Source organism: Micromonospora sp. NBC_00421, from assembly GCF_036017915.1.
In the GTDB taxonomy this organism is placed as follows: Bacteria; Actinomycetota; Actinomycetes; order Mycobacteriales; family Micromonosporaceae; genus Micromonospora.
On record NZ_CP107929.1, the window covers coordinates 3,573,936 to 3,631,606 of the forward strand.

Sequence of the window (57,671 nt, forward strand, 5' to 3'; positions counted from 1 at the left end):
GCGGTGTGCCGGCGCGCGGTGCGCCGCACGGTGCCGCAGCAGCAGCAGGTAGCTGCTGGCCCAGGCGACCGCGCTGACCAGAGCGAGCACCGCGAGCGCACCGGCCGCACCGGTGGCCCCGAACAGCACCGCCGCGCCGACGACCACGGGCACCCGCAATCCGCCCAGCAGGATGCCGAGCAGAATCGCCCGCCGGTTCGCCTGCTCCACCCGCAGCCCGGCGAAGCCGACGGCAGCCGGCACCGCGAACAGGCTCTCCAGCGACAGCAGCACCAGCAGGCTGCGGGCCAGGTCCCAGTTGCCGCCGAGCAGCGTCCTGCCGACCGCGTCGGGCAGGAGGGCGACCGCAGCCGTCATCGGCAGGATGCCGGCAGCCACGAGCAGCGAGACCCGAACGGCCGCCCTGGACCGCACCTCCCGGGACTCGGTGCGGCTGCGGGCCAGGTACGGCAGGGTCAGCGTGGCGGCGGTGGAAAGCACCAGGTTCACCGGCCCCAGCAGCGTCCTTCCGGCGCTCAACGCCCCGACCACCGAGGTGCCCGCGAAGGCGGCCACCGCGCTCAGCGACAACTGCGCCGATCCGGTGGTCAGCAGGAACTGCGTGCCGAACCCCACCGCGACGCGGCTCTCCGCCCTACCGATGCGCCAGCCGGGTCGCACCACGTAGCCGCGGCGGACCCCGACGACCACGCCGATCAGCCCACCAGCGAAGGCCCAGATGCCGACCACGTACGGCGCGTCGAGCAGCCGGAGCAGGCCGCACAGCGCGGCGCAGCCGGTCACCGCCGCCCAGGCGGTCTCCTGGAACAGCGCCCCCGACGGGGTGCCGACGCCGACGGCGATCGCCTTCGCGTAGTCGTAGAGCACCAGACCCGGCAGGGCGAGGCCCACGCACACCAGATAGGGCGAGCCGTACGCCGCGCCCGCGGCCCCGAGCACTGTGCCGCAGACCGTGCCGAGCAGGGTGACCCTCCGGGCGGCGGAGGTGACGCCCGTCCCCGCCGCCAGGACGGCGTCGGTCACCATGCTGCGGACCAGCCCGGAGCCGAGAACGTAGAACGAGAAGGCCAGGGCGAACTCGCCCACCCCGCCGATCGACTCCAGCCGGGTGACGGTGATCGCCACCAGCAGGTTGCCGCCGCTGGACAACCCTCCGACGAGCAGGGCGAGCACGGCCCGACCACCGCTGCGGGGGACGACCGGGGCGTCGCCACGACCGACGCGGGAGCGGGCCCGAACGGTCACCGGGCGGCACCCACCAGCAGTGGCACCCGGTCGTCCCGCCCGACGGGGGCGCGACGGGTCAGCCACAGCAGGAGGAAGACCGGTACCGCCGACATCAGGTGTTGCAGGAAGCCGATGGTGGAGTCGGGATAGGTCCCGGACCAGAGCAGCACATCGGAGAAGACCAGGCAGAACAACGTCAAGCGGGCCGGGCCCGGTCGACCCCGCCAGCGCAGCAGCAGCGCCACGAACCCGGCCCAGAAGGCGTGCACGGCCACCACCCCGACGGGACCGTCGAACAACCAGATGTTGCCCAGCAACAGGAAGTTGAAGGCCGACGTCGGCCCGCCGCCGAGGAACTGGTTGATCCGTTGCCCGGTGGACAGCGCCGGCCGGTCCGGATCAAGCACCCGGGGCACCAGCCCGTACCGGATATAGTCCACGACACCGGGCTGGCCGATCTCGACCGGCACCTCGAAGCCCGCCACCGCCGTGAGTTGACTGTCCAGACGGATCCGGTCGGCGGCGGTGACCTGGGTGTCCACCACGACTCCGTGCTCCTCCCGGATGGTGTTGCGCTGGGCGAACATGGCGGGCCAGGCGAGCAGGAGGACCACCGCCCAGAGCAGGAGATGACGCAGCCGGAAGACGCCGCAGACCGCCCCGGCGGCAGCCACGAAGAACACCAGCGCGACCAGTGGCGCGGAACGGGCGGTCAGCGCTGCGACGTACGCCTCCACGCCGACGAGAGCGGTCAGCCAGCAGTACAGCTTCGGCTGCGAGAGCCGACCGCTGAGTCGGCTGCCCACCAGCAGGGCGAAGCCCAGCGTGCCCCAGCCGGAGAAGAGCGCACACACCATCCCCAGAGGTGTGTCGGACAGGTCGCCGGTCACCTGGGCGACGACGGTCCCCCGACCGAGGTGGGCCCCGACGATGTTCGCCGCGATGCCGGTCAGGGTCACCAGCCGGGCCACCGGATAGATCTGGGGGTACCGGGCGGTCGCCTGTCGCATGCCCTGCCGCCACTGCGGATCGGGACGCCCGAAGGCCAGGCCGGCCGTCTCCACACAGACGCTGCCCAGCAACGCCAGGCCCACCAGGAACACGAGGAAACCGGTACGCGGGTTGTGGTGGAGCACCACCATCGGAACGATGAACACCGCGTACGGGGCGAGCACGAGGAAGCTGACGGGATAACACCGCAGCAGCCCGCCGACGAACTCCCGCTGACGTTCCACCCGGGCACTTCGCCCCGGTCGGGTCATGCGCGCGTCCGGCCGGGGAAGCTCCGGGCCAACCACAGCAGAGAGAAGACCGCCATCGCCGACACCACGTGTTGCACGAACCCGATCATCGAGTCGGGATAGGTGCCGGACCACAGCAACGCGTCGGAGAACACCAGACAGACCAGACTCAACCGGGCCGGGCCGGGCCGTCCCCGCCAGCGCATCAACAGCGCCACGAACCCGGCCCAGAAGGCGTGCACGGCCACCACCCCGTCGGGACCGTCGAAGAACCACATGTTGCCCAGCAACAGGAAGTTGGAGGCCGACGTCCGGCTACCGCCGAGGTACTGGTTGATCTGTTGTCCGGTCGTCAGAGCCGGCCGGTCGGGGTCCAGGATCCGTGGCACCAGACCGTATCTGAGGTAGTCGACGCCCTCGGGCTGACCGAGGTCGACGGGAACCTCCGTCTCCGAGACGACAGTCAGTTGCCGGTCCAGGCGCATCCGGTCCGTCGCGGTGACCGCGTCGTCCACCGCGACGCCCTGGTCCTCCCGCAGCCCGTTGCGGTAGTCGAACATGGCCGGCCACAGCAGCACCAGCATCAGCGTGCCGACCATCAGGTACCGCAACCGGAACACGCCGCAGACCACCCCGGCGGTGACCGCGAAGAAGACGAAGGCGATCAGTGGCGCCGTGAGGGCGGTCAGCACGGTGACGACGGCCTTGCTGACGACGAGCGCGCCCAGCCAGACGCACAGCTTCGCCTTGGACAGGTAACCGCCGAGGTGGCTGGCGACCAGCAGCGCGAACCCGAGCGCCGCCCAACCGGAGAACAACTTGGTCACCGCCACCATGGGCGTGTCGGCCGTCTCCCCGGAGATCTGCGCGACGAGGTTCCCCTCCCCGAGGTGCGCCCCCAGCAGTTCGGCCGCGATGCTGATCAGCACGACCAGGCGGGCCACCGGATAGATCCCGGGGTGCCGGGCGGTCGCCTGGCGCATGCCGCGCCGCCACTGCGGATCGGGCCGCCCGAGGAGCAGGCAGAACGTCTCCACGGTGACGGTGCCCAGCAACGCCAGGCCCACCAGGAACACGATGAAGCCGGTGCGCGGATTGTCGTTGACCACCGCCATCGGCAGGATCAGCAGCGCGTACGGGGCGAGCACCAGGAAGCTCACGGGATAGCAACGCAGCAGCCGGCCGACCAGTTCCCGCTGACGTCCCGACGACGCTGCACGGGCCGGACGGGCTGCCCGGGGGTCGACGACACCGATCTCGGAGCCAGGGTCGGAGACCGCCCTGGACCAGGTCATCGTCCGCCCCCCTCACCCGTTTTCGGTCGCCTCATGCGCAACGATCGAGTCGAGATCACGAAACGCTCCGGAGCGGAAACTCCGGGTACCGGGGGCAGCACGGCGTGCGCCCCGCCCGGTGGCCGGACGGGGCGCAGGGCAGCCTCCGGGACTACGCCAGCACGGCGTCGACCAGGGCCTTCGCCTCCTGTTGAAGCTGGGCCAGGTGCTCCGGCCCCTGGAACGACTCGGCGTAGATCTTGTAGACGTCCTCGGTGCCCGACGGCCGGGCGGCGAACCACCCCGACTCGGTGGTCACCTTCAGCCCACCGATGGACGCCCCGTTGCCCGGGGCGCTGGTCAGCGTGGCGGTGATCGGCTCACCGGCCAGCTCGGTGGCGGTGACCTGCTCCGGGGAGAGCCGGCCGAGCACCGCCTTCTGCTCCCGGCTCGCCGGGGCGTCGATCCGGGCGTACGCGGGTGCGCCGAAGCGTTCGGTCAGCGCGGCGTAGTGCTCGCTCGGGGTCCGGCCGGTGCTGGCGATGATCTCGGCGGCGAGCAGGCAGAGCAGGATGCCGTCCTTGTCGGTGGTCCAGGTGCTGCCGTCGCGGCGCAGGAACGACGCCCCGGCGCTCTCCTCGCCGCCGAAGCCGACAGTGCCGTCGAGCAGCCCGGGGACGAACCACTTGAAGCCGACAGGCACCTCCAGCAGCGGCCGGCCCAGGTCGGCCGCGATCCGGTCGATCATCGAGGAGGAGACCAGGGTCTTACCGACGGCCGCCGCCGGGTTCCACCGCGACCGGGTACGGAACAGGTGGCCGATCGCCACCGCCAGGTAGTGGTTGGGGTTCATCAGGCCACCGTCGGGGGTGACGATGCCGTGCCGGTCGGCGTCGGCGTCGTTGCCGGTGGAGACCTGGAACCGGTCCCGGGCGGCGATCAGCGACGCCATCGCGTTCGGCGACGAGCAGTCCATCCGGATCTTGCCGTCCCCGTCCAGGGTCATGAACCGCCAGGTCGGGTCGACCAGCGGGTTGATCACGGTGAGGTCGAGGCGGTGCCGCTCGGCGATCTCACCCCAGTAGGCGACGCTGGCCCCGCCGAGCGGGTCGGCCCCGATCCGCACCCCGGCGTCCCGGATCGCCTCGATGTCGAGCACCGATGGCAGGTCGTCGACGTAGCCGGCGAGGAAGTCGTACGTGCCTGTGGTGTCGGCGGCCCGCGCCCGCGCGTACGGGATGCGTCTGACCTCCTTGAGCCCGGCGGCCAGGATCGCGTTCGCCCGGTCCTGGATCCACTTCGTGACGTCGGTGTCGGCGGGCCCGCCGTTGGTCGGGTTGTACTTGAAGCCGCCGTCGTCGGGCGGGTTGTGCGACGGGGTGATCACGATGCCGTCGGCGAGCCCGTCGGTGCGCCCCCGGTTGTGGGTGAGCACGGCGTGCGACAGCGCCGGGGTGGGGGTGTAGCCGTCCCGGCTGTCCCGCAGCACGGTGACGTCGTTGGCGGCGAGCACCTCCAACGCGCTGACCTCGGCGGGAGCGGAGAGCGCGTGGCTGTCCCGGGCCAGGAAGAGCGGGCCGGTCAGGCCCTGTTCCCGGCGGTAGTCGCAGAGCGCCTGGGTGACCGCGAGGATGTGATCCTCGTTGAAGGCGTTGCGCAGGCTGGACCCCCGGTGGCCGGAGGTGCCGAACGAGACCTGCTGCGCCGGGTCGTCCGGGTCCGGGTGCTCGGCGTAGTAGGCGGTCACCAGCCGGGGCACGTCGACCAGGTCGGCGGGACCGGCGGGCTGTCCGGCACGGGGGTGGGCCACTGCGGAAACCTCCTCGATGGTACGGATGGAGCGCTGTCTTCCCCGGCGACGGCCGGGCCGCACCCGGCTCAGGGGCCGGGCCGCACCCGGCTCAGGGCTCGATGCGCTGGCCCTTGCCGATGACGACGATGCCGTTGTCGGAGACGGTGTAACGCTGCCGGTCCTTTTCCAGGTCGACGCCGATCTCGACGCCCTCGGGCACGAAGACGTTCTTGTCGAGGATGGCGTTGCGGACCACCGCGTGCCGGCCGATCTCGACGCCCTCCATCAGCACCGCGCCGTCGACCTGCGCCCAGGAGTGCACCTTGACCTTGGGCGAGACGACCGAGTTCTCCACCAGCGAGCCGGAGATCACCGCGCCGGGCGAGATCATCGACCCGACCGCCCGGCCGACCCGCTCGCCCCACTGGTGGACGAACTTCGCCGGCGGGTACGGCGGCTGGTCGGTGTAGATGGGCCAGTCGAAGTTGTAGAGGTTGAACACCGGGTGCACGTTGATCAGATCCATGTGCGCGTCGTAGAACGAGTCGAGCGTCCCCACGTCCCGCCAGTACCCCCGGTCCCGGTCGGTGCTGCCGGGCACCTCGTTGTCCTGGAAGTCGTAGACGTTGGCCTCGCCCCGCTCGACGAGCATCGGGATGATGCTGCCGCCCATGTCGTGCTTGCTGGTCTTGTCGGCCGCGTCGCGCTCGACGGCCTCGCAGAGCGCCCGCGTGGAGAAGACGTAGTTGCCCATCGAGGCGTAGATCTGGTCGGGGGCGTCGGGCAGGCCCACCGCGTCGGTCGGCTTCTCCCGGAAGGCCCGGATCCGCTTGCCGTCCTCGCCGACCTCGATCACGCCGAACTGGTCGGCCATCGACAGCGGCTGCCGGATGCCGGCGACGGTGACCGCCGCGCCGGAGGCGATGTGGTCGTCGACCATCTGCCGGGGGTCCATCCGGTAGATGTGGTCGGCGCCGAAGACGATCACGTGCTCCGGCTGCTCGTCGTTGATCAGGTTGAAGCTCTGGTAGATCGCGTCGGCGGAGCCGGCGAACCACCAGGGGCCCCGTCGCTGCTGGGCCGGCACCGGCGTGACGTAGTTGCCGAGCAGCGTCGACATCCGCCACGTCTTGGTGATGTGCCGGTCCAGGGAGTGGGACTTGTACTGGGTCAGCACGACGATCTTGAGAAAGCCGGCGTTCGCCAGATTGGACAGGACGAAATCGACCATGCGGTACATCCCGCCGAACGGGACGGCCGGCTTGGCCCGGTCCGCGGTGAGCGGCATGAGGCGCTTGCCCTCTCCGCCGGCCAGGACGATCGCGAGCACCTTGGCAGCCATGACCAGACGCTATCCATACCGCTGCGACTTCACCACTCGTACGGGCACAGTTCCGTGCCGGGTGCGCGGCCGGTTTCTGCACTAGGGTGCCGGGCATGACCGACTCCGCCCCGCTGCGCGTGGACCTGCTGACCCGGGAGTACCCGCCGGAGGTGTACGGCGGCGCCGGGGTGCACGTCGAGTACCTGGCCCGGGAGCTGCGCCGGCTCGCCGAGGTCCGGGTGCACTGCTTCGGCGCGGCGCGCACCGAGCCGGGCGTCACCGCGTACCCCGAGCCGGCCGGCCTGACCGGCGCGAACGCCGCGCTGCGCACCATGGGCGTCGACCTGGCGATGACCGCCGGGTGCGCCGGCACCGACGTGGTGCACAGCCACACCTGGTACGCCAACCTGGCCGGGCACACCGCCAAGCTGCTGTACGGGGTGCCGCACGTGGTGACCGCGCACAGCCTGGAACCGCTGCGCCCGTGGAAGGCCGAACAGCTCGGCGGCGGCTACGCGCTCTCCTCCTGGTGCGAGCGGACGGCCATGGAGTCCGCCGACGCGATCGTCGCGGTCAGTGCGGGGATGCGGCGGGACGTGCTGACCGCCTACCCGGCGGTGAACCCGGACCGGGTCCGGGTGGTCTACAACGGTATCGACACCGCCCAGTACGCCCCGGACCACGGCACCGACGTGCTGGACCGGCTCGGCATCGACCCCGCCCGCCCCAGCGTGGTGTACGTGGGGCGGATCACCAGGCAGAAGGGCCTGCCCTACCTGCTGCGCGCGGCCCGGGAGCTGCCCGCCGACACCCAGTTGGTGCTGCTCGCCGGCGCCCCGGACACCCCGGAGATCGCCGCCGAGGTGGAGGGGCTGGTCACCGAGCTGCGGGCCAACCGGTCCGGGGTGGTCTGGGTGGCCGAGATGCTGCCCAAGCCCGAGGTGATCCAGGTGCTCACCCACGCCACCATCTTCGTCTGCCCCTCGGTCTACGAGCCGATGGGCATCGTCAACCTGGAGGCGATGGCCTGCGAGACGGCGGTGGTGGCGACCGCCACCGGCGGCATTCCCGAGGTCGTCGCCGACGGCGAGACCGGGCTGCTGGTGCCGATCGAGCAGGCCGGCGACGGCAGCGGCAACCCGCTCGACCCGGACCGGTTCGTCGCCGACCTGGGCAAGACGATCAACGAGCTGCTGGCCGACCCGAAGCGCACCGGGATGTTCGGTCTCGCCGGCCGACGACGGGCCGTGGAGCACTTCTCCTGGGACGCCATCGCCGTCCAGACCCTGGAGCTGTACCGCTCGCTACTGGCATAGGGCCCCGTCCTCCTCGACCATGTCGGCTGCTCTCGGCTGACGCGGAGGGTGGCGGCGAGGCGGGCCAGGGCGGGCGGGTCGGCGGCCAGCCAGGCCACCTCCGGCCGGTCGACCTTGAGCAGCACCAGCGCGACCGGGCCGTACCCCCGGTGCCTCGACGTGGCAACGGGCCAGCGCGGCCAGCACCGGCTCGACGTCGGTGACGGGTTCCGGTCGCGCCGACTCCCCGGCGACCCACCGGCAGCGCGAGCAGTACCGGTCGAGCGCCTGGCCGGTGCGTCACCCCGACGGGGGTACCACTCCCCAGAGAGTCGTATGCCTGTCAGGCATAAATATGCCTGACAGGCATACCGATCTACGACGAAAGTGCTGCCGAGCGAAGCCAGGTCCATGACCATCCCGATGGGCTATCGGAAGATAGCCGCCGACCTGCACGCCCGCATCCAGCAGGGCGAGTACCCACCGGAGAGCCGGTTGGCCTGCCGTCGAGAGGAAACGGAGGGAGGGCTGATGAGCGACCTCCATGACTGGGACGACATCCGCGCCGATCTACACGACGGCGACGACGGCGACGACGACGCGCTGGACGTGACGCCCGGATCATCTTCGACTACGGCAGCGACCTCCGTCAGATTGCCTGACCTCGGCCCATCGCGTCGTCGGTGGATAGCCCTCGACCGCGTCGGCGACCTGGACGGCGATCACCGTCAGAGGCGGAAACCCGGCCTTCCAGCGGGTGGCGGACCGGCCGGGCCGAGCGCGAGGGGATCTCGCACAGTAGGTTGAGCGGGTGAGCGGACGGTTCCCGATCGAAGACGTCTCCCCCATCGTCGCCTGCGGTCGCTACCCGGCCAAGGCGGTGGTCGACGAGGTAGTACCGGTGTCGGCACGCGCCTACCGGGAAGGGCACGACGCGCTCGGCTGCAACGTGGTCTGGCACGGCCCGGACGGCGCGACCCGCCCGTTCACCCGGATGCTCCCCGGTGAACCGGGGCAGGACCAGTGGCACGCCACCATCCGCCCGGACGCGGTCGGCGAGTGGACCTTCACCGTCGAGGCGTTCCAGGACCCGTACCTGACCTGGCACAACGCGGTGACCAAGAAGGTCGCCGCCGGGCAGGGGGCGGCCGAACTGGCCAACGACCTGGCCGAGGGCGTCCGGGTGTTGACCGCCGCCCTGGCACTCGTACCGGCAGGTGAGGCCGGGCGGGTCGAGGCGGCGGTGGCCGCACTGGGCGACAAGGAGGCCGACCTGGCCCGGCGGGTAACCCCGGCGCTCGACCTGGCCGACCTGCTCTGGGCATACCCGGTGCGGGAACTGGTCACCGCCGGCACGCCGCACCTGCTCTGGGTGGACCGCCCCCGGGCCCTCTTCTCCGCCTGGTACGAGTTCTTCCCCCGCTCCGAGGGCGCGGTCCCGGCCACCGTCGACGCGCCGGCCCGCTCGGGCACCTTCGTCACCGCGCTGGACCGGCTGCCCGGGGTCGCGGCGATGGGCTTCGACGTGCTCTACCTGCCGCCGATCCACCCGATCGGCCGGGTCAACCGCAAGGGCCGCAACAACGCGCTGACCGCCGGGCCGGACGACGTCGGCTCGCCGTGGGCGATCGGCGCGGCCGAGGGCGGCCACGACGCCATCCACCCCGACCTGGGTACGCCGGCCGACTTCCGCGAGTTCGTCGCCGCCGCCGCCGAGCAGGGCCTGGAGGTGGCGATGGACCTGGCGTTGCAGTGCGCCCCCGACCACCCGTGGGTGACCGAGCACCCGGAGTGGTTCACCACCCGCGCCGACGGCAGCATCGCGTACGCGGAGAACCCGCCCAAGAAATACCAGGACATCTACCCGGTCAACTTCGACAACGACCCCGACGGCATCCGGGCCGAGGTGCTGCGGGTGGTGCGGCACTGGGTCGGCGAGGGCATCCGGATCTTCCGGGTGGACAATCCGCACACCAAGCCGTTCGACTTCTGGCACCGGCTGATCGCCGAGGTCAAGCGCACCGACCCGGACGTGCTCTTCCTGGCCGAGGCGTTCACCCGGCCGGCGATCATGCACGGGCTCGGCAAAATCGGCTTCACCCAGTCGTACACCTATTTCACCTGGCGTACGACGGCGGCCGAGATGCGGGAGTACTGCGAGGAGCTGGTCGCCTCGGTCGACTGGATGCGGCCGAACTTCTGGCCCAACACGCCCGACATCCTGCACGAGTCCCTGCAACACGGGGGGCCACCGATGTTCAAGATCCGGGCGGTGCTGGCCGCGCTGCTCAGCCCGTCCTGGGGCATCTACGCCGGTTTCGAGCTGTTCGAGCACGTCGCCCGCCCCGGCGCCGAGGAATACCTCGACAACGAGAAGTACGAGCTGCGCCCCCGGGACTGGGCCGGCGCGCAGGCGCACGGCCGCTCGCTCGCCCCGTTCGTCGCCACCCTCAACCGGGTACGCCGGGAGCACCCGGCCCTGCACCGGCTGCGCAACCTGGTCTTCCACGACATCGACAACCCGGCGTTGCTCTGCTGGTCCAAGCGCGACCCGGACACCGGCGACACGGTCATCGTGGTCTGCTCGTTCGACTCGCACACCGTGCAGTGGGGCAACACCACCCTGGACATGCCGGCGCTCGGCTTCGACTGGCACGAGCGGTTCACCGTGCACGACGAGCTGACCGGGGCCGGCTACGAGTGGGGCCAGCGCAACGCGGTCCGGCTCGACCCGTACCTGCAACCCGCGCACGTGCTGACGATCCGCCGCCCGCCGACACCGCCCACCGCGATGCCGGCCGGTACGGAACCGGCCGCGCTGACCGTCGAGGACGTGCCCGGCGAGCTCTCCGGCGGCACCGCGCCGACCGCGCCCGCCCCTGAGGTCGCCCGGTCGCCCGACCCCACCACGACCCGCACCGCCGGGACCGGCCGCAAATTCAAGAACGGCCGGACCAGGACCGGCCGGACCCCGCACGGCAGTACTCCGACCGACCCCGCCTCGAAGGACGCCAGATGGACCAGCTGATCGCCGGCGCGACGCACGACCCGCACGCCCTGCTCGGCGCGCACCCCGCCGACGGGTGGACCACGATCCGCACCATGCGGCGGGGCGCCGGTGACGTGGTGCTGCTGGTGGGCGACGACCGGCACCCGATGAAGCGGGTGCACGACGTCGGCGTCTTCGAGGCCCGCGTCGAGGGCAGCGTGCTCGACTACCGGGTCGAGGTCGACGGCTGGCTCACCGACGACCCGTACCGTCACCCGCCGACCCTCGGCGAGCTGGACCTGCACCTGATCGGCGAGGGCCGGCACGAGCGGCTCTGGGAGGCGCTCGGCGCGCGGGTGCGCGACGACGGCGTCGCCTTCTCGGTGTGGGCACCCAACGCCCGTGGGGTGCGGGTGATCGGCGACTTCGTCGGCTGGGGGCCGGACGACGGTTGGCCGATGCGCTGCCTCGGGTCCAGCGGCGTCTGGGAGATCTTCGTGCCCGGCGCACCGGAGGGGGCGCGTTACAAGTACCGCGTCCTCGGTGCCGACGGGCAGTGGCGGGACAAGGCCGACCCGCTTGCCAACTACGCGGAGGTGCCGCCCGCCACCGCCTCGGTGGTGCACCGGTCCCGCTACGAGTGGACCGACGCGCGATGGCTGGAGCGCCGGGCCCGCCGGCAGCCGCACCAGGAACCGATGAGCGTGTACGAGGTGCACCTCGGCTCGTGGCGGCCCGGCCTCGGCTACCGGGAGCTGGCCGAGCAGCTCACCGCGTACGTCACCGAGATGGGCTTCACGCACGTGGAGTTCCTGCCGGTGATGGAGCACCCGTTCGGCGGTTCCTGGGGCTACCAGGTCACCGGCTACTTCGCGCCCACCTCCCGGTTCGGTGACCCGGACGACTTCCGGCACCTGGTGGACCGGCTGCACGCCGCCGGCATCGGGGTGCTGCTGGACTGGGTGCCCGCGCACTTCCCCAAGGACGAGTGGGCGTTGGCCCGCTTCGACGGCACCCCGCTCTACGAGCACCCCGACCCGCGTCGCGGCGAGCACCCCGACTGGGGCACGTACGTCTTCGACTTCGGCCGCCGGGAGGTGCGCAACTTCCTGGTCGCCAACGCGCTCTACTGGTGCGACGAGTTCCACATCGACGGCCTGCGGGTGGACGCGGTCGCCTCGATGCTCTACCTGGACTACTCCCGCCCCGAGGGGCAGTGGCTGCCCAACCAGCACGGCGGCCGGGAGAACCTGGAGGCGATCGCCTTCATGCAGGAGGTCAACGCCACCGTCTACAAGCACCACGCCGGGGTGGTGATGATCGCCGAGGAGTCCACCGCCTGGCCCGGGGTGACCCGGCCCACCGCCGACGGCGGGCTCGGCTTCGGCTTCAAGTGGAACATGGGCTGGATGCACGACACCCTGCTCTACACCGCGAAGGACCCGATCTACCGGCAGCACCACCACCATCAGCTCACCTTCTCCCTGGCGTACGCCTGGAGCGAGAACTACGTGCTGCCGATCAGCCACGACGAGGTGGTGCACGGCAAGGGCTCACTGGCCGGCAAGATGCCCGGCGACACCTGGCAACGGCTGGCAAACGTACGGGCGCTGCTGGCGTACATGTGGGCGCATCCGGGCAAGCAACTGCTCTTCATGGGCTGCGAGCTGGGCGACGACCGGGAGTGGAGCGAGGAACGCGGGCTGGACTGGTATCTCCTGCACGATCCGGCGCGGGCCGGGGTGCAGCGGCTGGTCGCCGACCTCAACGCCGCCTACCGGGACACCCCGGCGCTGTGGGCGCAGGACACCGACCCGGCCGGGTTCCGCTGGATCGCCGGGGACGACGTCGCCAACAACGCGGCCTCCTTCGTCCGGATCGCCCCGGACGGCGCGACCCTGGTCTGCGTGGCGAACTTCTCCGCGAGCCCGCTGGAGGACTACCGGGTCGGCCTACCGGCCGGCGGCAGCTGGACCGAGGTGATCAACACCGACGCCCAGCACTACGGCGGCTCCGGGGTGGGCAACCTCGGCGCGGTGCACGCCCAGGACGTCCCCTGGCACGGCCTGCCCGCCTCGGTGGCGCTGCGGGTCCCCCCGCTCGGCGTACTCTGGCTCCGCCGCGACTGAACCACCCGCACGGGACGCCGGTCGGGCAGCTCAGACCAGGCCGGCGTCGCGGAGCAGCTTCCACAGCCCCGCGCCGTCGGGGGCGGAGAGCCACTTCTGCCCCACCGGCCCCGCCGACGACGGCCTGTCGTTCGGCACGGGCAGGCTGCCGGCGAGCACCGACTGGGTCGGCGAGAGCCGGCGGATCGCCACCCCGGCGACGTTCTCCGGGTGGGCGGCGGCGAACTCCCGGTAGATCTCCTGGTCGTGCTGCCCGTCGTCGCCGATCAGCAGCCAGCGCACGTCGGGGAACTCGGTGGCCAACCGGGCCAGGGTGGCCCGCTTGTGCTCCCGGCCGCTGCGGAACCAGCGGTCGGCCGTCGGCCCCCAGTCGGTGAGCAGCAGCGGGCCGGCCGGGTAGAGGTGCCGGGACAGGAACCGGGTAAGCGTCGGCGCGACGTTCCACGCGCCGGTGGACAGGTAGAACACCGGGCTGCCCGGGTGGGCGGTGACCAGGCGTTCATAGAGCACCGCCATGCCGGGCACCGCCGTGCGGGCGTGCTCGTCGAGGACGAAGGTGTTCCACGCGGCCAGCATGGGCCGGGGCAGCGCGGTCACCATGACCGTGTCGTCGATGTCGGAAAGGATGCCGAGGCGCACCTTCGGGTCGATGACCCGGACCAGTGCCTCGACCGGTTCGGCGTCGGCCACCCGCAGCCGCACCGAGGCCCAGCCGGGGGTGAAGTCGGCCTTGACCACCGTGTCGACGAAGCCGCTGCGGTCGGCGCGGGCGGTGTGCACGCCGTCGCCCGCCTCGATGGTGACCTCGACGTGCTTGGCGGGCAGGGTGGCGAAGCTACGCCAGCCGCGTACCTTCTCCAGCCGGCCCTGCCGACGGTCGGGGCGGCTGAGCAGCACCCGGCACAGCACCCGCGCCCAGCCGGGGGCGCCGTAGCCGGCGTACGCGACGATGTTGGGTTGCCATCCGGTGCGTCGCAGCCGGCGCTCCACCAACTGGTGCAGGGCGTCCTCGATCCGCGCCGCCCGGTGCAGGGTGGGCACGGCCAACTGGCTCGTGGTGGAGGAGGAGGGCACGGTGCAACCCTGCCACAGGAGCCCGGCAGCGGCCAGGCGAGCGACCAGCAGCACAGCGAACGAGCGCCCAGGTCGGCGGGCGGGTTCGGCGGCCGACCGTGCACCGGCGGGCCGGCGCGGCGGATGCCGGACAGGCCAACACGGCAGGTGCCCGACGGGCCGACACTGCAGGCAGGCCGGAGTGCCGGCCAGTCGCCGTTTTGCCCGTTTCGGCCCGGGAGTGCCGGTCGGCGTGCCAGACTCCGGCCGGGACGACGACGGAGGCGTTGGTCGTGTCGACACCTGTACCGCCCGACCGCGCGCGGTTCGACCGTCCGGCGCTGGTCGCGCTGCTGCTCGGGCTGGCCGGGGTGGGTTACCGGTTGGTCCTGACCCTGCTGACGGTGCCCGCCGCGAACAGCGACGAGGCGACCTTCGGGCTGGCCGCGATGCACATCGCCGACGGCCGGGAACACCCGGTCTTCCTGTACGGGCAGCACTACATGGGCATGATCGAGTCGTACCTGGCGGCCCCGCTGGTGGCGCTGGCCGGGGCGGACTGGCCGGTGCTGCGACTGCCACTCGTCGCGTTGTACGCGGTCTTCCTCTGGTTGTCCTACCGGCTGACCCGACGGCTCTACCGGCCGTGGTTCGCCACCTTCACCGTGGGGCTGCTGGCACTCGGCACCGAACGGGTGGTCCGCGACCAGCTCACCGTGGTCGGTGGGCGGGCCGAGGGGAAGCCGATGGTGCTGGCGATCCTGCTGATCGCGGTGGGCCTGGCCGGGCCACGGGTCCGGTGGCGGCGCACCTGGTGGCGGCGGGCGGCGGCGGTGGGGTTGGCCGGGTTGCTCGCCGGGGCGGCGCTCTGGTCGGACTGGCTGCTCGCGCCCTACCTGGCGGTCGCCGGCCTGCTGCTGATCTACGCCGTCCGCCGGGAATTGTCGGGCTGGCCGGGGCTGTTGCTGGTGGCCGGCTTCGGGCTCGGCGTGGCCCCGCTGGTCTGGGACAACCTGACCGCGCCGCCGGGCGCGGACTCGCTGTCGGTGCTGCGTCAGCTCAGCGCCGGCACCGGCCCGCCGCCACCGTGGGCGGACCGGCTGCGGGGCGGGCTGCTGGAAGGGGTGCCGCTGGCCAGCGGCCTCTGCCCGCCCACCGGCTGCGCCCGCTGGCAGGAGTGGTTCGGCGTGCTCTACCCGGTGCTGGTGGCCACCGCCGCCGTGCTCGCGCTGGTCGGCTACCGCCGGGCCGCGCGCCGCCCGACGGCCGTGCGGGTCCGGCCGGTCACCCAGCTCACCCTGCTCGCCGGTGCCGCCCTGACCCTGCTGGCGTACGTCCGCAGCCCGCTCGCCGCGACCGAACCGCTTGCCAACGCCCGCTACCTGTCGGTGTTGCAGATCTCCCTGCCTGCGGTGCTCTGGCCGCTCTGGCTGGCGGCGGCGGCCTGCTGGCGGGGCACCGTGGGGATGGCCGGCCGGCTGGTCGGGGCGGGTGCCACGGCGGTGCTGGCCGGGTTGACCACCGCCGCAGTGGTGGCGACCGGCCTGTTCCTGGTGGCCCTGGACGGCCCCATGGCCGACCAGCGGCGGGCCCGGCAACTTGCCGACGCGGTACGCCGTACCGGCCTGCGGGAGGTCTACGGCGACTACTGGACCTGCAACCGGTTGACCTTCGACACCGGTGAACGGGTGGTCTGCGCGGTGCTCGACGGGCAGCTCGGCCCGGGGTACAACCGCTACCGGCCGTACTGGCGTCGGGTGGAGCGGGCGGCGCGGCCCGGGTACGTGCTGCCGGTCGACTCCCCGGCCGAGCGTCGGCTGCGTGACCTGCTCGGTGACCGGGCCGACACCGCCCGGCTGGTCGAGGTGTCAGGCTATCGGGTGTACCACCCGACGAGTGCCGTGCGGCCGGGGCGCTGACCTCGGCCCGTACGCTCTCCGGGTGCTCATCCTGCTGCCGCCCTCCGAGGGAAAGGCCGACGCCGGCACCGGTCGTCGGCTCGACCTGTCCCGGCTCTCCCTGCCCGAGCTGACCCCGGCCCGGGAGGAGGTGTTGACCGCGCTGATGTCCCTCGACGGGTCCGACGGTACCGAGGACGCCGCGCTGGCCGCTCTCGGGTTGACCGTCGGTCAGCGTGGGGAACTGGCCCGTAACGCCCGGCTGGACCGGGCCGCCACCGCACCGGCCGGGCAGGTCTACACCGGGGTGCTCTACGAGGCGCTCGGTCTGGCCACCCTGCCTCCGGGAGCGCTGCGGGCAGCCCGCCGCTCGGTGCTGGTCAGCTCGGGCCTGTGGGGCGCGGTACGACTCACCGACCGGATCCCGCCGTACCGGTGCCCGATCGGGGCGCGGTTGCCGGGGGTGGGGGCGCTGTCGGCGTACTGGCGAAGGGTGTTGTCGCCGGTGCTGACGGCGGCGGCCGGCGGCGGCCCGGTGCTGGACCTGCGCTCCGCCGCCTACGCGGCGACCTGGACGCCGCCGGCGGAGCTGGCCGCACGGACCGTCACCGTGCGGGTGCTGCACGAACGCCGGCCGGGGGAACGCACGGTGGTGAGCCACTTCAACAAGGCGACCAAGGGACGGCTGGTCCGCGACCTGCTGGTCGCCGGCGCCCGGCCGCGCAGCGCCACCGCCCTGGTCGGCGCGCTGCGTGACCTGAAGTACCAGGTCGAACAGCAGCCGGTGACGGCGGGCCGCCCCCGGCTGGTCGAGGTGGTGGTGACCGAACTGTAGGAACGCAAGATTTCCTCAATTCCGGTGCGGATGGCTGGAGACGCAGGGACCGGCAGGTGACGGTAAGGGGACCCGAAACCGAGAAGGAACGGTCAGATGACCCCCGAACCCCGCCTGCTCGACCGGCCGCGCCTCCCGTCGACCCCGCCACCGCTGGACTGGATGACCCTGGCCGACGCGTTCGAGGTGGCCTGCCTGGTGCGCTGCACGCCGGCCCCGGCGGTCACCAGGCCGGGACCGACACCGCCATCCGAGCGGGGGGTGGTGGAGTTCAACCGGGAGGACGCCGCGCTGCGGTTGCGGCAGTTGCTGGTCCGGCTGGACGTGCCGGTCGCGCACGAGGTGGTCACCGGTGGCCTGCGCCGCCGGTACGAGCTGCACCGGTTGCACGTGCCGGCGGACCGACTCACCGGGTACGCGACGTTGCGGGAGGCGGGTTGGCGGCAGGGACGGCGGGAGCTGCTCGGACCGGCCGTCGGTTCCTCCACCCCCCGGGCCGCCTGGCGGGCCCGGCTCGCCGCGGCGGCCTGGCGCTCGGCGCTGATGGCCGGCGGGCGGCACGTCCGCCGGCACATCCTCGGCATCCGGCTGGCCGATCGGGAGCTGGCCGCCGTGCTGGTCCGGTCGGCGTCCCTGTTGGAGGTGTCGGCACTGCTGCGACCGGGGGCCGGCTGTCTGGTGGTGAGCGTCGCGGACGGCCCGGACCGGCTACGGATCATGGAACGGGCCGCGTTGGCCCCGGTCCGCCTGCCCACCGGCGCCTGACCGCCGTGCCGCCGACGCCGCCGGCCGGATCCTGCCGGCTCACCCGGACCGGGGCTGTCCGCGCCGCGAGCTGACCCGGAACCCGGGCCCCGGACCGGCCGGCTGAGGTTGCGCCGAGAGCGGTGACAGCGCAGAGTGCACCGCGTGAGCCCTAGCTGGACCGGACGCTGCCGGCGGCCTGCCTCCGCCGGCGGGGTGCTGCTGATGCTGCTGGTCGTCGCGCTCGGCGGGCTCGCCGCCTGTCAGGACTCCCCCGACGAGCCGGTCCGGATCCGGATCGCCACCGGTAGCCCGACCGCCGTCTACCATGCCTTCGGCCAGTCCCTGTCCACCGTCCTCAACCGCGAGCTGCCCGGGGTACGGGCCAGCGTGGTGGTCACCGCCGCCTCCGCCGAGAACGTCCGGCTGGTCGGCTCGGGCGCCGCCGAACTGGGCTTCACCCAGGCCGACGTGCTCGACACCACCCCGACCAGCCCGCCGAAGGTACTCGCGGTGGCCCGGGTCTACGACGACCTGCTGCACCTGGTCACCACCGCCGGCGGTCCGATCCGCGACCTCGCCGACCTGCGCGGGCGGCGGGTCTCGGTGGGCGCCCCCGGCTCCGGCACCGAGATCACCGCGACCCGCCTGCTGGAGGTGGCCCGACTCGGCGGCGACCGGATCCGCCAGGAACACCTGGGCCTGGACGACTCGGTGACGGCACTGCGGGCCGGCCGGATCGATGCCTTCTTCTTCTCCGGCGGCCTGCCGGTACGCGGGGTGGCGGCGCTGTCCGACGCCATCTCGATCCGGTTGGTGGACCTGGGCGAGTGGACCGAACCGCTGCGCCGTAGCTACCGCGAGGTGTACGTCTCCCGGGACATCCCCCGCTCGGTGTACGGGGTGGATCCGGTCACCACTGTCGCCAACCCCAACTATCTGATCGTCCGGGCGGATCTGCCGGAGCCGTTGGTTCGGGAGGTCACCCGGCTGCTGATGGAGCGTCGGGCAGAGTTGGCCGCCGCACATCCGGCAGCCGGCCGGATGAGTCCCCGCTCGGCGATCGCCACCACCCCGCTGCCGCTGCACCCGGGCGCGGCCGACTGGTACCGGTCCGCCAAACCCTGACCTCAGCCGGCGGGCAGGGCCGCGTCGACGGACCGGGCACCGGATCCGGGGTCGGTGTCGGTGTCGGGCGGGGCAGGGAACCACAGCTCGGCGACCAGGCCGCGCGGTTCGCCGGGATGCATGGTGAGCCGACCGTCGGAGGCGTCCACCAGCACCGCCACGATGGTGAGGCCGAGGCCGGCACCCTCGATGTTCTGCGTGTCGGGGGCCCGCCAGAACCGTTCGGTGGCCTGGTCGAGCTGGCCAGGCGTCATCCCCGGGCCGGTGTCGCGCACCTCCAGGGCGGTGCCCCCGTCGGCGTTCCGGACCGCCACGGTCACCTCCCCGCCGTCACCGCTGAACTTGATCGCGTTGTCGATCAGCGCGTCCAACGCCTGGTCGACGGCGGTGGGCACGGTCCGCGCGTACGCCGGGCCGGACGCCGCCAGGCGCAGGGTGACCGAGCGGTGCCGGGCCAGCGGCTCCCACGCGGCGACCCGGGACGCGGCCACCGCCGCCGCGTCCACGGTGACCCGCTCGTTCTGCTCGCGCTCCGCGCGGGCCAGGGTGAGCAGCCCGTCGAGGACCAGCGCCAACCGGTCGGTCTCCTCCAGGGCCAGCCGGTGCTCGGCCCGTCCGTCCGGGTCGACCACGCTCGGTCCCAACTCCTCCACCCGCAGCCGCAGCGCGGTCAGCGGGTTGCGCAACTGGTGGCTGGCGTGCGCGACGAAGGCCCGTTGCCGGTCCATCACGTCGGAGACCACCGCCGCCATGTGGTTGAAGCTGGCCGCCAGCCGGCGCAGCTCGGGCGGACCCCACCGGTCCTGCACCCGGGCACCCCGGTCCCCCTCGGCGATCTCATGGGTCACCGCGTCCAGTTCGGTCACCGGGCGCAACACCCAGCCGGCCAGCCCGAACGCGGTGGAGACGCAGGCCAGCACGGCGAGCAGTCCGATCCCGGCGAGCAGCAGCCACCAGGCGGTGACAGTGCGGCGGACCTTCTCCACCGGGGTGGCGGTGACCACCGCACCGAGCACCTCACCGCCGTCGTTGATGGGCACCGCCACCACCAGCGGGCCGTCCACCCAGGGCCACACCGAGTCCGACCCGTTGAACTGCTGCCCGGCCAACGCGCTGTCCAGCGCCGCCCGGGTGTCCCGGCCGGTGCTCCAGCTGGCCGACACCACAAGCGTCCGGCCGTCCCGGTCGACCACCGCCGCACCGATGCCGTACAGCTGGTCGTAGCTGACCAGCTCGCCGGTCAGCGGCCCGGCACCACCCCCGCGCAACGCCGGCCCGGCCAGCGAGGCGAACCGGGTCGCGTCGGCGAGCCGGTCGGCGCGCACCCGGTCGGTCTCCCGGGACGCCAGGGTGGCCGCGAGCGGGGTCTCCAACGCCAGGAGCACCAACACCATCAGCAGCAGGTAGCTGATCACCAGTCGACGACGCACCGGCTGCCCCTCACGCCGCCCGGAGCCGGTACCCGACCCCGCGTACGGTCTCCACCAACCGGGGGTCGCCGAGCTTGCCGCGCAGCGAGCCGACGTGCACCTCGACGGTGTGCCGGTCGGCCCAGGTGGTGCCCCAGACGTCGAGCAGGATGCGGTCCCGGGGCACCGCCGTGCCGGGCTGGCGGGCCAGCGAGAGCAGGATGTCGAACTCCTTACGGGTCAGCGCCACCGGCTCGCCGTCGACGGTGACCGTCCGGCCGGACACGTCGATGCGGACCGGACCGGCCTCGATGAGGTCCGGCGCCGGCACCGCGTTGGCCGCCCGCCGCAGCACCGCCTCGATCCGGGCCTGCAACTCCACCATCGAGAACGGTTTCACCACGTAGTCGTCGGCGCCGAGTCGCAACCCGAGCACCCGGTCACGTTCCTCGCCCCGGGCGGTGACCGCGATGATGCCGAGCTGGCTGCTGCGCCGCCGCAACTCCCGGCACACCTCGGTGCCGTCCCCGTCGGGCAGGGTGAGGTCGAGCAGGACCAGATCGCAGGGGGCGGCGGAGAGCGCGGCGGCGACGGTGGCGGCGTGCTCGACCTCGTACCCGCGTCGGGTCAACGCCGAGGCGAGGGCGGCGGCCACCCGTCGGTCGTCCTCGACCAGCAGGATGCGCACCGGTGATCCCCATTCGTCGTACGGATGACGAGCGAATGGTGGCAGAAACACCCGTGCGGTGGAAACGGCGGGGAACCCCGGGCCGGGCTGTGGGACTCCGACCACCTCGACCACCCCGACCGTCGGCCCGGTGCCGCCGTCCGGTCAACGGCGCGGGGCCCGGGACGAGTGGTCGTCCCGGGCCCCACAGCACAGCCGGTCAGTGGCAGAGCCGACCGATCTCCTCCTGGAACCGGTCCATCGGGTTGGTCTCGGCCGGGCCGAGCAGGTAGGTCTTCAGGTCCCGCCGGGCGTCGGTCATCGGGTCGTCGCCGGCCCGGGTCAGCGCGAGGATCTTCGCCAGCTCACCGCAGTCCCGGGAGAGCAGGTACGCCCCCCGGGAGGTGGGGAACTCGCGCCGGAACTCGTCCTCCGGCAGCCCGCTGGGATTGGCCACCACGTACGGCCGCTGGCTCTGCACGAAGTCGGAGACCACACTGGATATGTCACTGACCAGCAGGTCGGTCTGGTTGAAGCAGTCGAACAGTGCGGGAACCCGGCCGGTGACCACCCGGTGCCCGGGGCCGTCCAGCGACCCGGCGTCCGGATCGCCACCGGCGGCCCGGACCAGCGACACCAACCGCTCGTGCACCGCCTTGGCCTCCCTGGACCGGGAGCCGGTCAGCGGGTGCGGCTTGTAGACCAGCCGGACCTGCGGGGTGGCCAGCACGCCCTGGACGATCCGCTCCCCCATCAGCACCAGCGAGGTGTGGTAGGGGTCGTCGTCGAGCCAACCCTCCCAGGTGGGGGCGTAGAGGACGGTGAACGGCCGGTCGGGGGCCGTCGAACCGAAGGTGTGCACCCCGGCGAGCTGGGGTCGGCCGATCTCCACGATGTCGTCGTCCCGTACGCCGACCGCAGCGCGCGCGTACCGCTCCCGGCCGGCCAGACCGGCGACCCAGACCTCGTCGTACACCTTGCTGTAGGGGTTGACGCTGGCCTGCTTGTCGCTGTCGCCGTGGCCGACGAAGACGTGCTTCATGCCCGGCTCGCGCAGCATGTGGATGTTCGCGCCGACGTTCGCCGCGTAGAGGGCGGCCCGGACGGTGCCCAGTTCGAGGTTCATGAAGTCCGGTCCGGTCGGCACGCAGATCACCGGCAGCCGGGTGTCGGCCAGCTCGAAGAACGCCTCCTTGCTGCGCATCAGCACGACCGCCCGCTGGTGCAGCGCCTCGGTCGGGGCCAGCCACATGTTGGCCTGGTAGACGTCCTTGGCCGGGCCGGCGAAGTAGAGCGCCACCTCGGGGCGGTGGTTGTCGAGCCAGCGCTGGAGCACCGGCAGCACCGGGCTCTTGCCGGTGCCCCGGCCGCGCAGCCAGGTCACCGCGACCACCGCGCCGACCAGCGCGGCGAGACCGGCGGCCAACGCGGCGACCGCCAGGACGGGGACGGCGTCGGCCCGGACCGCGGCGACCACGGCGGCCGGGATCAGCAGCACGTTGAGCACCGCGAGCTGGACGCCGGCCAGGTCGGCGATCCAGGCCGGTGGGCGGGGCGCCGAGCGGATCGGGCCCAACTCGATGTTGCGGACCAGCGCGGAGATCGGGTTCCGGCGGTCGATCATGGTGTTGAGCGCGCCCGCGAAGACCGCGATCACCCAGACCGCCGCCGGGAGCACCAGCAGCCAGGTCAACTCGACAGCGGTGAGCGGGACCGTGGCGGCGACCAGCAGGACGGTCGCCAGGTCCCGGCTGAGCTGCCGGTAACCCCGGTTGAGGCCGACCTTCTCGAGCAGCGTCTCCGACGGCGGCGACCAGCGGGTGACGGCGAACTCACCGACGACGGCGGCCAGCCCGGCCACGGCGAACAGGACCACCCACCCGAAGCCGCCCGCGACGAGCATGACCAGGTAGGTCAGCACCAGCAGCGCGCCTCGGGCGGCGGTGCCGGTGCGTTCCAGTAACGTGCCGAACAAAGGAGGACGCTCCCTACGAGATCGATGACGGGCAGGGCCCGGCGGTCGGCGTCGCGTCGAACGACTGGGTGACCGCAGCACCGCGACCGACCGAGCGGCCTGCGGGTGACTGCGACTTTAACGTGAGGGGACGCCCCGGTGTCGCTCGGGTATCCGGCTCCATTTCGGGCAGACGCGACGATACTTCCCGGACGACACCGGGTGTCAGTTGCTCAGCCCGACCTGCCGTAGCAGGTCGTCGCGCCCGGTCCCCGACGCGAGGCGAACTCCTCGAAGCCCAGCTCGACGGCCATGTCGCGGGCGTAGCGGTTGCCGTTGTAGACGCAGATGGTGCCGACGCCGACCCGGTCGAGGGCGGTGGCGACCTGCTCCCGGCCGGGTTTCTCGCGCCCGTCGGCGAAGTGGGCCAGCAGCAGCCGGTCCTTGGCGAAGTCGGAGTTCAGGTCGTACTCCACCAGGTAGAAGTCGCGGGGCAGGACGACCCGGACCCGGCTGGTCACGATCAGCGAGGTTCGCATGATCGTCGAGGGGGCGAGCACCAGCCCTGCCGGCCGGTCCTGCCCGGCGATCCAGAAGGCGATCTGCTGCCGCTGCTGGGGCAGCTTCCAGGTGGGGCGGGTGTGCGTCTCCACCCAACTGTCCGGCGACCACATCGGGGTGGCCCAGACGGCGAACGAGGTGACCATCGCGGCGGCGACCAGCCCGCCCACCGCGCCGCGCAGCAGCCGCGACGGCGACGGGACGGACACCGTGCAGAGCAGACCGATCAGGGTCGGCAGGGCGAGCAGCCACGGCACCCGCCAGAGCACCACGGAGATGCCGGTCAGCGCGCCGAGCGTCTCCAGCACGCCGGGCACCAGCAGCACGCTCATCACCAGGGCGGCACCGGCGGCCAGCAGCGCCGGGGTGCGGCGGCGGGCCAGCAGCGGGCCGCACCACAGCGCCAGGCCGCTGATCACCCCGACGATGCCGACCAGCAACGTCCGCCGGTAGGTGTACTCGGCGTCGAAGAAGGCGTCGTCCGCGCCGGCGGCGTTCATCCCGCCCAGCACGAGCCGGGACACCACGATCGCCCCCACCGGGTACGCCACGGCGGCGAGCCCGCCGATCACCGCGTCCTTCCACCGGCCGACCAGCAGCATCGCGAAGCCGGCCGCGCCGACCAGCATCGGCAGGATGATCGCCGAGGTGGTGGTGAGCCCGGCCGCGGTGACCGAGAGCGCGAAGACGAGCAGCAGCGAGCGGCGCGACCGGGTGTCGAACCACTCGGTGAGGTAGAGCCACATCAGCGGGATGACCGCCGAGACGAACATCCCCTTGCCCTCGTAGAGGCGGGGCAGGTGGAAGGTGCCGAGCGCGGCGTCCGAGCCGGCCACCAGGTAGAGGTAGGCGACCGCGACGCTGAACGCGAGCACCGGCCGGCGCGGGGCCCACCGGTGGGTGAGCCGCCACAGCGCGAGGACGGCCAGCACCGCCATCACCGGCAACGCGAGGTACCAGGTGGCGGACGCGCCGTGGATGCCGAGCACGTGGGCGAGCGCGCCGTCGAACACCTCGATCGACGGGGTGGGTGGCAGCGAACCCATCGCCGGGGCGACGTTCTCGGTGAACAGGAAGTCGTTGGTGGGCACCAGGTCCCGCTCGGCCACCCAGACCGTCCTGCCGACGTAGTAGACGTCGTCCGGGGTGTTGCGGGCCAGATAGAGCGAGGAGATCGCCACGCCGACCGAGATCAGCAGCGCGTACCCGGACTGGAGGGCGGTGGGGGCCGGTGGCGCGGGCGGGGCCGCGTCGTCGGCCCGCCACGCCCGCCGGGTGAGCAGCATGGCACCGAGGCCCGCGACCGCGCCGGCGGCGGCCGGGACCCACCAGGAGAGCACGTCGCCGGCCGGGGTGCCGGCGAGGCCGGCGGTGACGGCGGCGACCACCCCGGCGGCGACCACGGGCAGCAGCCAACGGCGCGGCTGGCCCGTGCCGCCCGCCGGGGCGGCGTCGGAAGCCGCCGGCGCCGGGGCGGCGTCGGAAGCCGCACCCGCCGGGGCAGGGACGCGGGCCCGGCGCAGGGCGCGCACCCCGACCAGGGCGGTGACCAGGACGCAGCCGACCAGCCAGATCAGGAACGTCACCGACGGGCGCAGCCCGAACAGGAAGGACGCGTGGTAGAGCACCGTCCACAGCGCGAAGCCCAGCACTGCCGCGTCGGTGATGACGGCCGGGGCGGCGGCGAGCGCCGACCGCAGCCGGTGCGCGGGCTGCGGTCGCCCGGTGGCCGGCGCGGCGGGCGGGGGCGCGGCGGGCGGGGGCGCCACGGCAACGGGGTCGGCGTTCGGCACGGGTCGTCCTTGTCGTCGTACGGGCAAGGTGCGCGAGAGTCGTGCGGCGGGCGGGCGGCGGTACGCGACGGTCGCCCGGCTCCGGTCCGGAGAGCAGGGTAACCGCAACCACCCTCCGCCGATGGCCGGTGGGCGGCGTGGCGGCGTCGCGGAGATTGCCGGGCGGGGCGCGGAGCCGCTCACCGGGGCATCGGAGCCTCCCGCTGGCGGGGCACCGAGCCGTTCGCGGTCAGCCCGACGGCCACCGACTCCACCAACTGGTCCAGGTAGGTCGGGGTGAGCGGGGTACGGGCGATGGCCAGCCGCCAGTACAGCGGGCCGACGATCAGGTCGACCGCCGCGTCGGCATCGGTGTCGGCGGGCAACTCGCCGCGTTCCACCGCCAGGCCGATCAACCGCCCGCCGATCTCCTGCTGCTTGGCCCGCAGCAGCTGCTGGAGGGTCTCGTCGATGGTCGGGTTGCGGGCCGCCTCGGCGAGCAGGTCGGGGATGATCTGCGAGGCCAGCGGGTGGCGCAGCGCGTGGGCGACCACCTGGAACAGCAGCGTCAGGTCGCCGCGCAGGCTGCCGGTGTCCAGCGCGGGCAGTTTGCTGCCGGCGGCGGCGACCACGGTCTCGATCACCAGGTCGAGTTTCGAGCTCCACCGGCGGTAGATCGCGGTCTTGCTCACCCCGGCCCGGCGGGCCACCGCCTCGATGGAGAGCCGCCCGTATCCGACCGCGGCGAGTTCCTGCATCAGGGCGCGGCGGATGGCTCTGGTGATGTCGCCCCTCAGCACCGCCGCGCCGGCCGGCGGACGCCTCTTGTCGCTGGTCATCGGGGACTCTTCGCACCTGTCACGTGGGCCAATGTAGCGCAACGACGGTACGGTTGCGTCCCGACGTGTTTTGCACTACCGTCCACGCAGCGACGAGGCTGCCCGGCACCGCGCCAGCCCACCGAATCCAGCGTCGCGCGCATCCCGTTGGTACGAAAGATCGGAGCGCCCTTCCCATGGCCACCACCGCGCTGGTCGACCCCGAAACGGGCCTGACCCAGGCGCAGCTGGCCGCTCGGCACGGACTGCGGGTCGCCGGCGAGCGCCCGTCCCTGACCGAGTACAGCCGCAGACTGTGGGCCTACCGGCATTTCACCGCCGCGTACGCCAACGCCAAACTGGTCGCTTCGTACAGCAACGCCAAGCTGGGCCAGATCTGGCAGGTGCTCACCCCGCTCACCAACGCCGCCGTCTACTACCTGATCTTCGGCGTGGTGCTCGGGCAGAACACCATCCCGAACTTCATCGCGTACCTGACCACCGGGCTGTTCATCTTCAACTTCACCCAGAGCGCGGTGCTGGCCGGCACCCAGTCGATAAGCGGCAACCTGGGGCTGATCCGGGCCCTGCACTTCCCCCGGGCCTGCCTGCCGCTGGCCGCCACGCTCACCCAGTTCCAGCAGCTGCTGGCCTCGATGATCGTGCTGGTCGGCATCGTGCTGGTGACCGGCGAGCCGCTCACCCTGGCCTGGCTGATGCTGCCGCCGGCACTGCTGCTCCAGGCGGCCTTCAACGCCGGGGTCGTGATGGTGGTCGCCCGGATGGGCTCCAAGGCCAGCGACCTCAAGCAGGTCATGCCGTTCATCCTGCGCACCTGGATGTACGGCTCCGGCGTGCTCTACAGCGTCAAGCTGTTCGACAGGTTGCCGGAGTGGGCCTCGACACTCATCCAGTTCAACCCGATCCTGGTCTACATCGAGCTGGCCCGGTACGCCCTGCTGGAGCAGGCGCCACTGCTCAACGAGTCGCTGACCCAGCTCTGGCTGGTGGCGGCCGGCTGGGCGGTGCTGGGTGGCGTGGCCGGGTTCGTCTACTTCTGGCGCGGCGAACAGGAGTACGGCCGTGGATGACAGGTACGAGACGTCCAACGACGTCACAGTGACCCTGCCCAGGGTCGTCGAGCGGATCCCCACCGTGGTGGTCGACGACGCACACGTGATCTACCGGGTGCACAAGGGCGCCGGGGGCGGGAGCACACCGGTGGCCGCGCTGCGCCGGCTGGTAAAGCGCTCCTCCGCGCCGAACATCCAGGAGGTGCATGCGGTCAAGGGGGTCTCCTTCACCGCGTACCGGGGTGAGGCGATCGGCCTGATCGGCAGCAACGGCTCCGGCAAATCCACCCTGCTGCGGACCATCGCCGGGCTGCTCCCGGTCAACCGGGGCGCGGTCTACACCCAGGGCCAGCCGTCCCTGCTCGGGGTGAACGCCGCCCTGCTCAACGACCTGTCGGGCGAGCGGAACGTCACGCTGGGCTGCCTGGCGATGGGCATGCAGCCCGACGACGTGGCCCGGATGACCCCGGAGATCATCGAGTTCTCCGGGATCAACCAGCGGGGTGACTTCGCCAGCCTGCCGATGCGGACGTACTCCTCGGGTATGGCGGCCCGGCTGCGGTTCTCCATCGCCGCCGCCAAGAAGCACGACGTGCTGCTGATCGACGAGGCGCTCGCCACCGGCGACAAGGGCTTCCGCAAGCGCAGCGAGCAGCGGGTCCGGGAGCTGCGCGAGGGGGCCGGCACGGTCTTCCTGGTCAGCCACCAGCTCTCCTCGGTGCGCGACACCTGCGAACGGACGATCTGGTTGGAGTCGGGGCTGATCCGGATGGACGGGCCCACCGACGAGGTGATCCGGGCGTACGAGGCATTCGCCAACGGCAAGTAGTATTCCGGGCGCACGTAGGGCATCGACCCGGTGCCCGACGGACCGCGTCGTCCCGTTGGGGCGGCGCGGTCCGCGCGTTAAGGTTCATCCCGTCGCCGTGCTGGCGCAATCTTCCGTTCAGGGTGACCCCCGGGACGTGTGCAGACATTCCCCGAGAGTGAGGATCGGCAATGACGCAGGACCACACCACTGGCCCGGACGCCACACCGGAGACCCCGGCGCCGTGGCGGCCCTCGCGGACGGTGGCGGTGGTGCTGGCCGGAGGCACCGGGACCCGGCTGGGCCTGGGCATCCCGAAGCAGTTGCTGAAGATCGCCGGCAAGCCGATCATCGAGCACACCCTGGCCGTCTTCGAGGGCGCCCCGGAGATCGACGAGATCATCGTGCTGATGGCCACCGGCCACGTCGCCGACGCCCAGCAGATCGTCGACAAGGCCGGGTTCCGCAAGGTCAGCAAGGTGATCGAGGGCGGCGAGACCCGTAACGCCACCACCCGGATCGCCCTGGACGCGGTCGGCGAGGGTGACGTCAACATCCTCTTCCACGACGCGGTCCGCCCGCTGGTCAGCGCCCGGATCGTGCGCGAGTGCGTGAACGCGCTGTGGAGCTACACCGCCGTCGACGTGGCGATCCCCTCGGCCGACACGATCATCCAGGTCGACGAGGACGAGTGCATCACCGACATCCCGGTCCGCTCCCGGCTGCGCCGGGGGCAGACCCCGCAGGCGTTCCGCTCGGGCACCATCCGGGAGGCGTACCGGCGGGCCGAGGGCGACCCGGACTTCGCCGCCACCGACGACTGCGGTGTGGTGCTGCGCTACCTGCCCGGCACGCCGATCAAGGTGATCGACGGGTCGGACGAGAACATCAAGGTCACCCACCCGGTCGACGTGCACCTCGCCGACAAGCTCTTCCAGCTCGCCGCCGCCCAGGCGCCCCGGCTGTCGCACCGCAGCTACACCGAGGAGCTGGCCGGTCGGACGATCGTCATCTTCGGCGGCAGCTACGGCATCGGCCACGACCTGGCCGAGCTGGCCCGGGGCTACGGCGCGCAGGTCTTCCCGTTCAGCCGCTCCAGCACCGGCACCCACGTCGAGCAGACCGGCGACGTCGAGGCCGCGCTGAAGACCGCCTTCGAGGCCACCGGCCGGATCGACCACGTGGTGGTCACCGCCGGCATCCTGGAGAAGGGCGCGCTTGCCGAGATGGACGAGGAGACCATGGACCGGGTGCTCCAGGTCAACTTCGTCGGCCCGGTGATCGCCGCCCGGCAGTCCCTGCCGTACCTCCAGCAGACCAAGGGTCAGCTGCTGCTCTACACGTCCAGCTCGTACACCCGGGGCCGGGCGCAGTACGCGCTCTACTCGTCGACCAAGGCGGCGCTCGTCAACCTGACCCAGGCGCTCTCCGACGAGTGGGCCGAGTTCGGGGTCCGGGTCAACTGCATCAACCCGGAGCGCACCGCCACCCCGATGCGCACAAAGGCGTTCGGCGAGGAGCCGGAGCACACCCTGCTGGCCGCCGAGACGGTCGCCCAGTCCTCGCTCGACGTGCTGATCTCCGACCTCACCGGCCAGGTGATCGACGTCCGGCGGGCCCCCGGCGAGCCGGCCCCGGTGCCGGCCCAGCCGACCTCGGCCGCGCAGGACCGGCTGCCCAGCGGCGTCGACGCCGGCTGACCGACCCCCGGAGACGGTACGACATGCGTGGTGACCTGGTCAGGAAACTGATCGCACGGTGCCTGACCACCGGCCTGGCCGTGGTCGCCTTCCTGGTGGTGGCGTTCACCGGGGCCACCGGCTGGGGCCTGGCCCTGGCGGTGGCCGCGCTGGCCGCCGCCGCCTACGAACGCCGGGTCCGCCCCGACGCCGACACCGTCGCCGAGACGGTGCTGCTGGCCGCCGGGATCCTGGTCGGCTACGCCCGCCGGCTCGACGACGGTTTCGACCCGGTGCTGGCGCTGACCGCGCTGCTGCTGCTGGGCCTGGTGCTGCTGGTGGGGCCGCTGCGCGACGCCGGCAACCTGGAGATCCGGGCGGCGAACCTGCCGGTGCGGGCGTGGACCCCGCTGGTCGCCGCCCGGCTCGGCGGCGTACTGCTGGGGCTGCTGGCCGTGGTGGCGGTGGCCGCCGCGTTCGCCCTGCCCGCCGTGCTGGCGCTGGTCGTCGTCCTGCTGGTGGCCGCCGGCTGCGGCGCGGTCGGCCTGGACCTGGCCCGGCGACGGTTCCGGCCCTCGGGCGGGGGCGGCCCGGTGACCCGGGCGCTGCGGGCGCACCAGCCGGAGTTCCTGCTCTACTTCTCCGCCCCGCCCGGCTCGGAATACCAGGTCACCATGTGGCTGCCCTACCTGGAGCGGCTCGGCCGGCCGTTCCTGGTGCTGCTGCGGGAGCCGGAGTTCCTGCCCACGGTCGCCGCCGCGACGAGCGCCCCGGTGGTCTACTGCCCCACCCTCAAGGCGATGGACGAGGCGCTGGTGCCCAGCCTGCGGGTGGCGTTCTATGTCAACCACGGGGCGAAGAACAGCCACTGCATCCGGTTCACCCAGCTCACCCACGTGCAACTGCACCACGGCGACAGCGACAAGGCGCCCAGCGCCAACCCGGTCTCGGCCATCTTCGACAAGATCTTCGTGGCCGGTCCGGCGGCGATCGAGCGGTACGCGCGGGCCGGCGTGGAGATCCCCGCCGAGAAGTTCGTCGTGGTAGGTCGCCCCCAGGTCGAGGCCATCGAGGTACGCCGGGAGGTGCGGCCACTGACCGCCCCGACCGTGCTCTACACCCCCACCTGGACCGGCCACCACGCCGACGCCAACTACTGCTCGCTGCCGGTGGCCGAGCCGATGCTGCGCCGGCTGCTCGACCGGGGCGCCACGGTGATCCTGCGGGCGCACCCGTACACCGGGCAGAACCCGGCCTCGGCCCGGCAGTTGGCGCGGCTGACCGAGCTGCTCGCCGCCGACCGGACCCGCACCGGCCGGCAGCACCTGTGGGGCGCGGCGGCCAGTCGGGAGCTGAGCCTGACCGACTGCGTCAACCGCTCCGACGCGCTGGTCTCCGACGTCTCCGGGGTCATCTCCGACTACCTCTACTCGGGCAAGCCGTACGCGGTGACCGACCTGGGTGTCGACGGCGACGAGTTCCTGACCCGCTTCCCGCTGGCCCGCTCCGGTTACGTGCTGCGCCGGGACATGGCCAACCTGGACGAGGTGCTGACCGGGCTGCTGGACACCGACCCGTTGGCGGCGGCCCGTTGGCAGACCCGCCGTCGCTACCTGGGCGACTTCCCCGCCGACGCGTACGCCGACGGCTTCCTCGACGCCGCCCGCCGGGAGCTGGAGCCTGACCGCTCGCTGCAAGATCGTGCTCGATCCATGTTGTAGTGGCCTCCCTCGAGAAGGAGGCCACTACAACCATGTCCGAGCGCGACCTTGCGGCCGACGCGCGGCGGGCGGTCAGGCGGAGTAGCCCCGGGTGGCGATCCAGTTCGCCAGGGTGGTCACGCTGACCCAGTACGCCGGCAGCGACGGGTCGGCCGAGTCGGCGATCCGGACGATACGGCCGTTGTCCTGGTAGCCGACCACGGCGACGTAGTGGCCGCCGGGGAAGGAGTGCCAGCCGCCGTCGAGATCGGTGACGTCCCCGACCACGTTCGCGACCACGGCCCGCTTGTCGGTGACCGTCGCGACCACGTCGGCCCGCAGCCGCTCGGCCTGCGCGTCACTGGGGGTGCCGGCGAACATCCGGGTCCGGTACGGGTCGCCCTTCACCACGGCGTTGAGCACCCGGGTCGTGTCCTCGGCCGAGTTGGTGCCCATCTCGGTGGTGCCCAACTGGGCGGCGAGGTCGTCCTGGCTGCGCTCGATGCCGGCCGCGCTGAGCGCGTTGCGCACCGCCGCCGGGCCGCAGTAGTAGTAGGTGGTCTGCGCCTGGTACTCGTAGCGGAGGACCTTCGACGACGGCGGCTTCGGAGCTGCCACCGTGCGGGTCAGGTCCGGGTTGGCGGTGGCCCTGGTCTTCGCCCTGGTGACCCGGAGTGATGGGGTGGGGCTCGCCGACGGGCTGGCCGTGGGGGTGGCCGACGGGCTGGTCCGGGCGGGGGCGGCGACCCGGGCCTGGGCGCGGGTGGCGACGTCGTCGAGGCGGGGGGCGGTCTCGGCGACGGCGGTCGAACGCTGCTGGTCGGTCGGGGCGTCGTCGACCCCGGCAGCCAGCGCGGCGGCGCCGGTGGCCAGGACGACGACCGCTGCCGAGCCGACCACCAGCTGGTACGGGCGCTGAGTGGTCAGCCGGCGTAGCTGTCGCTTCATGTGGTGCTTCACAGGGTGTTCCTCCACGGGGCGAGGCGGCCGGGCACGCCGGAGCGGCACGCGGCGGTACGCCACGCGCGGATCGGGTGTTCGGCCGCTCGTTCGGTCGGGACCGCCCGACGGGGGCCGGGCAGCTCGGTGGGCCGCCCGACGAGAGGCCGGGCAGTTCGGTGGGGCCGTCCGACGAGACCGGACGGCGGGGGCTGTCGGCCGGGTCAGCGCGTCAGGCGCGACGGTCCGGCGGCACCCCGGCACCGAGGTGGCGGAACTACCGAGGGGGTGGGGTCGTAGTACACGAGGATGGAACTCCTTCCGCTGCCGCCGACCGGGTTAGCTGACGGATTCGGGCGGGAAGATCGCCCTACCCCGGGCCGTGGCCCGCGGATTCACCCCAGATGGTGCGGTGGGTCCCCGGTTCGTGACTCGCACGATTGAGCGGGTCGGCGCGGCGTCGCCTGCTGCGAACGGGAACCGCACCGGACCGCAGCGACACTACTGGCCGGGTTCTCCCTCGCCAAGCCCCGTGAGCTGCGCAAACATGGTCGAGGCGCACCGTTTTCCGGTGCACTCGGGCACCGACTGGCCGCTCGTGGGGCGACCGGGGCGTCCGTCTCGCGGGGGCGACAACCGGACGCTCCGCCAGCAACCACCGATGATCGTCGTAGTCGATGTGACCACCTGTGACCAGGTGTCCGAATCCCCACGCACGGTGACGCCACCCACGCCGGCCCGGATAACAATTCCGCCCTCGTGACGCCAGGCAGCCCCGATGGCCCGGAGCTGGGACCGGACCACGACGCCGGACCACGACACGGGACCGCGACCCCGGACCGCGACCCCGGACCGCGACCCCGGACCGCGACCCCGGACCGCGACCCCGGACCGCGATGCCGGACCGCGATGCCGGACCGCGATGCCGGACCGCGATGCCGCGACGAAGCGGGGCCGTGGTGGCGGTGTCCATGCCGAGCCGATACCGCTACCGGCGCGGCATCGAGCCGATCATCTCCGGTCAGTTCACCCGGGCCGGGTGCCAGCGGGCGGCGGGTGCCGGACGGGCCGCCGACGTCGCGCTGCGGGGCAACGGAATCCGGCCCGGCCGCAGCCGTTGCGCCGCCGCGTACGCCTCGACGGCCAGGGACCGGGCCGCCTCGGCGGCCAGTTCGGCGTCCCGCCACGCCGCCCGTTCCCGCCCGACCGCGACCCGGTACGCCGTACGCCGGTCCCCGCGGACGGCTCGGGCGAGCATCACCTCGTGTTCGACCGGGTGCCGACGCGGGTCCCAGCCGTCGCGGTGGGCGAAGACGTCCCGCAGCCGCTCCACCGACAACTCCCCCCGCCAGTGCGCCGCCACCGCCTCCTGGTGCAGCCACCGTTCCCGGCCCGCGTACTCGACGGGGGTACGGGGGGTACGCGGGCTGGGCAGCGCACCGGCACCGGCGAACCGGCGGGCCACCGTCTCCGCCTCGTCGTACGCCTGCCAGGCCCGGTCCAGGTCGTCCTGGGCAGCCAGCCAGGCCGTACGACGGCGGTGCGCCGTCTGGGCGGCCCCGGTGGCGGCGACGGCCACCTCCTCGGCGTAGCGGCGCAGATCGGCGACCGGGGGCGGGGCGTCGGGTGGCGGCACGACGGCGGCGGCGTCGGTCGGGTGCTCCCGCTCGGGCCGGGCCACCAGGACGGTGAGCCCGGTCAGGGCGAGGACGAGCAGCGCGGACCAGATGGCGGTGGCGGTCGGGACCTCGATCAGGAACTGGGAGAGCACGGTGTTCACGGTCGGCACCTCGCGGGCGGGAAGCGGAAGAGGAGGCCGTACCGGCGGCGGGTCCGTTGCGGAGGACGTCCGGCCGGGCGGTGCGGGGGTGAGGTTCGTCGCACTGGCGGTCGCGGGTGGGCCCCCGCGTGGGCGGTCAGCCCGCCGGGGGTGCCCGTGGGCCGGCGACGGTGGGCAGCCGCCCGGCGGTAGCCCCCGGGGGCGGGACCGGGACGTTCCGCGCGGCACCGGCCGGCACGGTGAGCGTGACGGCGTCGACCCGGTCTGCGGCGACCACGCCGGCCAGGTCGACCCCCTGGTCACCGGTGCGGATGCCGGTGAGGCCACCGCCCGGAGCGGACAGGGCCGCAGCGGCGTCGAAGGACACCGGCGCGTCGATCGACAGGGCGGCTGCGGGCGACCCCGGGTCGGGCAGCACCGGGTCGGACAGCGCGGAGCCGGACAGCGCCGGCCCGGCGACGGCGAACGCGATCGCGACGGCGAGACCGGTCAGCAGCCGGGACAACCAGCGCGCGACCCACCACAGGGGACTGGCGGGCGCGGCCGGGAACATGTGTCCACGCTACCGCCGAGGTGACCGGCCCGCAGCACCGCCGGGCGTGTCGCCGCGCCGACCACCGGGTGCCCCTCGCCCGGCCTGGGGACTTCCGGGAACACCCCTGGTCGGCAGGGGTGGCCGGAGCACCTGGTGCAGTGGGATCAGTGCTGGTCGCGCGGTCCCGCGTACTCGACGGGACGCCCGTCGCGCGACCCGTCGCCGGCGTCTCTCGGCCCCGGCACGGCGGCAGCGCCGCAGGCGACCACGCCGCCGGAGTCGGCACCGCCGGGAGCAGCACCGCCGGGGACAGCGCCCTCGGGTACAGCGCCGTCGGGGGTGGGCGGCGCGGGTGGGGTACGGCGGCGGGGGGCGAGGCGGCGCATCATCGGCGTCTCCACCCAGCGGTGCAGGGCTGCGGCCAGCACCAGGTTCACCACCAGGAAACCGAGCACGGCCAGCGGCCCCGACCAGCCGGGCAGCCCCACGCCCCAGTGCCCGGTGAGCCGCAGCACGGTCATCATCACCAGCACGTGCACCAGGTAGAAGGCGAACGACACCTCGCCGAGCCAGATCAGTGTGCGGTGCCGCCACGGCGACCAGCGGCCCTGCACGTCCGCCCGGGCCGCCGCCGGGATGACCAGGATGTACGCCACCGACAGCAGCGCCGCCCACATCTCGGCCGGGATCCAGTGTGCCGCCACCCAGACGGCCACGAAGAACAGGCTGGCCAGCGGCAGGCCGGGGCCCCGCCAGTGGCCACGGCGCAGCAGCTCGGCGGCGGCGACGCCCAGCCAGAACTCGGTGGAGCGGACCAGCGGGAAGACCTGGGTGAACCACCAGTTGGTGCCCTCGGGCAGCAACTGCTGGCCGGGCCAGAGCGACAGGATCACCAGCGGCACCGCCACCACCACCGCCCAGAGCACTCCGGAGCGGGCCCGCCGGATCGCCGGCAGCACCAGCGGCAGGCAGAGGTAGAAGAACAGCTCGCAGGAGAGCGACCAGCTCACGTTGTTGATGCTGTAGAAGTAACCGGGGGTGGGGTCCCAGGCCTGGACGAGGAAGAGGTTCTCCAGCGCGGCGCGGGGCACCACCGGGTCGGCGAACCACCACATCACCAGCAGCGCCACCGCCCAGGTCAGCACGTGGTTGGGATAGATCTTGGCGAGTCGGCGACGCCAGAAGTCCCGCCGCCGGTCGCCGTCGCGGGCCGACCAGACCAGCACGAAGCCACTGAGGATGAAGAAGAACTGCACCCCGGACAGGCCGAGGGTGAACAACCAGTCGACCACCGCCTTGGCGTCCGGCTGGGCGATGATCCGCATGGTGCCGGCGTGGTAGCCGAAGACCAGCATGGCGGCGATCCAGCGCAACCCGGTCAGCGACGGCAGTCGGCTCAGCGCGGGGGACGCGGTGGTGGGCACGCTGGTCACGCCGGGCACCCTACCGGCACGCCCGTCCACCGGTGACGGGCCGGGGTGGTGCGGATGTGCCGAAGGTGTACGAAATCCCTCCACTGCCTTAACATCGCGGGACCCGTCGGTGTCGGCGCACCCGTGGGTAGGCCGGCGACCCGTCGGAGGCGCCCGGGAACGAGGAACGGAGCAGACTGGTGCACCAGCGGATCCTGATGCGGGCGAAGAAGGACCCGTTCGACGTGCGCGGCCCCGAGGAGGCGTACGAGGGGAACTGGATCGGGGAGAACAACGGCAACCTGGTCTTCAGTCACGCCGCGCACAAGCTGCTGCGTACCTCCACCGCGCGGATCACCTCCACCGAGTTCAAGGTCGACCTGCGCGACGCCGACCGGATCAACGAGCAGTACGACGTGTACGTCATCCCGCTGGCCAACGCCTTCCGCCGCAGCTACGCCCACCGCATCGAGCTGATGACGAAGCTTGTCGAACGGCTGCGGATCCCGGTGGTGGTCTTCGGGGTCGGGGTGCAGACCGACGTCCACGGTGACCGGGAGTACCTGCGGCCGATCGACGACGTGGTCACCCGGTTCGTGCGGGCGGCGCTGGAGCGGGGGCCGAGCATCGGCGTCCGGGGGGAGATAACGGCGCAGTACCTGAACACGCTGGGCTTCTCCGCCGTCGACGTGATCGGTTGCCCGTCGATGTTCCTGCACGGCGACCAGCTCCGGGTGGAGAAGACCGCACCGGTCCTGACGCCCGACGCCCGGGTGGCGCTTACCGTCTCCCCGTACGTCAAGTCGATGGCGAAGATCATCGCCGCGCACCAGGCCCGCTACCCGCACCTGCGCTACCTGCCGCAGGACCTCAGGACGCTCGGCACCCTGCTCTACGGCGACGCCCCGGAGGACCGGGGCAGGACCAGCGCCATCCCGATCCACTCCTCGCACCCGTTGTTCACCGAGGACAAGGTGCGGATGTTCCTCGACCCGTGGACCTGGATGGACTACCTCGCCGGCTTCGACTTCGCGTTCGGCACCCGGATCCACGGCACCATCACCGCGCTTGTCGCCGGCACCCCCGGCTTCCTGTTCGCGCACGACTCGCGCACCCTGGAGCTGGCCCGCTACTTCGACATCCCGCACCGGCTGATGAAGGACGTGCCGGCCGACGTGGACGCGGCGCAGCTCTACGCCGAGGCCGACTACACCGCCCTGCACGCCGGACACCGGGCCCGCTACGAGGTGCTGCGGGCCTTCCTGGCCCGGCACGACCTGGGCAACGCGTTCGACGACGGGGACAGCGCGGCCCGCTTCGACGCACAGGTCCGCGAGACGGAGTTCCCCCCGGCGGTCCGACCGGCCGGGGCCTGCCCGCCCGAGGTGCTACTGGCCCGCATCCAGTGGCTGCGCGACCGCAACGCGGCCCTCGGCGACGACGTACGGGAGCTGCACGACCAGCGGCTGCGGGCCCGGGTCAAGCGGGCGGTCCCCGCACCGGTACGGCGGATCCTGAACCGTTAACCTGCCGCTCGGCCGCTGTTCAGCAACTCCATCTCCACCGGATACGTCACGTTCCGTGGCCGTCCATACCCGTGCACCAGGGTGGCGGGGTGGTCAACCAGCCCGCGCCCACCCCGCTGCTCAGCGTCGTCGTCCCCGTCCACGGGGTGGAGGCGTACCTGCACCAGTGCCTCGACTCGGTGCGCACGGACGTCCCGGCCGACGCGGTGGGCACAGTCGAGATCGTCGCCGTCGACGACGCCTCGCCGGACCGGTGCGGGGAACTGCTGCGCGCGTACGCGGCCACCCATCCGGGCGTACGCACGGTGCACCTGGACCGTAACGTCGGGCTGGGTCCCGCCCGCAACGCCGGCCTGGACGTGGCCACCGGCGAGTACGTCTGGTTCGTCGACAGCGACGACTGGTTGCCGCCGGGCACCATCCCGGCGGTGCTCGACCGGCTCCGCGCGCACCGCCCCGACGTACTGATGCTCGACCACCTGCGGGTACGCGACGACGGCCGGCGGGAGGTGGACGCGAGCAGTCACCTGCTGCGCGACACCCCCGCGGTGGTCCGCCTCGCCGACCGCCCCGGGCTGCTGCGGGTGCAGCACACCGCGTGGAACAAGGTGGTCCGCCGGGAGTACCTGAACGCGCTGGAACTGCGCTTCCACCCCGGCTGGTACGAGGACATCCCGTTCAGCAACCCACTGCTCATCGGCGCGGAACGGATCTCCGTGCTGGACCGGGTCTGCTACCTCTACCGGCAGGGCCGGCAGGGCGCGATCACCTCCACCCGCAGCGGTCGCCACTTCGACGCCTTCGACCAGTACGACAGGCTGTTCGACTGGGTCGCCCGCCGGCACCCGGACGAGCGGCTGCACGGCGAGTTGTTCACCCTGATGGTCAACCACATGCTGGTGGTGGTCGGCAACGACGGCCGACTCCATCCGCACCTGCGCCGACGCTTCTTCCACCGGGTCGCCGCGCACTACCGTCGGCACCTGCCGCCGGGCGGCTACCCGCGTCCGGGCGGGGTGGCCGGGCTCAAGCACCGGCTGGTCGGCCGGGACAACTATCTCGCGTACGCGGTGCTGCGCCAGGCGCACCGGCTGGCCGGCTGGCTCCGCCGGCCGGTCGCCGCGCCGGAGCCGCCCCCACCGGCCACCGAGCCGGCCCGCGCGGCGGACTCCCCCGCCGACCGGGACGCGCTGGCGGGTCGCGGCAGCCGGTGACCGACGCGCCGGGGTCGGGGTCGGCGGGACCACGGGTACGAGTAACGAGCACAGAGAACAGGGGCGGGGATGACGACGACAGTGAAGATCGGGCCGTACGTGGTGGGGGCAGGCGAACAGCCGTTCGTGGTGGCGGAGATGTCCGGCAACCACAACGGCGACCTGGGCCGGGCGCTGGCGATCGTGGACGCGGTGGCGGCCAGCGGGGCACACGCGCTGAAGTTGCAGACGTACCGGCCGGACACCATCACCATCGACGTGGACACCCCGGCGTTCCGCATCTCCGGCGGGCACGAGCTGTGGGGTGGGCAGAACCTCTACCGGCTCTACGAGCGGGCGCACACCCCGTACGAGTGGCACGAGCCGATCTTCGCGCGGGCCCGGGAGCGGGGGTTGACCGTCTTCTCGTCCCCCTTCGACCCGTCGGCGGTGGAGCTGCTGGAGGGGCTGGACGTCCCGGCGTACAAGATCGCCTCGTCGGAGCTGGTCGACCTGCCGCTGATCCGGCTGGTGGCGGGCACCGGCAAGCCGCTCGTCATCTCCACCGGGATGGCCACCGTCGCCGAGATCGACGCCGCGGTGCGCACCGCCCGCGACGGCGGGGCCGGTGGCATCGTGCTGCTGGCCTGCACCGCCTCCTACCCGGCCCCACCGGCGGACAGCAACCTGCGCCGGATCCCGGTGCTGGCGGACGCCTTCGGGGTGCCGGTCGGCCTGTCCGACCACACCCCCGGCATCGGGGTGCCGGTCGCCTCGGTGGCGCTGGGCGCCTGCTTCATCGAGAAGCACGTCACCCTCGACCGGACCGACGGCGGGGTCGACTCCGACTTCTCGCTGAACCCCGACGAGTTGGCCGCCCTGGTGGTCGAGTCGGCGCGGGCACACGCCGCGCTCGGCGGCACCGCCATCGGGCCGACCCCGGCCGAACGGGAGGGGCTGCGGTTCCGCCGCTCCCTGTTCGTGGTGGACGACGTGCAGGCCGGCGACGAGGTGACCAGCGCCAACGTCCGCTCGATCCGACCGGCCGGCGGCCTACCCCCGGTGGAGATCGACCGGGTCCTCGGCCGCGCCTTCACCACCGACGTCCCCCGGGGCACCCCCCTCACCTGGAACCTCATCTGACCGAGCCCACCCCGCACCCGCACCAGTGATCAGGTGACGAAAATGCGCAGGACACGCCGGGGAACCGCAATCTGATCATGGTGCTCCCACCCACGGCACGGCGCGTCGATGTGGCGGGGAGCGGGGTGGGACGCCAGGGCGGGGTGGCGCTCAGGGGGCGAAGGCGACCGTGATCACCAGGTCGGCCAGGTGCAGGGTGCGCCAGACCGCGCGGGTGTGCGGCGGTACGGACAGGCCGTGCCGCCGCCACCAGGCCGCCACCGGCAACTCGGCCAGCTTGCAGAGGCTCTCCGCTCGGGTCCAGCGGGCCCAGAAGTCGACCGGCCCGAACCGCGCGGCCAACGCGGGCGGAACCTCGGCAGCAGCCCGCTCGGCATCGATCGCCACCCGCCAGCCGTGGTCGGCCGGGCCGTACCAACCGACGCAGCGCCCGTCGTCGAGGTGGCTACGGGTCACCGCGTACCGCAGCTCGGCGGGGGTGCCGACGCGCAGGTGCCGTTCGGCGGCGCGCAGCAGCGCCGGCACCGGCCGTGTCCCCGCAGGTGCCGGCTCACCCGGGCCATCCGCCGACTGAACCGGTCCACCTGTGGGCTGGACCTCCCCGCCCACCCCGGTCCCACTCACCCCGGTGTCGCCCGGCACGAATCCGACCGGGCCACCCCCGCCCGGCACGAACCCGGGCAGGACGCTGCCGGGTCGGTGGTCGGGTCGGGTGGGGTCAGATCGAGGCGGCACCGTCGACCACGATGACCTGGCCGTTGATGTTGGTGTGCTCGCACAGCAGCATCCGCACCACCGGTACCACCTCGGCGGGCTCGGTCAGGTGCCCGGTCGGGGTACGCCGGACGATCTGGTCGAGCTGGGTGCTGCCCAGCACGGCGGACATCTCCGAGGCGAAGAAGCCCGGGGCGACGGCGTTGACAAGCATCCGCCCGCCCAGCTCGCGGGCCAGCGAGCGGGTCGCCGCGTCCATGCCGCCCTTGGTGGCCGAGTACGCCACCAGGCCGGGGAAGCCGCGCTGCGCGCAGATCGAGGTGACGTTGACGATCCGACCGCGCCGGCCCTGGCCCAGCATCCGCCGGATCACCAGGCGGGTGAGCTGCAACGGCGCGGTCAGGTTGGTCTCGACGATCCGGACGATGTCGCCGGTGGCGGTGTGCGTGTGCATCGAGTCCTGCCCGACGGCGGCGTTGTTCACCAGCCCGTCGACCGGGCCGAACCGCGCCTCCACCGTCCGGACGAAGCCCTGCGCTGCGGCGAGGTCGGTGACGTCCACCGCACCGACGTGCACCCGGTCGGGGTGCTCGGCGGCCAACTTCTCCAGCTCGGGGGTGACGGTACGGGCGAAGGCGGCCACCGTGAGCCCGGCGTCGAGCAGGTCGGTGACGATGGCCAGGCCCAGCCCCCGGGACCCGCCGGAGACGAGGACGACGGTGCTGGGTGGGACGAGTGTGGAGTCAGACATCGCTCTTCAGGGTCTCCTTGACGGGGATCTCGGTCAGCAGCCGGATCCGGCGCGGTACCGCGTACTCGGGAAGCCGTTCGGCACACCAGCGCACCAGCACGCCCTCGTCCAGCGGGGCGTCCGCGTCGGCGGTGGTGGGGACGACCTCGGCGACCACCATCCGGCCGAGCACCGGCGCGCGTCGGCCGGTCACCCGGGCCCAGGCGACCCGGGGGTGGGCGGTGAGCATGTCGCGTACCAGCCCGGCGGAGACCTTGCTGCCACCGACGTTGATCTCGTCGGAGTCGAGTCGACCGGTGATCAGGACCCGGTCGTCGACGATCTGCACCCGGTCGCCGGTGCGTACCGGCCCGTCGAGCCCGACGCCGTGGTGCGGTGAGGTGATCACCAGCTCGTCGTCGTGCACCGAGAGGGTGGGCCGGCCGGGGGTCACCCGGTCGAGCCAGCCGACCGGGAAACCGGCCCGGCCGTCGTGCACCACGATCGACGCACCGACCTCGGAGGAGGCGTAGATCCAGGAGATCCGGGCGGCCGGGAAGATCTCCCGGAGCCGGTCCAGGACGGCCTGGTCGACGGGTTCGCCACCGAGGGTGAGCTGCCGCAGCGGCACCCGGGCCAGCGCCTCGGGATCGCGGTGCAGGGTGCGCCGCCAGAAGGTCGGGGTGCCGGAGGCGGCGTCGACCCCGTGCGCGGCGGCCAGCACCGGCCAGTCGTCCAGCTCGTCCGGGTCGACCACCACCAGGTGCTGACCGGGTTGGGTGAGCGCCAGGGTGACCACCTGCCACCAGGCGTAGCTGCCGGGGGCGTACGGACAGAGCCAGGTCCGCTCGGGTTGGGCGTCGCGCACGGTGGTCAGCGAGTCGAGGGTGTGGCCGACCCGTTTGGGCCGGCCGGTCGAGCCGGAGGTGAGCAGCCAGAGCCGGCCGTTGTCCGGGGCCCGGTGCACGGCCGGCGGGACGGTCTGCGCCACCCCGTCGGCGAGCACGGTGACGGCGAAGCCGGCGGCGGCCAGCTCGTCGCGCATCGTCGGGTCGACCCGGCCGGGGCCGGCGAGCAGCAGCTCGGTGCCGTGCGTGGCGTGCTGGCGGGCGACGGCGAGCGCGTCGGCACCGGTGGCGAGGACCGCGTCGGGCGAGGGCAGCGTCGGGGTGGGCAGCTCCCGCCAGCTCCGGGCCACCCCGGCGATGACGACCCGGTTGTCCAGCCCGGCCGGTGTCGTCGCGACGGTCACTGCCGCTGGAGTTCGGCGAGGAAGTCGAGGACGTCCCCGACGGTGGCGATCCGTCGCAGGCCGGGGGCGTCGAAGTTCAACTCCTCCCCGGTGACGTCCTCCACCCGCAGGGCGAGCTCCGAGAAGTCCAGCGAGCGGAAGCCGATCTCCCGCAGGTCGGCGGAGTCGTCGTCGGGCAGCACCCTGCCCTGGTTCTGCAACACCTGCGCCATGAGGTCGCGGATCTGCGCGCGACTCAATTCTTCCATGCGGCGAAGTGTACATCCCGGCAATTCCTTCCCCCCTTTACCGGGTAGGGTCCGCAGGGATCCACCGGGTTGACACAAAGGGGTACGAGTGCTGCGCGAGGCCACCACGGACGACGTTAACCTGATGTTGTCCTGGCGTAATCAGGAAACCAACCGGCAGGTCAGCAAGACCAGCCACGAGATCACCGCGGACGAGCACGCGGCCTGGTGGTCCCGGGTCCGCGTCGACCCGGCCCACCGCATCCTGATGTACGTCCACGACGGTCTGACGGTCGGCGTGGTGACCTTCTTCGACCTGCGCCTGGACGGGCCGCGGACCGCCTCGTGGGGGTTCTACCTGGACGCCGACGGGCTGGCCGAGCAGGGGGCCACCCTGCCCGCCTGGCTGGGGGTGATGCGGGCGGCGGTGGATCACGCCTTCGACGTGCTCGCACTGGACCGCCTCGACGGCGAGGTCTTGGCGCACAATACCGCCGTACGGCAGATGAACCGTCGTTTCCGGTTTGTCGAGGGCACCCCGCGCCGGGAGACACACCACGGCCAGGAAGTCGACATAGTCCCTATTTCCCTGGCCCGGGAGAACCGCCGTCGACGATAATTTCGACAATTGTCCGGCGACCATTCACGGGGCGGCCATCCGACGTTAACCGGCCCGGCGTCGTCGCGGTCCGCCGCTCGGCAGCCGGATCAGCGGCCGACCGGCAACCCGGATCAGCGGCGACGCCAGGCGGCCCAGCGCTGCTCCGGGTTGCCGCCCAACCGGACGAACCCGTGCCGGGTGCCGTCCCAGTCGTCCGGCTCGCCGGGTGCCCACCGGGCGAAGACCACGTCGGCGTCGGCCGGCGGGTTGTCGACGAACCACCGCACGTCGGCCCAGGTGACCTGGTGGCTGAGGTTGAACCGCAGGATCCACTGGACGCCGAGCGACGCCCAGACCCGGTCGCCGGGGCGTACCCCGACGTCGGCCACCCGTGGGGTGGGTGCGGTCGCGGCGACCATCGGCCGGACCAGCCGGTCGGTGATCACCTGCATGGTGCCGAGGTTCACCACCACCAGCGCGGCGAGCACCGGCGCCCGCCACCGGGGCAGCCGCACTACGGCGACCAGCAGCAGGCAGCCGGCCACCCCGACGGCCGCCCCGGTGAACGGGCGGAACTCCCGCCAGCCGCCGGTCAGCGCCATCAGGTCCGGTGCGCCGAACCCGCCGTAGCGCAACTCGTGCCCCCGGCTCGCCACCCAGGCCAGCCGGATGGCGATCAGTGTCGCGCCGGCCAGCAGCACCCCCACCGCGACCGCCACCCGCCGCCACCGTTGCCGGGGCGTCGCGGTCACCAGCATCCCCACCCCGACCAGCAGCCAGAACGGGGCGAGCATCTGCACGTACCGGCCGTAGATCGCGTCCAGCGGTTTGCTGGTGATGCCGGCCAGGATCACCGACGCGCCGGCGGCCACCCCGACGCTTGTCACAAGCGCCACCCCGAACGTCCACCGGGTCGCCCCGGCGGGGCCCTGACTCCCGGCGGGGGCCGTCGCGCCTGCGGCGGAAGCGGGGGCGGGGCGGAGCAGGATGCCTACGGCACCGGCCCAGGCGACGCCGGCCAGCCCGAAGGTGACGACGACCAGGTACCAGAGTTGGGTGGCGACCGCCGCGCCGACCCGCAGCAGCCCCGGCCCGGAGGCGACGGCCCGCACGGTGCCGCCGCCGGGCGGATCGCCCAGCAGGTAGACCCGGTCGCCGAGCAGCCGGATGACCGCCTCGTTGAGCAGCGCCAGCGCCAGCACCGGCAGCACCGCGGCGAGCACCTGCGCCGGGCTGGTCCGCCGCCGCAGGAACAGCAGCAGCACCAGCCCGACGTGCACCCCCACGATCACCAGGCCCCGGGAGTGCAGCAGGTGGAACGCCCCGACCAGCGTGCCGACCACGGCGGCGACCAGCGGGCCGGGTCGGCGTACCCAGTGGTGCACGGCCAGCAGCCAGGCCAGCACCAGCGGTGCCAGCACCGCGTCGATCATCGCCACCCCGGCGTAGAAGACGGTCGCCGGCAGGGTGGCCGCGACGGCGGCGGCGGCCAGGGCGACCGCGCGGCGCACCGGCACCAGCCGACGCACCAGCAGGTACGCCAGCGGCAGCACCGCAGCGTTCACCGCCGCGTTGATCAGCTGCACCAGCCGGTAGCTGTCGGTGAAGTCCCGCTCACCGAGGAACGCCGGGGAGATCAGCAGCGGGTAGCCGATCCGGCGCAGCGGCCCGTTCTCGCTGCTGAACCCGCCCGGCCCACCGGCCAGCGCGCGGGCGGTGTGCAGGTAGCTGTCCTCGTCGGTGTGCGCGATGGGCAGCGGCACGTGCCGGGACAACCACATCCGCCAGCCGACCCCCAGCAGCCAGCCCACCACCAGCAACACCGGCACCAGCCGACGGCCTCGGCCGGCCGGCTGCCCGGACGGGTCGGCGATGGGGTGTCTCACCTCGGTGCCGGCCACCATGTGTCGCCTCCTGCTTCGTGGGGTGCGCCGGTCGCCGTCAGCCCGACCGGGGTTCGCGGGGGTGCACCGTCGCCATCGGCGCGACCGGGCCGTCGCCGGACAGAACCGGTCCGACGGGGTCCTCACCGGCCGCGCCGGGCCACTGTAGTCAGCACCGTCCCCGCTGGTCAGCCGGATCTGGCGGGGGTCGGAAGTGTTCGCCCGCCGGAGGTCCGGCATTCACGGGAGCAGCGTGGGCGGTTAACCCGGGAGCGTCGGGGTGTTAACCCGACCTGGTTAGCGTCCGTCCGGTCGCCTGGCCCCGAGCCGGTGGCGCAACAACCACGAGCTGGGGAGCACCAAATTGAGTGAGTTGAATGGGTCCTCCATTCTGATCACCGGCGGGACGGGGTCCTTCGGGAAGACGTTCCTCCGGCACGTCCTCAAGGTGGCCGACCCGGCCCGGGTGGTGGTGTTCTCCCGCGACGAACTCAAGCAGTACGAGCTGCGCCAGCAGCTCGGCGACGACCCCCGGCTGCGCTGGTTCATCGGCGACGTGCGGGACCGGCACCGGCTCACCCGGGCCATGCACGGGGTGGACCACGTGGTGCACGCCGCCGCCCTCAAGCAGGTGGACACCGCCGAGTACAACCCCTCGGAGTTCATCGCCACCAACATCACCGGCTCGCAGCACGTGGTCGACGCGGCCATCGAGGCCGGCGTCAGGAAGGTCATCGCGCTCTCCACCGACAAGGCGTCCAGCCCGATCAACCTGTACGGCGCGACCAAGCTCGTCGGTGACAAGCTCTTCGTCTCGGCCAACCACTACGCCGCCCAGCACCCCACCCGCTTCGCCGTGGTCCGCTACGGCAACGTGGTGGGCAGCCGGGGCTCGGTGGTGCCGCTGTTCCGGCGGCTCGCCGACGAGGGCAAGAGCCTGCCGATCACCGACAAGCGGATGACCCGGTTCTGGATCACCCTGGACCAGGCGGTGCAGTTCGTGCTGGACAGCTTCGACCAGATGCAGGGCGGCGAGCTGTTCGTGCCACGCATCCCCAGCATGCGCATCCTCGACCTGGTCGAGGCGGTCGCCCCGGAGGCCACCACGCACGAGATCGGCATCCGGCCGGGCGAGAAGCTGCACGAGGAGATGATCGCCCCGGACGACAGCCGCCGTACGCTGCGCGCGAAGGACAGGTTCATCGTCCAGCCGACGATCGCCACCTGGGGTTACCGGCCGCCTGTCGACTGCGAGCCGGTCCCGGACGGCTTCGCCTACCAGTCCGACGGCAACGACGAGTGGTTGACCGTCCCACAGCTGCGCGACATGCTCGGCATCGCGGCGTGACGGCGATGCTCCCGTACGGGCGGCAGTCGGTCACCGACGACGACGTCGCCGCCGTGGTCGCCACCCTGCGCAGCGACTGGCTCACCACCGGCCCGCAGGTCGACGCCTTCGAGGCGGACCTCGCGGGCTGGACCGGCGGGGCCGGCTGCGCGGCCGTCGCCAACGGCACGGCGGCGCTGCACGTGGCGTACGCGGCGGCCGGGGTGGGACCGGGCGACGAGGTGGTGGTGCCGCCGATGACGTTCGTGGCGACCGCCAGCAGCGCGGTCGCCCTCGGCGCGCGGATCGTCTTCGCCGACGTCGAGGAGGAGACGTTCACCCTGGACCCGGCAGCCGCCGCCGCCGCGACCACCGCCCGGACGAAGGTCGTCGCCGCCGTCGACTACGCCGGCCACCCGGCCGACTACGACGCCCTGCGCACCGCCCTGGCCGGCTCGGACGCGTTGCTGCTGGCCGACGCGGCGCACTCGATCGGGGCCACCTACCGCGGCCGACCGGTCGGGTCGCTTGCCGACCTGACCACCTTCTCGTTCTTCCCCACCAAGAACCTCACCACCGCCGAGGGCGGCGCGGTCGCCACCACCGACCCGGAGTTGCTGAAGCGGGCCCGCCGGTTCCGCAACATCGGGCTGGTCCGGGAGCGCGCCGAGCTGCGCGAGCCGGACGAGGGCGGCTGGCACCAGGAGGTGCACGAGTTCGGGTTGAACTACCGGCTGCCGGACGTGCTCTGCGCGCTGGGTCGCAGTCAGCTGCGCCGGCTCGGTGACTTCCTGGCCGCCCGCGCCCGGCTGGTGGCCCGCTACGACGAGGCGCTGGCCGACCTGCCCGGGGTGCTGACCCCGACCCGCCGGTCGTGGGCCGCCCCCGCCTGGCACCTCTACCCGGTCCGGGTCCTCGACGGCCGCCGCCGCGAGGTGTACGACCGGATGCGGGCCGCCGGCATCGGCGTACAGGTCAACTACCTGCCGGTGCACTGGCACCCGGCGTTCGCCGATCTCGGCTACCGGCGCGGGTCCTGCCCGGTGGCCGAGTCGTTCTACGGTCAGCAGCTCTCGCTGCCGCTGTATCCGAGCCTGACCGACGCCGACCAGGACCGGGTGATCGACGCGCTCGGCGCGGCGCTGCGCGGCGTCACGGCGCACACCGCCGCCTGACCGGGGGAACCGATGCACCACGCGAACCACTTCTACGGGCACGCCCACGTGCTGGCCCGCTACTGCGGCCTGGGCGACGGCCACCCGCCCCGGATCAACGGGTACGTCCAGCACGGCTGGAACATCGGCGACGGCCTCGCCCCCGGCCATCCGTACGCCGAACGCACCCCCAGCCTGCTGTGGTCGGAGCAGACCCGACGGCGGGCCTGGTCGGTGGGGCGACGCAACGTGGTGGTCACCGGTGCGCCCTTCGCGTACCTGCTGGACCTGCGCGCCGACGACCCGCCGCCGGCCGCCCGGGAGGGCACCATCTGGTACCCCTTCCACGGGTGGGAGGGCCAGCACGTCAAGGGCGACCACAAGGAGCTGATCGCCCGGATCCGGGACACCGAACCCGGCCCGGTCACCGTCTGCCTCTACTGGCACGAGTACGGCATGCGCCGGGTCCGCCGGCTCTACGAGAACGCCGGCTTCCGGGTGATCTGCCACGGCTACCGGGGGCACTGGTGGCGGGACACCGACCCGCTCTTCCTGGACAAGCAGCTCACCGAGCTGCGCCGGCACGCCCGGGTGGCGTCCAACCGGCTGACCAGCGCCATCTTCTACGGCATCGCCGCCGGCTGCGAACCGGCCGTCTACGGCGACCCGATGATCCTGGCCAAGGAGGACCCCACCTTCGGCGGCACCGCCCGGATCCGCAGGCAGTGGCCGGAGCTGCACGGCGAGTCGGTGGACCTGCCGACCGCCGTCGGGATCGCCCGCGCCGAGCTGGGCACCGACCACCGCTGTACGCCGGCCGAGCTGCGTGAACTGCTCGGCTGGGCGCATCCCGCAGGAGGAACGAGTTGACCACTGGAACCGCCGCCCCCGTCGTCCTGCCCGGCGGGGAGATGCTGGCCTGGTCCGACCTGCCGGAGCAACGGCTGGCCGACGGTGGGCCGCTGGGCGCGCTGGCCGCCCGGGTCGTACCGGCGGGGGCGCGGGTGCTGCTGGCCGGGCCGCACGACCCGGCGCTGCTGGACCGGCTCGCCCACGCCGAGGTGACCTGCCTGCTGCGCAGCCACCCCGACGCGGTGGCGCTCACCGACCGGGCCGCCCGGGTGGTCGTCGGCGGACCCGCCGGGCTCGACCCGGCCGACACCTTCGACGTGGTGGTGGCCGGGGCCGGGCTGGACGCCGTCGAGTCGGTGGAGGGCACCAGGCTGGGCTGGACGGGGGTGCTGGGCCGGCTGGCCGCCGCCCTGCGCCCCGGCGGCACGCTGCTGCTGCGGCTGGACAACCCGCTGGGGGTGTCCCGGCTGGTCGCCACCTCCCCCTGGTACGCCGACCGGGCCGACGCGGCGTGGAGCATCGGCGGGGTGCTCGACGCCGGCCGCCCGGCCAACCGGGAGCAACTGCGTGACCGGCTCGTCGAGGCGGGGCTGACGGTGACCGCCGACTACGCCGCGTACCCCGATCCGGGTGCCGCGACGGCGCTGGTCGCCACCGACGCGCTGGCGCACCGGCCCACGTCGGGGCTGCTCGACGCGGTGCTGCACGGCGCGTGTGCCGGTGGTTTCGCCGGTGGCCCGGTGCTCCAGGACCCGGCCCGGCTGGCGGTCGACGCGCTGCACGCCGGGCTCGGCGCGACGCTGGCCCCCGGCTGGCTGGTGACGGCCCACCGCCCCGCCGGCCACGACGAACCCGTCGCCGCGCCACTGCCGGTGGTGCTGGTGCAGACCGGGCCGCCCGGGGTCGGCGTGGTCGAGGTGACCGACGGGCCGGGCGGCTGGCAGTGGGCGGTCACCGGCGGCGGTGCCACCCGGGGTCGGGCGGCACCCTTCGCCAGCCGGGAGGCGGCCCACCGGGACCCGGCCGCGCTCACCGGACCGGTACCTGCGGGCCGGCTGCTGCGCACCCTGCTGCTCGACGGCTGCCTGCGCCGCGACCTGGACGCCCTACGCCGGCTGCTGCGCGGCTACGCGGGTTGGCTCGCCGGCCAGGCCGACCCGGAGGGGCGGCTCGCCGGCGCGACGGCGCTGGCCGACCCGGACAACGTGGTCGTCGACGGGGACGCCTTCGCGGTGCTCGACCCGAGCTGGCAGGCCACCGGACCGCTGCCCGTCGAGGTGACGCTGGCCCGGGGGCTGTGGCGGTTCGCGGTCGCCCTGCTCACCGGCGGATACGCACACCCGTGGCCGTCCACCCTGGACGTGGCCGGGCTGACAGTGGTCCTCGGCGGCGTCGCCGGGCACGACCTGGACCGGGCCACCGTCGACGCGGCCGTCGAGACCGAGGCGGCGGTCGCCGCCGCCCTGCGCGGCCTGGACGCCGACGGGCAGGGGGCGCTCGCCACCGAACTCCGCGCGGTCGACCCCACCGACCCGCCCGCCGGTCCGCGCAGCTACCAGCAGATGCGCGAGGCCTGGGTACGCCAGCGCGAGGAGCTGACCCGGCTCGCCGCCCTGCTGAAGTGGACCGAGGAGCTGCTCACCTCGCGGGAACGGGCGCTGCGCCGGTCCGACGCCACGATCAACCTGCTCAGCGGCTCGCTCAGTTACCGGGTGGGCCGGCTCGCCATCACCCCCGCCCGGCTGGCCAAGCGGGGCGCCCGGGCGGCCAAACGGCGGGCCCGCGAGGCGCTCGGCCCGAAGCCGCAGGAGGAGCAGCAGTGACCGGACCGGACACTGAGCCGACGGGTCGGCCCGGCAGCGCCGACACCCCGGCGACGGGCCGACCCGGGAAGGCCGACACCCCCGGGCGCGGCGCGGTCGCACCGGCCGGGTTGCCCGGCTCCGGCACCCGCATCGTCGGGATCGTGCAGGCCCGGATGGGCTCGTCCCGGCTGCCCGGCAAGGTGCTGCGCCCACTGGCCGGGCGCAGCGTCCTCGGCCGGGTGGTCCGGGCCGCCCTCGACAGCGGGGTCCTCGCCGACCTGGTGGTCGCCACCAGCGTCGACCCGGTCGACGACGCGGTGGTCGCCGAGTGCGCACGGCTCGACGTGCCCGTGCACCGGGGGCCGGTGGACGACGTGCTGAGCCGGTTCGTCGGCGCGCTCGACGCCCACCCCGGCGACGCCGTCATGCGGTTCACCGCGGACTGCCCGCTGCTCGACCCGGAGATCGTCGCGCTGGTGGCGGGGGTCTACCGGGCGGTCCCCGGGCTCGACTACGCCAGCACCTCGATCGCCCGTACCCTGCCCCGGGGGCTGGACGTGGAGATAATCCGGGCGGATACGCTGCGTACCCTCGACCGGCTCGCCACCGACCACCACCGGGTGCACGTCACCTCGTACGCGTACACCCGTCCGGAGCTGTTCCGGGTGCTCGGGGTGACCCTCACCCCGGACAGGTCGGCGCTGCGGCTCACCCTCGACACCGAGCAGGACTGGACGCTTGTCAGTGCGGTCGTCGACCACTTCGGCGACGTCAGCGTGCCGCTTGCCAAACTCGCCGATTGGTTGGACGGGCGACCCACCCTGCGTACCCTCAACTCCTCGGTACGCCAGAAGCGGCTGGAGGAGTCCTGAACCCACCACGGATCGGGTTACGCTGCGACGCCGGCCCGCGCACCGGCGTCGGTCACCTGGTCCGCTGCCTGGCCCTCGGCGAGGAGTTCCTGACCCGGGGCGCCCGGGTCGAACTGTTCGGCACGGTGCACCGGGTCGGCTGGGCCGCCGCCCAACTGGCCACGCGCGACATCCCGGTCCACCCCGGTCCGGACACCCCCGCCGGGCTGGTGGAGACGGCCCACCGGCACGCCCTGGACGCGCTGGTGCTCGACTCGTACGAGCTGGATCCGGCCGGGGCCGGGGCGCTGCGGGCGGCCGGCGTGGTCACCCTGGCCATCGTCGACGGCGACACCCGGGGCCAGGACGCCGACCTCTACCTCGACCAGAACTTCGGCGCGGACACCGACGCCACCGGTCAGGCGGATGGCCGTCCCGCCGTCCCGGCCCGCAGCGCGCCCACCGCCGACGCACCCGGCGACGGGCGGGGCTCGGCCGGCGCTGGCGACAGGCGGGTCCTGGCCGGCGCTGGCGACAGGCGGATGCTGGCCGGGGTCCGGTACGCGCTGCTGCGTGGCTCGGTGACCGCCGCCCGGCCGGCCGTCCCACCGCCGGCCACCCCCACCGCCCGCCCCCGGGTGCTCGCCTTCTTCGGCGGCACCGACGCGGTCGGCGCGGCCCCGGTGCTGGCCCGGGTGCTGCTCGGCACCGGCCATCCGATGACGTTGACGGTGGTGGTCGGGCGGCCGGAGATCGAGGCGGAGCTGACCCGGGTCACCCCCGGGCGGGGGCAGTCGCTGCACCTCGTCGCGCCGACCGACACCCTGCCCACGTTGATCGGCGCAGCCGACCTGGTGGTCAGCGCCGCCGGCACCTCCACCTGGGAACTCTGCTGTCTCGGTGCACCCGCCGCACTTGTCTGCGTGGTGGACAACCAGCGTGACTCGTACCGCCGGGTGGTGGCGCACGGGCTCGCCGCCGGCCTCGGCGAGCTGCCGGAACTGGTCGCGCCGGGGCTGGCCGGACGGACCGCGCGGGCCGAGGCGGCCCGGACGCTGCGCGCGCTGTTGGCGTCCCCGCAGCGACGGGCGGCGCTCGCGGCCCGCGCCTGGGCCACCGTCGACGGGCACGGCCGGGCCCGGGTCGCGGACGCCGTCCTCACCCTGATCGCAAGTCGTACGGGTGTACTAAAGCCCTGATAGGGTGCGGGCATGCCGCAGGCCGCCTACCAGCCGTCGATGCTCGACCTCGCCGACACCGGCCCGACGCTGACCCCGCTGACCGGGCTGCGCCGGCGGGTGCTCACCCGGGGCGCCTGGGTCGACCACCTGCCCGGCTGGGTGCGCGGCTCCGACGCGGTGCTCGACGCCCTACGCACCGAAGTGCCCTGGCGGGCCGAACGCCGCACCATGTACGACACCGAGGTCGACGTCCCGCGCCTGCTCTGCTGGTACGGCGCCGGTCGCCCGCTGCCGCACCCGCTGCTCACCACGGCGCGCACCGCGCTCACCGAGCACTACGCGGCCGAGCTGGGCGAACCGTTCGTCACCGCCGGCATGTGCCTCTACCGCGACGGGAGGGACAGCGTCGCCTGGCACGGCGACACCCTCGGCCGCTCGGCGCACACCGACACGATGGTGGCGATCGTGTCCTTCGGGTCACCCCGCCCGCTGCTGCTGCGCCCCCGCGGCGGCGGTGAGACGCTGCGCTTCCCGCTGGGCCACGGCGACCTGGTGGTGATGGGTGGCTCCTGCCAACGCACCTGGGAACACGCCGTCCCCAAGACCAGCCGCCCGGTCGGCCCCCGGGTCAGCGTCCAGTTCCGCCCCGTCGACGTCGCCTGACGCCGCCGGGGCGGACGGGCCACCCGTCAGTCGCGTTCGATGAGGTGCCCGACGACGGTGGGGCCGAGCATGACGGCGAAGCCGGAACCGTCCCGGCGCGGATCGGCAGGCGGCAGCTCCACCGGGTCACCGGTCGCGGTCGCCCCGACCGGGCGCGGCCCGACCCACGCCACCACCAGGCCCTCCTCACCCTTGAGGAACCGCTGCGCCCGCACCCCGCCGGTCGCCCTCCCCTTCGCCGGGTACGACCCGAACGGCGTCACCTTGACCGTGGCCCCGGTCGAGGTCACCACCATCGGCTCACCGTGTACGGCGTCGTCGGTGCGGATCGCCCCGAAGAACACCACCCGGGCACCCGCCGGCAGGTTGATCCCGGCCATCCCACCGCCCTTGGGCCCCTGCGGGCGGATCACCGCGGCGGCGAACCGCAGCAGAGCCGCCTCACTGGTCACGAAGGCCAGCGTCTCGGTGTCGTCGGCCAGCCAGGTGGCCCCCACCACCTCGTCGCCCGTCCGCAACGAGATCACCTCGAACTCGTCCGAGCGGACCGGCCACTCCGGGGCGCAGACCTTGACCACCCCCTGCCTGGTGCCCAGCGCCAACCCCGGGGAGCCCTGCGCGGTCGGGCCGAGCGGGGCGAGGCCGATCACCGTCTCCCCCGCCTCCAGCGGGACCAGCTCGGAGGCGGCCATGCCACCGCGCAACGACACCGTGCCGGCCTGCTCGGGCAGCACCGGCAGCGGCAGCACGTCGACCTTGAAGGCCCGGCCGGCGCTGGTGACCAGGAGCACCCGGCCCCGGGCGGTGCTGTGCGCGACCGCGCGTACCGTGTCGTGTTTGACCCGGCCGTTGCGGCGACGCCCCTCCGACGCCTCCTCCGACTCGGCCGCGGTCCGGGCGACCAGCCCGGTCGCCGAGAGGATCACCTGGCACGGGTCGTCGGCCACCTCCAGCGGGCCGGCCGGTGCGGACGCGGCGAGCACCTCCTTGAGGTCCCCGTCGACCAGGGTGGTGCGACGCGGCGCGGCGAACTGCTTCACCACCGCGGCCAACTCGTCGGAGACGACCTTCCGCAGCACCTTCGGGTCGTCCAGGATCGTGGACAGCGCGGCGATCTCCCCGCGCAGCTTCTCCTGCTCGGCCTCCAGCTCGATCCGGTCGTACTTCGTCAACCGGCGCAGCGGGGTGTCCAGGATGTACGTCGCCTGGATCTCGGAGAGCCGGAACTTCTGCATCAGGCCGTCCTTGGCGGCCTGGGCGTCCTCGCTGGCCCGGATCAGCTTGACCACCCGGTCGATGTCGAGCAGGGCGATCAGCAGGCCGTCGACCAGGTGCAGCCGCTCCTCCCGCTTGCGCCGACGGTACGCGCTGCGCCGGGTCACCACCTCGTAGCGGTGGGCCAGGAAGACCTCCAGCAGCGTCTTCAGCCCGAGGGTGCGCGGCTGGCCGTCGACGAGCACCAGGTTGTTGATGCCGAAGGACTGCTCCAGCGGGGTGAGCCGGTAGAGGTCGGCCAGCAACGCCTGCGGGTTGACCCCGACCTTGCACTCGACGACCAGCCGGGTGCCGCTCTCCCGGTCGGTGAGGTCCTTGACGTCGGCGATGCCGGTGAGCCGCTTGGTCTTGTTGACCTCGTTGGTGATCGCCGCGATGACCTTCTCCGCGCCGACGCCGTAGGGCAGTTCGACCACGGTGATCGCCTGCCGGCCCCGGCTGCCCTCCAGCGGGCCGATCTCCACCCGGCCGCGCATCCGCACCACGCCACGCCCGGTCTCGTACGCCCGGCGCACCTCGTCCAGGCCCAGCAGCAGGCCGCCGGTGGGCAGGTCGGGGCCGGGAACGTACTCCATCAGCTTGTCGAGGTCGGCGTCCGGGTGGTTGATCAGCCAGCGGGCGGCGGAGACCACCTCACCGAGGTTGTGCGGGATCATGTTGGTCGCCATCCCGACCGCGATCCCGGACGCCCCGTTGACAAGCAGGTTGGGGAAGGCGGCGGGCAGCACGGTCGGCTGGGTCAGCGAGCCGTCGTAGTTGGGCTCGACGTCGACGGTGTCCTCGCCCAACTCCCCGACCAGCAGCATCGCCTCCCGGGAGAGCCGGGCCTCGGTATAACGCGCCGCGGCCGGGCCATCGTCTGGGCTACCAAAATTTCCATGCCCATCGATGAGTGGCGTGTTCAGCGAGAAGTCCTGGGCGAGCCGGACCATCGCGTCGTAGATCGCGGTGTCGCCGTGGGGGTGGTACTTCCCCATCACGTCGCCGACGATCCGGGCCGACTTCACGTGCCCCCGGTCGGGGCGGTGACCCTGCTCGTGCATGGACCACAGGATGCGGCGGTGCACCGGCTTGAGGCCGTCGCGGGCGTCGGGCAGGGCGCGGGAGTGGATGACCGAGAAGGCGTACTCCAGGTAGGAGTCGGAGACCTCGGTGACCAGCGGGTTGTCGAAGACCCGCGCGCCGGCCTGGTCGAAGGCGGACAGGTCCACCTTGGCGCGGTCGTCCTTACGGCGTGCCATCGTTCAGCTCTCTTCCGGGTGTGCGGCGGCCACGGTGCTCGTCATGCGTCGATCGCGTCGCGGTCGACCCGGTCGGAGGAGTCGATCAGCCAGTTGCGGCGCGGTTCGACCTTCTCGCCCATCAGCAGTTCGAGGATGCGCTCGGCGGCGTCGACGTCGTCGAGGGTGATCCGGCGGACCGCCCGGGTGGCCGGGTTCATGGTGGTGTCCCACAGCTCGTCGGCGTCCATCTCACCGAGGCCCTTGAAGCGCGGGATCGGGGTGACGATCTGCCTGCCGGCCTTCTCCAGCTTGCGGACAGTCGCCTCCATCTCGGCCTGGGTGTAGGTGTAGGTGGTCTGCGGGCTGCGCCCCTTCGTGGTGATCTTGTGCAGCGGCGGCATCGCGGCGTAGAGCCGGCCGGCCTCGATCAGCGGTCGCATGTACCTGGCGAAGAGGGTGATCAGCAGGGTCCGGATGTGCGCGCCGTCCACGTCGGCGTCCGCCATGATCAGCACCCGGCCGTAGCGCAGCGAGGACAGGTCGAAGGTACGCCCCGAACCGGCCCCGAGCACCTGAACGATCGCCGCGCACTCGGCGTTGTCCAGCACCTGCTGGAGGTTGGCCTTCTGCACGTTGAGGATCTTGCCGCGAATCGGGAGAAGCGCCTGATATTCCGAGGTACGAGCGACCCGCGCACTGTTGTGGACGAAGACGCCGGCTTCGAGGGCGAAGTTGTGGTAGCCCTCGACCGTCAGGTCGTAGACGTCTGCTGTCTCGTCAAGCGGCTCGACGGACACGACATGGTGATTCACCAGATTGACCGCCTCCCGGAGGCGGGCGTAATCGCCGCCGTAGAGCGCCAGGAGCCGATCGAACCGGAGTCCCGTGCGTGCGGAACTCAGCCGCTCAGCCTCGTACGCCGCCGCCAGTTCCGCATCCGGCAGCACCAGCAGCGGAGTGAGCCGCTTGAGCGCGGCCCGCCGCCTGCCCTCCTGTTGGCGTCCAACCCGCTCTGCCCTGGGCACGTTGGCCACGTAGGCCGCCCGACCGGCTTGCGCCTTGGCAAGGTGACCGGTGCCCGGGTCTGCCAGTCGCTGCTTCATCAACCGTGAGTGTCGGGCCCCGAATTCAGGATTCTCCTCGTGCCAGGTCCGCACCGCGTTGCGCTGGCGTTCCCGCTCGGCGGGATCGCTGAGTTGTTCGACGGTCTTCCGTGAACGCCAGGCACGCAACTCCGGGTTGTCCCACTGCCGCACCGAACGCGCCCGCCGTTCGGAACGACGAGCAGGGTCCGCGAAATAGTTCCGGACGCGCTCCGCAGCGGCCTCGCGGTGCTCGGGCTGTGACCAGTACTGGGCCTGCCGGTCCCGCATCCGGTCGGCATAAGCGGCCTTTTCCTCGTCACCGAGCGCGTCGTACCAGTCCTGAAAGCCCTTGTTCAGCTTGGCCCGAAATTCGGGTGACTCGTTGAGCGCGAACAGCCGGGCGAGGCACGCCTCACGGAATGCGGGATCGCGCCACTGCGCGCTGAGCATGGCCGCCTTGAACTCCCGGCCGCCGTTGGCAAACCACTCCCGCCAGCCCGCGTGGACGTGTTCACCCATCATCGCGGCGTGCAGTGCCGAGTGGTCGGCCCAGGTCATCCTTTGGATGTTTCGTGGATCGTTGTTGCGCTTGTCGATGTCGATGTGGTGACGGACGTTGCCGTTGGTCGCGCTGTCACGACCGTGACGAAGATTCCAGGCGTCCGCGAGGTAGTGGGTGTAGACCCACTCCTCCCGGTCGTTCATCCAGATCCGCTCGTACCCGTGCAGCTTGTGCCCCTCGGCCTTACTGGAGATGCTCCGGTACAGGGGCATCAGTGAGTCACCGGGGGTCAGGGCATCGGCCCGTCGGTAGGAACCGTCGCGCAGCCGGAAAAGGTGATCCGGTGTGCAGCGGACCGACGCGCCGTTGTCGAGGTTCACCCGGACGAGCCCGGCAGCGCTCTTGGTGAGGCGTGGCTCCACCAGCGGAGCGACCACCACGCGCCCCG

General features: G+C 72.8%; 44 protein-coding genes, 2 pseudogenes and 1 riboswitch (2 of these 47 cut by a window edge). Of the genes and pseudogenes, 23 read left to right on the forward strand and 23 right to left on the reverse strand.

Going from position 1 to position 57,671, the window contains the following annotated elements:
* From OHQ87_RS14830 to glgC, 5 genes are all read right to left on the reverse strand, one after another.
* Positions 1 to 1,245, reverse strand: the 5' portion of a protein-coding gene (locus tag OHQ87_RS14830) for a hypothetical protein (protein ID WP_328348657.1). The gene continues 30 nt to the left of window position 1, outside the view; 1,245 of the gene's 1,275 nt are visible here — the first part of the coding sequence; it begins with the start codon at positions 1,243 to 1,245; its stop codon lies off the left edge, out of view.
* A complete protein-coding gene (locus OHQ87_RS14835) occupies positions 1,242 to 2,462 on the reverse strand; it encodes a hypothetical protein (RefSeq protein ID WP_328348658.1) in 1,221 nt (406 codons plus the stop codon). Before OHQ87_RS14835 ends, OHQ87_RS14830 begins: the two co-directional genes overlap by 4 nt.
* 23 nt (positions 2,463 to 2,485) lie before the next feature.
* Positions 2,486 to 3,763 carry a hypothetical protein gene (locus OHQ87_RS14840; protein WP_328348659.1) on the reverse strand — a complete coding sequence of 426 codons (1,278 nt, stop codon included), beginning with the start codon at positions 3,761 to 3,763 and terminating at the stop codon, positions 2,486 to 2,488.
* A gap of 151 nt (positions 3,764 to 3,914) precedes the next feature.
* Positions 3,915 to 5,552 carry a phosphoglucomutase (alpha-D-glucose-1,6-bisphosphate-dependent) gene (gene pgm, locus OHQ87_RS14845; RefSeq protein WP_328348660.1) on the reverse strand — a complete coding sequence of 546 codons (1,638 nt, stop codon included), beginning with the start codon at positions 5,550 to 5,552 and terminating at the stop codon, positions 3,915 to 3,917.
* Between the two features lie 91 nt (positions 5,553 to 5,643).
* Positions 5,644 to 6,876 carry a glucose-1-phosphate adenylyltransferase gene (gene glgC, locus OHQ87_RS14850; RefSeq protein ID WP_328348661.1) on the reverse strand — a complete coding sequence of 411 codons (1,233 nt, stop codon included), beginning with the start codon at positions 6,874 to 6,876 and terminating at the stop codon, positions 5,644 to 5,646.
* 95 nt (positions 6,877 to 6,971) lie between these two features.
* Here glgC and glgA point away from each other — a divergent pair, with 95 nt between their 5' ends.
* The 4 genes from glgA (at position 6,972) to glgB (ending at position 13,271) form a co-directional block, all read left to right on the forward strand.
* Positions 6,972 to 8,174 (forward strand): glycogen synthase, encoded by a 1,203-nt coding sequence (glgA, locus tag OHQ87_RS14855; RefSeq protein ID WP_328348662.1) that lies wholly within the window; start codon positions 6,972 to 6,974, stop codon positions 8,172 to 8,174.
* A gap of 390 nt (positions 8,175 to 8,564) precedes the next feature.
* Complete coding sequence (locus OHQ87_RS14860; protein ID WP_328348663.1) at positions 8,565 to 8,960, forward strand: hypothetical protein; 396 nt, start codon at positions 8,565 to 8,567, stop codon at positions 8,958 to 8,960.
* Positions 8,961 to 8,964: 4 nt separating this feature from the next.
* Positions 8,965 to 11,181 (forward strand): alpha-1,4-glucan--maltose-1-phosphate maltosyltransferase, encoded by a 2,217-nt coding sequence (locus OHQ87_RS14865; RefSeq protein WP_328348664.1) that lies wholly within the window; start codon positions 8,965 to 8,967, stop codon positions 11,179 to 11,181.
* Entirely contained in the window at positions 11,169 to 13,271 is a 2,103-nt protein-coding gene (gene glgB, locus OHQ87_RS14870; protein WP_328348665.1) for a 1,4-alpha-glucan branching protein GlgB, read from the forward strand. Before OHQ87_RS14865 ends, glgB begins: the two co-directional genes overlap by 13 nt.
* 30 nt (positions 13,272 to 13,301) lie before the next feature.
* Here the strand turns inward: glgB and OHQ87_RS14875 are convergent, their stop codons facing one another.
* The gene (locus OHQ87_RS14875) at positions 13,302 to 14,345 is read right to left on the reverse strand and encodes an App1 family protein (protein WP_328348666.1); all 1,044 of its coding nucleotides are present in this window, start codon (positions 14,343 to 14,345) and stop codon (positions 13,302 to 13,304) included.
* A 272-nt stretch (positions 14,346 to 14,617) separates the two neighbouring features.
* Here OHQ87_RS14875 and OHQ87_RS14880 point away from each other — a divergent pair, with 272 nt between their 5' ends.
* The 4 genes from OHQ87_RS14880 (at position 14,618) to OHQ87_RS14895 (ending at position 18,929) form a co-directional block, all read left to right on the forward strand.
* Positions 14,618 to 16,243, forward strand: coding sequence for a hypothetical protein (locus OHQ87_RS14880; protein ID WP_328348667.1), 1,626 nt, complete (start codon positions 14,618 to 14,620; stop codon positions 16,241 to 16,243).
* A gap of 22 nt (positions 16,244 to 16,265) precedes the next feature.
* On the forward strand, positions 16,266 to 17,057 hold the full coding sequence (yaaA, locus tag OHQ87_RS14885; protein ID WP_328348668.1) for a peroxide stress protein YaaA: 792 nt from the start codon (positions 16,266 to 16,268) through the stop codon (positions 17,055 to 17,057).
* A 96-nt stretch (positions 17,058 to 17,153) separates the two neighbouring features.
* Positions 17,154 to 17,822 carry a hypothetical protein gene (locus OHQ87_RS14890; protein WP_328348669.1) on the forward strand — a complete coding sequence of 223 codons (669 nt, stop codon included), beginning with the start codon at positions 17,154 to 17,156 and terminating at the stop codon, positions 17,820 to 17,822.
* A gap of 204 nt (positions 17,823 to 18,026) precedes the next feature.
* Positions 18,027 to 18,929 carry a TAXI family TRAP transporter solute-binding subunit gene (locus OHQ87_RS14895; RefSeq protein WP_328348854.1) on the forward strand — a complete coding sequence of 301 codons (903 nt, stop codon included), beginning with the start codon at positions 18,027 to 18,029 and terminating at the stop codon, positions 18,927 to 18,929.
* Between the two features lie 2 nt (positions 18,930 to 18,931).
* Here OHQ87_RS14895 and OHQ87_RS14900 read toward each other — a convergent pair whose 3' ends face one another.
* The 5 genes from OHQ87_RS14900 to OHQ87_RS14920 form a co-directional block, all read right to left on the reverse strand.
* Positions 18,932 to 20,359 (reverse strand): sensor histidine kinase, encoded by a 1,428-nt coding sequence (locus tag OHQ87_RS14900; protein ID WP_328348670.1) that lies wholly within the window; start codon positions 20,357 to 20,359, stop codon positions 18,932 to 18,934.
* Positions 20,360 to 20,369: 10 nt separating this feature from the next.
* Positions 20,370 to 21,026: a response regulator transcription factor gene (locus OHQ87_RS14905; protein ID WP_328348671.1), complete on the reverse strand. Its 657-nt coding sequence runs from the start codon at positions 21,024 to 21,026 to the stop codon at positions 20,370 to 20,372.
* Between the two features lie 199 nt (positions 21,027 to 21,225).
* Positions 21,226 to 22,980, reverse strand: coding sequence for a CDP-glycerol glycerophosphotransferase family protein (locus OHQ87_RS14910; protein WP_328348672.1), 1,755 nt, complete (start codon positions 22,978 to 22,980; stop codon positions 21,226 to 21,228).
* A gap of 212 nt (positions 22,981 to 23,192) precedes the next feature.
* Positions 23,193 to 25,313: a DUF6077 domain-containing protein gene (locus tag OHQ87_RS14915; RefSeq protein ID WP_328348673.1), complete on the reverse strand. Its 2,121-nt coding sequence runs from the start codon at positions 25,311 to 25,313 to the stop codon at positions 23,193 to 23,195.
* A 179-nt stretch (positions 25,314 to 25,492) separates the two neighbouring features.
* The gene (locus OHQ87_RS14920; protein ID WP_328348674.1) at positions 25,493 to 26,131 is read right to left on the reverse strand and encodes a TetR/AcrR family transcriptional regulator; all 639 of its coding nucleotides are present in this window, start codon (positions 26,129 to 26,131) and stop codon (positions 25,493 to 25,495) included.
* Between the two features lie 176 nt (positions 26,132 to 26,307).
* Between OHQ87_RS14920 and OHQ87_RS14925 the strand changes: the two genes are divergently transcribed.
* From OHQ87_RS14925 to OHQ87_RS14940, 4 genes are all read left to right on the forward strand, one after another.
* Positions 26,308 to 27,201, forward strand: coding sequence for an ABC transporter permease (locus OHQ87_RS14925; RefSeq protein ID WP_328348675.1), 894 nt, complete (start codon positions 26,308 to 26,310; stop codon positions 27,199 to 27,201).
* Positions 27,194 to 28,012 carry an ABC transporter ATP-binding protein gene (locus tag OHQ87_RS14930; RefSeq protein ID WP_067303417.1) on the forward strand — a complete coding sequence of 273 codons (819 nt, stop codon included), beginning with the start codon at positions 27,194 to 27,196 and terminating at the stop codon, positions 28,010 to 28,012. The genes OHQ87_RS14925 and OHQ87_RS14930 overlap by 8 nt, the downstream gene beginning before the upstream one ends.
* A gap of 170 nt (positions 28,013 to 28,182) precedes the next feature.
* Positions 28,183 to 29,691, forward strand: coding sequence for a bifunctional cytidylyltransferase/SDR family oxidoreductase (locus OHQ87_RS14935; protein ID WP_328348676.1), 1,509 nt, complete (start codon positions 28,183 to 28,185; stop codon positions 29,689 to 29,691).
* A gap of 23 nt (positions 29,692 to 29,714) precedes the next feature.
* Positions 29,715 to 31,391 carry a CDP-glycerol glycerophosphotransferase family protein gene (locus tag OHQ87_RS14940; protein ID WP_328348677.1) on the forward strand — a complete coding sequence of 559 codons (1,677 nt, stop codon included), beginning with the start codon at positions 29,715 to 29,717 and terminating at the stop codon, positions 31,389 to 31,391.
* Between the two features lie 72 nt (positions 31,392 to 31,463).
* Here the strand turns inward: OHQ87_RS14940 and OHQ87_RS14945 are convergent, their stop codons facing one another.
* The 4 genes from OHQ87_RS14945 to OHQ87_RS14960 all read right to left on the reverse strand — a co-directional run bounded on the left by OHQ87_RS14945 (position 31,464) and on the right by OHQ87_RS14960 (position 36,057).
* Complete coding sequence (locus OHQ87_RS14945) at positions 31,464 to 32,318, reverse strand: C39 family peptidase (protein WP_328348855.1); 855 nt, start codon at positions 32,316 to 32,318, stop codon at positions 31,464 to 31,466.
* A gap of 304 nt (positions 32,319 to 32,622) precedes the next feature.
* Positions 32,623 to 32,766, reverse strand: a riboswitch (cyclic di-AMP (ydaO/yuaA leader).
* 564 nt (positions 32,767 to 33,330) lie between these two features.
* Positions 33,331 to 34,089 (reverse strand): hypothetical protein, encoded by a 759-nt coding sequence (locus tag OHQ87_RS14950; RefSeq protein ID WP_328348678.1) that lies wholly within the window; start codon positions 34,087 to 34,089, stop codon positions 33,331 to 33,333.
* A gap of 136 nt (positions 34,090 to 34,225) precedes the next feature.
* Positions 34,226 to 34,642, reverse strand: a complete 417-nt coding sequence (locus tag OHQ87_RS14955) for a hypothetical protein (protein WP_328348679.1) — start codon at positions 34,640 to 34,642, stop codon at positions 34,226 to 34,228.
* Between the two features lie 146 nt (positions 34,643 to 34,788).
* Positions 34,789 to 36,057, reverse strand: a complete 1,269-nt coding sequence (locus tag OHQ87_RS14960; protein WP_328348680.1) for an acyltransferase family protein — start codon at positions 36,055 to 36,057, stop codon at positions 34,789 to 34,791.
* 179 nt (positions 36,058 to 36,236) lie between these two features.
* Between OHQ87_RS14960 and OHQ87_RS14965 the strand changes: the two genes are divergently transcribed.
* From OHQ87_RS14965 to pseI, 3 genes are all read left to right on the forward strand, one after another.
* Entirely contained in the window at positions 36,237 to 37,562 is a 1,326-nt protein-coding gene (locus OHQ87_RS14965; RefSeq protein WP_328348681.1) for a polysaccharide pyruvyl transferase family protein, read from the forward strand.
* Between the two features lie 89 nt (positions 37,563 to 37,651).
* On the forward strand, positions 37,652 to 38,776 hold the full coding sequence (locus OHQ87_RS14970) for a glycosyltransferase family 2 protein (RefSeq protein ID WP_328348682.1): 1,125 nt from the start codon (positions 37,652 to 37,654) through the stop codon (positions 38,774 to 38,776).
* Positions 38,777 to 38,845: 69 nt separating this feature from the next.
* Positions 38,846 to 39,898 carry a pseudaminic acid synthase gene (gene pseI, locus OHQ87_RS14975; RefSeq protein WP_328348683.1) on the forward strand — a complete coding sequence of 351 codons (1,053 nt, stop codon included), beginning with the start codon at positions 38,846 to 38,848 and terminating at the stop codon, positions 39,896 to 39,898.
* A gap of 150 nt (positions 39,899 to 40,048) precedes the next feature.
* On the opposite strand, the gene OHQ87_RS14980 is transcribed toward pseI, so the two are convergent.
* The 4 genes from OHQ87_RS14980 to OHQ87_RS14995 all read right to left on the reverse strand — a co-directional run bounded on the left by OHQ87_RS14980 (position 40,049) and on the right by OHQ87_RS14995 (position 42,842).
* On the reverse strand, positions 40,049 to 40,423 hold the full coding sequence (locus OHQ87_RS14980; protein ID WP_328348684.1) for a hypothetical protein: 375 nt from the start codon (positions 40,421 to 40,423) through the stop codon (positions 40,049 to 40,051).
* 193 nt (positions 40,424 to 40,616) lie between these two features.
* On the reverse strand, positions 40,617 to 41,363 hold the full coding sequence (locus OHQ87_RS14985) for an SDR family NAD(P)-dependent oxidoreductase (protein WP_328348685.1): 747 nt from the start codon (positions 41,361 to 41,363) through the stop codon (positions 40,617 to 40,619).
* Positions 41,356 to 42,594 carry an AMP-binding protein gene (locus OHQ87_RS14990; RefSeq protein WP_328348686.1) on the reverse strand — a complete coding sequence of 413 codons (1,239 nt, stop codon included), beginning with the start codon at positions 42,592 to 42,594 and terminating at the stop codon, positions 41,356 to 41,358. Before OHQ87_RS14990 ends, OHQ87_RS14985 begins: the two co-directional genes overlap by 8 nt.
* Positions 42,591 to 42,842 carry an acyl carrier protein gene (locus tag OHQ87_RS14995; RefSeq protein ID WP_328338344.1) on the reverse strand — a complete coding sequence of 84 codons (252 nt, stop codon included), beginning with the start codon at positions 42,840 to 42,842 and terminating at the stop codon, positions 42,591 to 42,593. The genes OHQ87_RS14990 and OHQ87_RS14995 overlap by 4 nt, the downstream gene beginning before the upstream one ends.
* 88 nt (positions 42,843 to 42,930) lie before the next feature.
* Here OHQ87_RS14995 and OHQ87_RS15000 point away from each other — a divergent pair, with 88 nt between their 5' ends.
* The gene (locus tag OHQ87_RS15000) at positions 42,931 to 43,440 is read left to right on the forward strand and encodes a GNAT family N-acetyltransferase (protein ID WP_328338346.1); all 510 of its coding nucleotides are present in this window, start codon (positions 42,931 to 42,933) and stop codon (positions 43,438 to 43,440) included.
* A 113-nt stretch (positions 43,441 to 43,553) separates the two neighbouring features.
* On the opposite strand, the gene OHQ87_RS15005 is transcribed toward OHQ87_RS15000, so the two are convergent.
* Positions 43,554 to 45,326: a hypothetical protein gene (locus OHQ87_RS15005; protein WP_328338348.1), complete on the reverse strand. Its 1,773-nt coding sequence runs from the start codon at positions 45,324 to 45,326 to the stop codon at positions 43,554 to 43,556.
* A gap of 343 nt (positions 45,327 to 45,669) precedes the next feature.
* On the opposite strand from OHQ87_RS15005, the gene pseB reads away from it, so the two are divergent.
* The 7 genes from pseB (at position 45,670) to OHQ87_RS15040 (ending at position 53,138) form a co-directional block, all read left to right on the forward strand.
* A complete protein-coding gene (pseB, locus tag OHQ87_RS15010; RefSeq protein ID WP_328338350.1) occupies positions 45,670 to 46,653 on the forward strand; it encodes a UDP-N-acetylglucosamine 4,6-dehydratase (inverting) in 984 nt (327 codons plus the stop codon).
* Positions 46,650 to 47,807 carry a DegT/DnrJ/EryC1/StrS family aminotransferase gene (locus OHQ87_RS15015; protein WP_328338352.1) on the forward strand — a complete coding sequence of 386 codons (1,158 nt, stop codon included), beginning with the start codon at positions 46,650 to 46,652 and terminating at the stop codon, positions 47,805 to 47,807. Before pseB ends, OHQ87_RS15015 begins: the two co-directional genes overlap by 4 nt.
* Positions 47,808 to 47,819: 12 nt before the next feature.
* Positions 47,820 to 48,656, forward strand: coding sequence for a hypothetical protein (locus tag OHQ87_RS15020; protein ID WP_328338354.1), 837 nt, complete (start codon positions 47,820 to 47,822; stop codon positions 48,654 to 48,656).
* Entirely contained in the window at positions 48,653 to 50,461 is a 1,809-nt protein-coding gene (locus OHQ87_RS15025) for a class I SAM-dependent methyltransferase (protein ID WP_442930454.1), read from the forward strand. Before OHQ87_RS15020 ends, OHQ87_RS15025 begins: the two co-directional genes overlap by 4 nt.
* Before the next feature lie 110 nt (positions 50,462 to 50,571).
* Positions 50,572 to 51,315: a glycosyltransferase family protein gene (locus OHQ87_RS15030; RefSeq protein ID WP_328348857.1), complete on the forward strand. Its 744-nt coding sequence runs from the start codon at positions 50,572 to 50,574 to the stop codon at positions 51,313 to 51,315.
* Positions 51,312 to 52,493: a PseG/SpsG family protein gene (locus OHQ87_RS15035; RefSeq protein WP_328348858.1), complete on the forward strand. Its 1,182-nt coding sequence runs from the start codon at positions 51,312 to 51,314 to the stop codon at positions 52,491 to 52,493. Before OHQ87_RS15030 ends, OHQ87_RS15035 begins: the two co-directional genes overlap by 4 nt.
* A gap of 12 nt (positions 52,494 to 52,505) precedes the next feature.
* Entirely contained in the window at positions 52,506 to 53,138 is a 633-nt protein-coding gene (locus tag OHQ87_RS15040) for an alpha-ketoglutarate-dependent dioxygenase AlkB (RefSeq protein WP_328338356.1), read from the forward strand.
* Between the two features lie 26 nt (positions 53,139 to 53,164).
* Here the strand turns inward: OHQ87_RS15040 and OHQ87_RS15045 are convergent, their stop codons facing one another.
* The 3 genes and pseudogenes from OHQ87_RS15045 to OHQ87_RS15055 all read right to left on the reverse strand — a co-directional run.
* Positions 53,165 to 55,654: a DNA gyrase/topoisomerase IV subunit A gene (locus OHQ87_RS15045; RefSeq protein WP_328338358.1), complete on the reverse strand. Its 2,490-nt coding sequence runs from the start codon at positions 55,652 to 55,654 to the stop codon at positions 53,165 to 53,167.
* A gap of 41 nt (positions 55,655 to 55,695) precedes the next feature.
* A pseudogene (locus tag OHQ87_RS15050) lies at positions 55,696 to 56,334 on the reverse strand (toprim domain-containing protein); the annotation flags it as partial.
* A gap of 6 nt (positions 56,335 to 56,340) precedes the next feature.
* Positions 56,341 to 57,671: pseudogene (locus OHQ87_RS15055) on the reverse strand (ATP-binding protein); its annotated part runs 139 nt beyond the window's last position; the annotation flags it as partial.

What these genes read in the sequence shown, in the direction of transcription:
- OHQ87_RS14940 (WP_328348677.1), top strand. Translation starts at nt 29,715, where the DNA reads ATGCGTGGTGACCTGGTCAGGAAACTGATCGCACGGTGCCTGACCACC.
- glgA (WP_328348662.1), top strand. Translation starts at nt 6,972, where the DNA reads ATGACCGACTCCGCCCCGCTGCGCGTGGACCTGCTGACCCGGGAGTAC.
- OHQ87_RS15045 (WP_328338358.1), bottom strand. Translation starts at nt 55,654, where the DNA reads ATGGCACGCCGTAAGGACGACCGCGCCAAGGTGGACCTGTCCGCCTTC.
- OHQ87_RS14945 (WP_328348855.1), bottom strand. Translation starts at nt 32,318, where the DNA reads ATGAAGCGACAGCTACGCCGGCTGACCACTCAGCGCCCGTACCAGCTG.
- OHQ87_RS14925 (WP_328348675.1), top strand. Translation starts at nt 26,308, where the DNA reads ATGGCCACCACCGCGCTGGTCGACCCCGAAACGGGCCTGACCCAGGCG.
- OHQ87_RS14955 (WP_328348679.1), bottom strand. Translation starts at nt 34,642, where the DNA reads ATGTTCCCGGCCGCGCCCGCCAGTCCCCTGTGGTGGGTCGCGCGCTGG.
- OHQ87_RS14860 (WP_328348663.1), top strand. Translation starts at nt 8,565, where the DNA reads ATGACCATCCCGATGGGCTATCGGAAGATAGCCGCCGACCTGCACGCC.
- OHQ87_RS14920 (WP_328348674.1), bottom strand. Translation starts at nt 26,131, where the DNA reads ATGACCAGCGACAAGAGGCGTCCGCCGGCCGGCGCGGCGGTGCTGAGG.
- glgB (WP_328348665.1), top strand. Translation starts at nt 11,169, where the DNA reads ATGGACCAGCTGATCGCCGGCGCGACGCACGACCCGCACGCCCTGCTC.
- OHQ87_RS14985 (WP_328348685.1), bottom strand. Translation starts at nt 41,363, where the DNA reads ATGTCTGACTCCACACTCGTCCCACCCAGCACCGTCGTCCTCGTCTCC.
- OHQ87_RS14895 (WP_328348854.1), top strand. Translation starts at nt 18,027, where the DNA reads ATGCTGCTGGTCGTCGCGCTCGGCGGGCTCGCCGCCTGTCAGGACTCC.
- OHQ87_RS14840 (WP_328348659.1), bottom strand. Translation starts at nt 3,763, where the DNA reads ATGACCTGGTCCAGGGCGGTCTCCGACCCTGGCTCCGAGATCGGTGTC.
- OHQ87_RS15040 (WP_328338356.1), top strand. Translation starts at nt 52,506, where the DNA reads ATGCCGCAGGCCGCCTACCAGCCGTCGATGCTCGACCTCGCCGACACC.
- OHQ87_RS15020 (WP_328338354.1), top strand. Translation starts at nt 47,820, where the DNA reads ATGCACCACGCGAACCACTTCTACGGGCACGCCCACGTGCTGGCCCGC.
- OHQ87_RS15005 (WP_328338348.1), bottom strand. Translation starts at nt 45,326, where the DNA reads ATGGTGGCCGGCACCGAGGTGAGACACCCCATCGCCGACCCGTCCGGG.
- OHQ87_RS14890 (WP_328348669.1), top strand. Translation starts at nt 17,154, where the DNA reads ATGACCCCCGAACCCCGCCTGCTCGACCGGCCGCGCCTCCCGTCGACC.
- OHQ87_RS14935 (WP_328348676.1), top strand. Translation starts at nt 28,183, where the DNA reads ATGACGCAGGACCACACCACTGGCCCGGACGCCACACCGGAGACCCCG.
- OHQ87_RS14995 (WP_328338344.1), bottom strand. Translation starts at nt 42,842, where the DNA reads ATGGAAGAATTGAGTCGCGCGCAGATCCGCGACCTCATGGCGCAGGTG.
- pseI (WP_328348683.1), top strand. Translation starts at nt 38,846, where the DNA reads ATGACGACGACAGTGAAGATCGGGCCGTACGTGGTGGGGGCAGGCGAA.
- glgC (WP_328348661.1), bottom strand. Translation starts at nt 6,876, where the DNA reads ATGGCTGCCAAGGTGCTCGCGATCGTCCTGGCCGGCGGAGAGGGCAAG.